Raw genomic sequence first — 57,671 nt, 5'->3', positions numbered from 1 at the left:
CGTCGGGCTGTGGGAACTCGTGGGCAGGACGCTGCTCGCCGGCCGGCACCTGGTGGGCACCCCCTCGGGGATCGTGGCCAAGCTCGTAGACAACGCCGAGGTCTACGGGCGCGGCCTCTGGTTCACGACGCGCGAGGCCGCGCTCGGCTACCTCCTCGGCAACCTCGCCGCGGTGGCGCTCGCTCTGCTCGTGGTGCTGCTCCCGGGGGTCGAGCGGCTGGTGCTGCGGTTCGCGCTCGTCGTCTACTGCCTGCCGCTCGTGGCGCTGGGTCCGCTACTGCGGCTGGTGTACGGCTTCGGCGACGGCCCGCAGATCACGCTGGCCGCGTTCGCGGTCTTCTACCTCACGCTGGTGCCGCTCCTGGTCGGGCTGCGCGCGGTGCCGCAGTCGTGGCTCGACCTCACGGCCACGTACGGGCGCGGCCGCTGGACCACCTTGGTCGTCATCCGGGCCCGCGCCTCCCTGCCGTACCTGATGGCGGGGCTCCAGGCAACGGTCCCGGCGGCGTTCCTCGGTGCGCTGGTGGGGGAGTTCACCGGCGCCGAACGCGGGGTGGGTGTGCTGTCGATCCTCGCGCTTCGGAGCCTGGACACCGACGGGCTGTGGGCCCTGATGCTGCTGAGCACCGCCGTGTCGCTGCTGGGCTACCTGCTCGTCGCGTGGGCGGCGCGCCGCCTCGCGGTGGAGCAGCCGACGGTGCTGCTCAGCACGCCGGGCCATGGGCGCGGCAGGTCGGCCTCAGAGCGGCTCCTCCGCGCGCTGGGCGGGATCCTGGTCACGACCTCAGTCGTCCTCGCGGCCTGGGTCGGGGTGTTCGCGGTCACCGGCCTCAACCCCTACTTCGCCAAGCGGCCCTGGGACGTCTGGGACTGGCTCGTCTCGTCCCCCGAGTCCGGGGCTCACCGCGACGAGCTGCTCACGGCCGCCCTCGAGACGGCCGCGGTGGCCATCCCCGGCTACTTCGCGGGCCTGCTCCTCGGTGTGGTGCTCGCGACCCTGTTCTCCCTGTCGCCCCGCCTCCGCAGGGCGCTCACCCCGGTGGCGGTGGCGCTGCGCTGCGTGCCCGTCATCGCGATCGCGCCTCTGCTCGTGGCGGCCCTCGGGCGCGGGGCGTTCGGCACCGCGGTGGTCGTGGCGATCATGACCTTCTTCCCGACCCTGGTCTCCTGCCTCTACGGTCTGGCCCAGCTGCCGGGCCAGGTCGCCGACGTGTTCGCGACGTACGCGACTCCGTCGACGAGGGTGCTCCTCCTGGGGCGGCTGCCGGCGATGGCGCCGGCCTTCTTCGCCTCAGCCCGCATCGCCGCCCCGACCGCGCTGCTCGCCGCCACCGTCGCGGAGTGGCTGGCCACCGGCACCGGGCTCGGCAACATGATGGCGGTGGACGCCGCGACGAGCCGTTACACGTCGCTGTGGTCCACCGTCGTGGTCGTCACGCTGGTCGCGCTGGCGGCCTACGCGCTGGTGGAGGCGGTCGAGCGTCGCGTGCTGCGCGTGGTGGCGCCGGAGCAGCTGCGCTGGTGACGCTCAGCGGGCGAGCGCCGTGGCCACGGCACGGACCGTGTCGGCCCAGGTCGGCAGGCCGGCCCGGGCGGCGGACGCCTCCGCGCGCCACCGCGCGGCGAGCGCCGGGTCGGTGAGCCAGGCCCGCAACAGCTCCGCGAGCGCGGACGCGTCGCCGGGGGGAAAGGTGGCACCCGCAGTCTGCGCCTCGACGGCGCCCGTGCCGGCCCCGACCAGCGACGGGATGCCGCGGGCCGCCGCCTCGGCCACCACCATGCCGTAGGTCTCCGCGCGCGAGGTGTGCACCAGCAGGTCGGTCTCCGCCCACACCGCCTCCAGCGCCTGCCCGGTCCGCTCGCCGAGCAACTCGGTCCGGTCCGCGACGCCGGACTGCCGCGCTCGGCGTCGCACCGCGTCGGTGAGTGCGCGGTCCACGGAGTCGGGGCCCACCAGACGCGCGACCCAGGGCAGGTCGGCCACCATTCCCAAGACATCGACGAGCGTGAGCGGATCCTTGCCCGGCGAGAGGCGGCCGAGCCACAGCAGCCGCGGGGGCTCGCCGTCAGCCCGGGACCCGGCGGCGAGCGGTGCCGGGTCGACGCCCGGGACCGCCACCACCGCGTCGTCGCGGCCGTACCGGGCGGCCACCTCGCGCGCCGCCCACGGGCTGGTCACGACGACCCGATCGACGGTCCGCACCGCCTCCTCCTCGGTCGCAGCGAGCCGTGCGCATTCGTCGGCCGTCATGGCGGTGTCGTCGGCCGGGAAGTAGTGCAGGAGCATGGTGACGTGCCGGCCCTCGGCAGCCGCACGTCGGAGCAGTTCAGGGACTGCGGAAGCGACGATGTTGCCGACGAGCCAGTGCCGCTCTTCGGTCATCAACTCCGCCAACCGTGCGCGATCCTCCTCGCCGGGAAGCGGCCACGGGCCCTCGACCGGGTACTCGCGGACGTCCATGCCGAGCCGTCGCAGCCCGGCCGCGAGCTCGTCGTCGTAACGATTGCCGCCGCTGGGCAGCTCGCTGCGCCAGCGGGCGAATCCGACTCTGGCCATGGGCCGATGATAGGCGGGTGGGCGTTGCGTCGTGGCGGCGACGGCGGTCCGAGCAGCGGGAATACACTGACGGCGGGTGCGCCAGATGAGGAGAGTCCCATGGGTACCGGCGATGCGGTGATCAGTGTCGAGCAGCTGACGAAATCCTACGGCCGCTTCCGCGCGCTGAACGGGCTCGACCTCCAAGTCGCGCCCGGCGAGGTGCACGCGTTCCTCGGCCCCAACGGAGCCGGCAAGTCCACCACCATCCGCGTGCTGCTCGGCTTGCTCCGCGCTGACTCGGGGTCCGTGCGCGTGCTCGGCGGCGACCCCTGGCGCGACGTCGTCGAACTGCACCGCCGCATCGCGTACGTGCCGGGCGAGGTCTCGCTGTGGCCGGGCATGACGGGTGGTGAGGCGATCGACCTCCTCGGGTCGCTGCGCGGGGGTCTCGACGAGCGACGTCGCGCCGAACTCGTCGAACGGTTCGAACTCGACCCCACGAAGCGCGGCCGCCAGTACTCGAAGGGTAACCGGCAGAAGGTGGCGATCGTCGCGGCCCTGTCGTCCGACGCCGAGCTGCTCATCCTCGACGAGCCCACCAGCGGCCTCGACCCCCTGATGGAGAACGTGTTCCAGGAGGTGGTCGTCGAGGCCAAGGGCCGCGGCTCCAGCGTGCTGCTCTCCAGCCACATCCTGGCCGAGGTCGAGTCCCTGGCCGACCGGTTGTCGATCATTCGCGACGGACGCGTCGCCGAGACGGGCACCCTCGCTGACCTGCGGGGCAGGACCCGCACGACGATCCACGCCGAGGTCGTCACGCTCCCCGCCCACGCGTCGCTCGACGCGTTGGAGGATGTGCGGATCGACGGCAACAGGCTGTGGGCGACCGTTGAGTCGTCGCGCATCAGCGCCGCCCTCGAGACGTTGCTCCCGCTCGGGGTGACGGCCCTCACCGTCGAGCCGCCGTCGCTGGAGTCGCTCTTCCTGCGGCTGTACGAGGGCGAGGAGGGCGAGCGATGAGCAGCGCGGTGGCGGGCACGCTGCCGCTGCTGCGGCCGGTGGCGCGCCACGACGGCCGCCACTTCGCCCCGTGGGTGCTGGTCACCACGCTGCTCTCGGTCTCGTCGGTGCTCGGCTACCCGCAGATCTTCCCGACGGAGCAGGACCGGATGGCGCTCGGCGTCGCCATCGGTGCCAACCCCGCGCTCGGCCTGATCTTCGGTCCCGCGTTCGATCTGTCCACCACGGACGGCTTCAACGCATGGCGCTCCCTTGCGCTCGGCGGCTTCCTCGTCGGGCTCGGCGCCATCTTCACGCTGATCCGCGCCACCCGCGCCCAGGAGGACTCCGGCCAGGCGGAGCTGCTGGCCTCCGGCGTCGTCGGACGGGACGCCAGACTGATGGCGGGCGTGGTGACGACGATCGGGCTCACCACGGTCCTGGGGGTGGTGGTGGGCGTGGCGACCGGACTCACCGGCGGCGACTGGGAGTCGTCGATGCTGCTCGGCGCGACGATGACCGCCACCGGCTGGATGTGTGCCGGCATCGCAGCCGTCACCGCGCAGATCGGCTCGGAGGCGCGCGCGTCCAGCTCGTTCGCGGTGGCGACGCTCGGGGTGCTGTTCCTGCTGCGCGGCCTCGCCTACTCGATGGACGCCCCGGACTGGACCGTGTGGGCCAACCCGCTCGGTTGGATGACCGAGACGCGGCCGGGCGTCGACAACGTGTGGTGGCCGCTGCTGCCCGCCGCCGGGCTGACCGTGCTGCTGCTGGTGGCCGCCTTCGCGCTGCAGGGCCGGCGCGACTTCGGCATGGGCGCCATCGCGCCGCGGCCGGGCCCCGCCCGCGGCAAGGTCCGGTCGACCATGGCGCTCGCCCTCCGCGTCAACCGGGGGCCGCTCGTCGCGTGGGGGATCGCGTTCGTGCTGCTCGGCTTCGTCTACGGCTACTTCACGACCTCGATCAAGGACCTGCTGGCGCGCGACTCCGCCGTGCAGCAGTTCCTTGCCGCGGGCGCCGCCTCGGCCGACAAGCTGGTGGGCGCATTCCTCGTCACGGTGCTCAACCTGCTCGGCATCCTCACGGCCATCCCCGGCGTCCAGGTGATGCTGCGCGTCCGCGCCGAGGAACTGGCCGAACGCGTCGAGCCGGTCATGGCGACGAGCGTCGCCCGGCCCCGGTACTACGCCAGCAACCTGCTGCTCGCGTTCACGGCGCCTGCCGCCTACCTGGTGATCGCCGGGACGCTCGTCGCGACGCTCGCCAGCCGCGCGGACATCGGCGTCGGCTTCACGGACACGCTGCTCCAGGCGGTGGCGACGGTGCCCGCCGTGTGGACGGTGGTGGCGGTCGCCGTGCTGGTGGTCGGGGTCCGCCCGCAGGTGACTCTCGCCGCCTGGGCGGGGGTGCTGCTCGCGTTCGTCCTCACACTGCTGGGCCCGACCTTCAAACTGCGCGACGAGGTGCTCGCCATCAGCCCGTTCTGGCACGTCCCGAACATGGCCACCGACGAGAGCCGACTCGGGCTCCTCTGGATCTCGCTGGTGACCGCGGCGCTCGTGGTGCTGGGCTTCGTCGGGTTCCGGCGACGCGACCTCGGCCGCTGAGCACACCGCGCCGGGGGGAGCGGGACGGTTGAGTTAGGCCCGCCAGGCGGGGTCCACCGGCACGAGCACGACGTCGAGGAGCCGTCCGTCGGCGACCGTGGCGGTCATGAACGTGCCGACCGGCTGACGGCGGCGGTCGGTGGGGGATCCCGGGTTCAGCAGCCGCAGCCCGCCGGGCGCCACCTTGTCCCACGGGATGTGGCTGTGGCCGAACACGAGCACGTCCGTCTCCGGGAACGCGGCCGCCATGCGGGCCTCGCGACCCGCCGCCTGCCCCGTCTCGTGGACGACGGCCAACCGCACGCCCTCGACCTCGGCGCGCGCGACCTCCGGCAGGCGCGCCCGGAGGTCCGCCCCGTCGTTGTTGCCGTACACGCCGACGAGCCGTCGCGACCGACGCTCGAGCTGGTCGAGCAGCGCGACGTCGACCCAGTCCCCGGCATGGACCACGACGTCCGCGTCGTCGATCGCGGCCCACAACTCGGGCGGCAGGTCCTTGGCCCGCTTGGGCAGGTGGGTGTCGGCGAGGATCACCAGTTCAACCGGCATGACGCGCTCCCGTCGCTGCTCGTGCAAAGCCTGACCAACATTCGGTAGGGCCCCTTATTATTTTCCGTCGTCCCTAGCTAGGCTACGGCCAGGAAGAAGGGGAACGAGTTGATCGACGAAGCTCGCCGGCAGGCCGCGCTGGAGGCAATGAACATCCTCGACACACCTGCTGACGAACGCGTGGACCGCGTGACGCGTCTGGCGCAGCAGATGTTCGGGGTCCCGATGGTGAGCGTCTCCCTTATCGACAGGGACCGGCAATTCAGGAAGTCCGAGATCGGTCTGGGCGGGCGCGAAGCGCCCCGGAAGGACTCCTTCTGCGACTACACCGTCCGTCACGACGCCGCGCTCGTGGTCGAGGACGCCTCCGCCGTCGAGCTGTTCGCCGACAACCCCTTCGTGACCGGTGATCCCAAGCTGCGGTTCTACGCCGCGCAGCCCCTGCGCGCGCCGGGCGGTGAACCCGTCGGGACCCTGTGCATCCTCGACACCGCACCGAGGAGCTTCGGGGAGGCCGACCAGGCGTTGCTGCGCGACCTCGCGTCCTGGGTCCAGCTCGAACTCGCCCGCGACCAGGAACTCGGCCACGCAGCGCTCGTGCAACATGCGCTCCGTCCCGCGGAGTTGCCTCGCGTGCCCGGCTACACGATCGCCGCAGCCAGCCAGGCCGCGGGAAGACTCGCGGGAGACATGTACGACCTGGTCCTGCGGGACGGCGTGCTCCGGTTCACCCTGGCCGACGCCATGGGCAAGGGGATCGGTCCGGCCATGGCGGCGGTCTTCACCCGGGCATCCCTGGCCACGGCACCCGGACGCAGCGTCGTCGAGGCCATCGACGAGGCGGACGTGCTCCTGGAGTGCCTGCAGGGCGACGCCAGCCTCTTCGTCACGGCGGTCCACGCGGACATCGACACCGCCTCCGGCGCGGTGGAACTCGTCGACGCGGGACACGGACTGACCTTCGTGCTGCGCGCGGACGGCACGTTCGAGCAGCTGCGCTCCACCGGGCTGCCCCTCGGGATGGGTGCCGCCATCGCCGAGGAGCGCGTGGCGACGCGCACGGTCCTGGCCCCCGGCGACATGCTCATCTGCTGCAGCGACGGGCTCCTCGACATCCTCGACGAGCAGGACCCCTTCGGCCAAGTGGCGGAGACGCTCAAGGTCCTCGACCCCGACGGAGCGGTCGCCGAGGCGGTGCGCCTGGCGCGCCTCGCACCCGCCCCGGACGACGTCACCGTATTCGTCATCAGGAGGGACCGTTGACCGGCCGCTTCATCCTCATCCGCGTCCTGGCCGTCCTGTCGGTCCTGCTCGGCGCGAACTACATCGTCTGGCGCTGGCTGGACTCCGTCAACTGGTCCGCCTGGTGGATCGCCGTGCCCCTGGTGGTCGCCGAGACGTACAGCCTCGTGGACACCTTCCTGTTCGCGTTGACCATGTGGCGGGCGCGCGAACGGCCCGGGCCACAGTCGGAGCCGCAGGGCACCGTCGACGTGCTGATCACCACCTACAACGAGCCGATCGACATGGTGATGCGCACCGCTGAGGCGGCGAAGCGCATCGCCTACCCGCACACCACCTGGATCCTCGACGACGGCGCCCGCCCCGAGATGGAGGCTCGGGCGAGGGAGGCCGGAGTCGGCTACATCACGCGCTCGGATGACTGGACGGGCAAGCCCCGGCACGCCAAGGCAGGCAACCTCAACAGTGCGCTCTTCCAGACCGACGGCGAGTTCCTGCTCATCCTCGACGCGGACCAGGTCCCCGATCCGCTGATCCTGCACCGCACCCTCGGCTACTTCGCCGACGACCCCGCCGTCGCCCTGGTCCAGACACCGCAGTGGTTCGGCAACGTCGACGAGGCCGATCCGCTCGGCAGCCAGGCGCCCCTGTTCTACGGGCCGATCCAGCAGGGCAAGGACGGCTGGAACGCCGCGTTCTTCTGCGGTTCGAACGCGGTGCTGCGTCGCGAGGCGCTGATGCAGCTGGGCATCGTCGGCTACGTCCGGGACGTCACGGACTCGACGAGGCGGGTCCTGCGCACGTCGGAGAAGGTCCTCGCGAAGGAGATCGGACGCACCGACGACGAGGACCTGCGTCGCGAACTCGTCGACGTGAGGTCCGCCGTCGGAGCGGCCCGTGCGCGGATCGACGCCGGCGAGCCGATCGCCGACGTCACGTTCGAGCTCCGCGGCGTCGTGGACGAGGCATCCCGGCGGCTCGTCGCCCGGGACGTCGACTCGATGCGGGCCGATCTGGCGGCTATCGCGCAGCTGCCGCTCGAGCGCGACGCCGAGTTGGACGCCGTGGTCGTCGACGACCGTGGCCTCGACCTCCTGGTCGAGACGGACCTGTCGCCGGTCGGCTCGATCCAGGCGGTCGGCCAGCTGCTGGAGGCACTGCGGATCGACCGCGGCGACGAGGCGCAGCCGGTCCTGCCGCTGGCCACCATCTCGGTCACGGAGGACATGGCCACCGCCATGCAGTTGCACGCGCTGGGCTGGCGCAGCGTCTACCACCACGAGGTGCTCGCCACCGGGCTCGCGCCCGAGGACCTCCGGACGATGCTCACGCAGCGCCTCCGCTGGGCGCAGGGCACCCTGCAGGTCATGCTGCGCGACAACCCGCTGGTCAAGCGGGGCCTGTCCGCCGGGCAGCGGCTCATGTACTTCGGCACCATGTGGAGCTACCTATCCGGGTTCGCGGCCGTCGTCTACCTCGCGGCCCCGTTCATCTACCTGATCTTCGGCGTGATGCCCGTCAGCGCCTGGAGCACCGACTTCTTCGCGCGGTTCATCCCGGCCTTCGTCGCCAACCAGTTGCTTTTCGTCGTCGTGGCACGGGGAGTGAAGACGTGGCGCGGCCAGCAGTACTCGCTCGCGCTGTTCCCGGTCTGGATCAAGGCCTGCTGGACCGCGTTCGCCAACGTCGTCCTCGGCCGGCCGCTGAACTTCGCCGTCACGAGGAAGGACGGCCGCGACCCCTCGGGCGTCCCGTGGCGGGAGATCTGGCCGCAGCTCACCGCGATGGTGCTGCTCGTCGTGGCGCTCGTCATCGGGGCGCTGCGGGTGGCCGTCGGTACCGCCGACGGGGTCGGCACCTTGGTCAACACCGCCTGGGTGGCGTACGACCTCGTCGTCCTCAGCGTAATCATCCAGGCAGCCGCCTACCGTGGGCCCCAGCCCAGAGCCATCACCGAAGGAGAGTCGTGAACCTGAGCACCGCCGTCCAAGAGCACTACGCAGTCATCTCGATCGAGGGGCGGTTCACGGCCGCGGTCGCCCCACGCCTGCGCGAGGAGGCGAACGACCTCGTCGCCGAGGGCCGCAAGAACATCGTCGTGGACCTGTCGGCCGCGACGTTCATCGACTCGTCGGGCCTCGGCGCGCTCATCGGGGCGCTCAAGACCGCGCGCGTGGCTGGCGGCGACCTGCGCATCGCCGCCGCACCGGAACACGTCCTGTCCGTGCTGCGGCTCACCAACCTCGACAGGGTGCTGCGCAACCACCCGACGCCGGACGCCGCCTTCAATGCCGGGTGACCGGGAGCGCACCGCGGTCGTCACCGGCGAGTGCGACCTCGCCATCCTCGAGGAGGTCCTCGACGCCCTCGACCGGCTCTGGGACGAGGCGCCACCGGGCGCCGACGAGCACCGGTACCTCTTCGCCCTCGCCGTCAGCGAGATCCTCACCAACGTCATCCAGCACAACCCGGGGCCCAGCTTCGCGCTCCGCGTGGAACTGGGGATGGGCGGCGACGCGCTCCACGCCACGATCGACGACGGGGCGCCGCCCGCCGAGGTCGCGATCGAGGGGGCGGGGATGCCCGACGTCGACAGCGAGTCCGGGCGCGGCTTGGCGCTGGCAGAGGCGGTGCTTGACGAGCTGCGGCACGAGCGCACTGCGTCGGGCAATCGCTGGACCCTCCGCAGGGGGCTGTAGGCGTCAGGCGCTGGCCCTGACGACTGGCTCGTCGGCGGCCGGGTAGTCGATGTAGCCCCGCGGGCCGCCGGTGTAGAACGTGTCCGGGTCGGGCTCGTTCTCCGGCAGCGCGTGACGCCATCGCACAGCCAGGTCGGGATTCGCGATGGCCGCGCGACCCACGCCCACGGCCTCGGCGAACCCGCCGGCGACGAGGTGGGCCGCCTCGTCGCGCGACGTGGGGGTGCCGAAACCGCTGTTGGCGGCCAGCGAGTGCAACTCCTTCTCCGGCCGGGTCTCCAACGTCGCCTGCTGCCGCAGCCGCGCAATCATCCGCGCCGATGGCGCATGCCCGTGCTCGGCGGTGTACTCGGCGATCAGCCGGTCCTTGACCTGCTCGATCCCCTCCACGCCCACGCCGCCGGTGGTGCGTCGGGAGAACTCCGAGATTAGTGCGGCCGATATGCCGTCGATCTCCCAGCCGGTGTTGCGGTCCTTCCCGCGATCCACCGGCATCCACGAGACCCCGAGGAGTCGGGCGGTGTGGTCGGTGAGGAAGGCGTTGTACGACGCCGACAGCGCCACCACCGCTCGATGCAGGGTCCGCGAGTCCAGGGTCCGCCAGCGCCCGTCGATGCCCTGGACCTTGTTCGAGACCACGACGTGGGTGTGCAGCTGGGGATCGGCGGCGCGGGAGTCGTAGTGATCGAACGCCGTGGCGATCACCCCGGTCACCGGCATCCGGGCCACCCCGCCCCGGCCGACGTGGGTGGCGGCGACTCGTTCCTCCAACAGTGCGAGGGTGTCGCGCATCGCCGCGTGATGCGCCTGCGCGATCAGCGCCTGCGTCGGTGCGTCGGCGACGCCCCACACCGTCGACACGGACTTGGGCGGCGAGAACGTCAGGTCGAAGCCAGCAACCGCAGTGCGGGGCTTGTTCGCAACCTCCTCCTCACGGATGCGTTCGATCGCCTCTTCGCGTTGCCTCCCGGTCAGCGACTCATCCAGGCGTGCAACCCTGGCTGCAATGCGTTCGCGTGGGGGTTGCAGCCGCGGATACGCCGAGCCGAGCTTCGCGCCGGTCACCGGATGCACGCCCTCGCCCAACAGTCGAGCGAGGTGCTCCTCGGTCACGATGTCGCCGTCTGCGAGCGCCGGCCCCTGCCCGGTATCGAGGCTGGCGAGGCCGGTGCCGAGCCATGTCCCGGGCGGGCAGCCGGACTCGGTGTAGTAGCGGGTCAGCGGAGTGCCCAGGCTGCGGTCGCCGTCGCCCGCGGCCACCGACTTCAACAGGTATTCGTAGCCGCGGCCGGACGACATCACGCGGATCGTCATGACCACGGCCGGCCCCTCCCGAGACCGCCACGGGACGGGCGGTCTCAGGGGTAGGTGCGCTCAGCGCACCGGCCAGCACCCTTGGTGCCAACCATGTGGGGATACGCTGAGGGCCGAGCACTACGACGCGTGAGAGAACTGCTCGAAGCAGCGACTACCTCTCATCGTCCTCGGCGTCTTCCCGTTCAGGGTTTCGAGGCCGCAGTTCCATCGACATAGCTTTCGATCGCGGTGCTGAGCCAGGTAGGAAGGTCCGGATGAGCAGCAACAGCGATCTGGCGCTGTAGTGGATCAGTCTCGTAGAGACGGCCCAAGCTCCGGTACGTCGCGAGATCGGTGGGCCAGTAACGAGTTGTCAGATCAAAGTGCCGCGCTACAAGGTCATGCACCTGAGGCGAGTCAGGCCTGTGCCGTTCGACCATCAGGGCTGCCAATCCCTGCATCAGCTGCTTCATCTCAGCCGTGATGTGGGCAACATCAGCCTCGCTGAGCAGTTCTAGTGGGTCAACCCTCAACTCTCCCCCGACATTCGAGCCGAACTGACCCTTTAAACGATTCGCGAAAGCGATTCGCTCTTCCACATGGTCATCGCGTTCACCGGAACCGACAGAGTGCATCTCATCAAGCTGCGCAACATGCTCTCCTATCGCGTCGATGAGTGAAGTCAAACGATCACGCTCAGCTCTGAGCTCCACCAGATGCTCACGCAAGGCTCCGACTTCAGCGGCTTGATCAGAGACGATGTCAGCGATGGCCGCCAGTCCCAACCCTGCCCGCCGGAGCGCCATGATGCGGTAGAGGCGCGGCAGCGATTGCACGGCGTACCAACGGTAGCCGTTCGGACTGACGCGGCTAGGCGAGAAGAGGCCTATCTCGTCGTAGTGACGCAGCATACGAGCAGACACACCCGTTCTCTTGGCGACCTGGCTGATCGACAACTCGTCCACGCTTCCTCCTCCACTTGACTCTAACACTGTGTCAACTTTTACGGTGAGTGTATGGCTACCTCGATCACCAACGTGCGCGTCTTCGACGGCGCTGCCCTCGTCAACGCATCGGCCGTCCGCATCGACGGTCCGGCAGTCGTGGCCATCGGTGACCCGAGTGTGGTCCGCCCCGAGGACGAAATCATCGACGGACAACAAGGGACACTGCTGCCTGGACTCATCGATGCCCACGTGCATCTTCTGCCCGGGGCTTCGGTTCAGGCCCTCAGTTTCGGCGTCACCACGATGTTGGACATGTTCAGCAAGCCCGATTTGCTGGCAGCAGAGCGCGCCGAGTCCCACCCACAACCAATAGCCGGTGTCTACACCTCAAGCATTGGTGCCACCGCGCCGGGTGGACATCCGTCGATGATGTACGCACCCTTCCCGACGATTCGTGAGCCCAGCGACGCTGAGCGTTTTGTGCAGGATCGCCTCAACGAGGGCGCTCGATACTTGAAGATCTTCTACGAAGGCGGACAGTCAATCGAGTGGGCCATGCCTTCATTGACTGTCACGTGCGTGAGGGCTCTAGTCGAATCTGCCCATAAAGCAGGGATGCTCGTCGTGGCGCATGCCCAACGCTCCGTCGATGCCGTTGAAGTCGCCGAGGCCGGTGTAGATGTCCTTGCTCATGCTCCGCTGGACCCGATGAACGCCAAACAGATCGACACCCTGGCGAATCGCGGCGTCGCTGTGATCTCCACCTTGTCTATCGCTGATGGCTTTCCCGTTGCCGGTGGCCAGATGCCGCTATTAGAGGACCCTCGCATCGCCGAACGCTTGGGAGACCGGTGGAGCGCCACCATTCGCTCTCAGGGCGACCGTTGGGTACCTCCGGGTATGCCGTCGTTCCTCGATGCATACTCGAATATTCGACAGCTTCATCGGGCCGGGGTGCCCATCCTTGCTGGCACCGATGCGCCCAACCCTGGAACAACACATGGGGCGAGCATCCACCGTGAACTGTGGCACTTGACACAAGCCGGCCTCACGCCAGTCCAGGCGCTTAGGGCCGCAACGTCCGCGACAGCGAAGGTATTCGGACTGGACGACCTGGGTCATGTGCGTCCAGGAAGCACTGCTGATCTCGTCTTGATTCAGGGAAAACCGGATATCGCCATCGACTCATCGACCGCCATCGAAAGAGTGTGGAGAGCGGGACGACACGTCGATATCGAACGGTATGTCGGGTCACAGTCAGAAGAGGCCGGACTCAACTTCCTCGCGGCTCAAACTGCTCGGGTCATTGCCAGTGTCACTGCAAAACTGTCTCACGTTCAGAAAGAAGATTCATGAATACCAGCGCAACGTCAGCTGTTCATAGAGCCGACGGCGAACTCATCGGGCATGTCACCCAGACAACATCTGCACAATGGGTTCCTTGCACCGCTTTCGGCGTCCCCATCGGCGAAGCGACGTCTCGTGACGAGGCAGAGACCTTCCTCAATAATCATGGACTCGGCTATCTCGCGGAGCGATGGACCTACAACGACCACGGCCAACTGATCAATGTGCAGATAGTGGAAGCAAGCCCAACGAGCGTCACCCTGAGGTTCGTTGACTACGGCCGTCCCGACATCTTCGGGAAGATGAAGACGCTCCAAGTACCTGTCGGTGACGAGCTACGGATGGCATAGCGCCGTCCGGTCAAGTCGTCGTCGGCTACGGTGCCAATCGACTTCGAGATGGCGATTCTCTATCACCCGTTCGTAGCCAGAACGTCCTCGATCTACCGCCCCGTGGGGCCAGTGGCTTACGACTGCGTGAAGGTTGTTGTCGTCCGTGATGGTTCTGCATTTGTGTTCTCGGAGTTTGGGCATCAGCCGGTGAAGCCCGGTGATGTGATCCTGCTGGGCGCGAATGTGCTGGCAGGTTCGGAACCAGAGGGTCACATCACCGTCACCACGATTTATCTGGAAACGGACTACGTGCTCGACCAGGTGCGCTGGCAGTATGCGGCCTACCTCGAAGATCGACTCGACGCGCAACAGTTCGTCGAAGCGGCATACACCGAGCCCGCGCAGATCTTACGGTTGGGCGAGAAACGAGCCGGACTCCTGCTGCCGTGGCTGGACGAGCTGGTTGCGCTTAGCGTCGACGGGGACTTCGTACGACATTACTTCCGCATCCAAGCATTGTGGTTCCAGATCGCCTATGTCATCGCTCCGTTCATCACGGTTTCTCCAGCACGTATTTCACCTTCTCAGCGTGCGCATATCCGGCCCACGCTCCCAAGGGATCGTCGCTTCAAACCCTTGCGTGTCGAGGTCCGGCAGGCTGCCACCTTGCTGCGGGAGCAGCCTGCACGTCGGTGGACGCTGGACGACCTTGCTGACGAGGTTCATCTGTCTCCGTCGCGTCTGTCCAGTGTGTTTGTGGAGGCTTACGGTAAGACCCCGTTGGCGTTCCTGACGATGATCCGCGCCGAGCACCTCGCCAAGCTGTTGCGGGAGACCGATTTGACGGTCACTGCCGCGATGCAGCGGGTTGGCTGGCACTCTCACTCGCACGCCACTCGGCTCTTTCGCGAGTACGTCGGTGTCACATGGCGAACCAAGCGCTCACCAACGGCATCGAGATCAGCGAAGACGAAAGGGCGACGATCAAGCTCGCTGAGCCGTTCGCCGCCCTCGCACCAACAACGGCTTCCACCGATGTCAGGTGTTCTAGTACATCTGAAATTGTGGAGCTAAGGGGATTCGAACCCCTGACCTTCTCATTGCGAACGAGACGCGCTACCAACTGCGCCATAGCCCCAGGCAAGGAGTTACTCTAGCACCGCCTCGCGCACGGATTCAAAGCGGGGCGTCAGCACTCGATCACGTTGACCGCCAGCCCGCCCTCGGAGGTCTCCTTGTACTTCGTCAGCATGTCGTGACCGGTCTGCCGCATGGTTTCGATGGCCGTGTCGAGCGGGACCTGGTGGCGCCCGTCGCCCCAGAGCGCCATGCGTGCGGCGTTGATCGCCTTGACGGCGCCGATGGCGTTGCGTTCGATGCAGGGGATCTGGACGAGGCCGGCGACGGGGTCGCACGTCAGCCCGAGCGAGTGCTCCATGGCGATCTCGGCGGCGTTCTCCACCTGCAGCGGTGTGCCGCCCAGCGCCTCGGCGAGCCCGGCGGCGGCCATGGAGCTCGCGGACCCCACCTCGCCCTGGCAGCCGACCTCCGCGCCCGCGATGGACGCGTTGGCCTTGATGACCGCACCGATCGCCGCGGAGGTGAGGAGGTAGCGGCGGACGCCGTCCTGGCTCGCGCCCGGGATGAAGCGTTCGTAGTAGCGCATGACCGCGGGGATGATGCCCGCGGCGCCGTTCGTCGGAGCGGTCACCACGCGCTGGCCGGCGGCGTTCTCCTCGTTCACGGCGAGCGCGTAGAGGTTGACCCAGTCGATGCCCGCCATGGGGTCGTTGTGCGACCGCCAGCTCGGGCCGGCCTCGCCGCCGCGGTTCATCAGCTGCTCGCGCAGCGCCCGCGCGCGACGGGGCACGTTCAGCCCGCCGGGGAGCACCCCTGTGGCGGCGACGCCCGCGTCGATGCACTCGTTCATGGTCTGGTGCACGAGGTCGAGGTAGGCGTCGAGCTCCTCGCCGCCGCCGTCGTTGGCGCGCGCCACGTCGGAGATGGACAGGCCCTCGCGCTGACAGATCGCGAGCAGTTCGGAGGCGTGGTTGTACGGGAACGGCTCGGGCACCGCGTCGTCGGGCTGCGCGTCGAGCGAGATGACGTGCCCCTCGGCGACCTCCTCGCTGACGAAGCCGCCACCGGTGGAGTAGTAGGTGCCCTTCGCGAGCTCGGCACCTGCCTCGTCGAAGGCCTGGAACACCATGCCGTTGACGTGGAACTTCAGGAGCGTGCGGGGCTCGAAGGCCACGTCGCGGTCGATCTCGAACGGCACCTCGCGGCCGTCCACGACGATGTGGCCCTGCTCGGCGGTGAGCCGCAGCGAGTCGGCGACCACCTCCGCGGGCACCGTCTGCGGGTGGTAGCCCTGGAAACCGAGGATGACCGCCCGGTCCGTCATGTGGCCGCGGCCGGTGGCCCCCAGCGACCCGCAGAGCCGCGCGGTCATCCTCGCGACAGGGAGCCCCTTGAGGCGGGTGGAGAACAGCGCGGCGGCGCGCATCGGCCCGACGGTGTGCGACGAGGACGGCCCGATGCCGATCTTGAACATGTCGGCGATGCGGGTCGAGGAACACAACTGGGCGGCGATGCTCATGGCCCCAACCCTACGTCGGCTGGCAATTCGAGCAAACCTTTACTGCGCCGGGGCCTCCGGCGGGACCGCGTGGAACTCGCGCAGGTGGTAGGACAGCGACACGTCGCCGGCGGACTCCGCGTGCAGCACGCGCCCGAGCACGACGGTGTGGTCGCCGCCGGGGAGCAGTTCCACCTGGTCGCAGACCAGGAACGCGGCCACGCCGTCGATGCGCGGGACCCCGTCGTGCAGGTGCCAGGCGGTCGCGTCGAACCGCAGCCCGGGCCGGGCGAAGCGGACGGCGATCTCCGCCTGGTCGCCGGCCAGCACGTTGATGCCCACCTGCCCGGCGAGGGCGATCCGGTCGCGCATGGTGCCGCGGTTGTCGAGGGCGAAGACCACCATGGGGGGCGTCACGGAGAGCGAGGCGAAGGCCGAGACCGTCGTGCCGTGGGGTTTGCCGTGCTCGTCGGTGGTGGTGATGATCGTCACCGGTGCGGGCACCCGGGCCATCGCATCCCGGAACTCCTGGGCGAGATCCGTCAAAGCCACTCCTCCAAGCTCCCCACGCCACGAATCGTATCCGCGGCTGGCTAGACTTCAAGCATGATCCATGACGTGGTGGTCCTGGGGGCGACGGTCGCGGGGCTCACGGCGGCCCGGGTGCTGGCCAGGGAAGGGTTCGACGTCGTCGTACTGGATCCGAACCTCGAGCACCGCAGCGCCGCCATCGGTCACGGCGTCGCCGCCGCGGGACACGCATCGACCATCTCCAACATGCGATCCGCCTACGGGGAGGCAGTCGCGGTCGAGCACATCGTGCGCAACCTCCGCGGCACCGAGTTCATCCGGTCCGTGCTGGACGAGAGCGACGTCGACGGCCGCGAGCTGATGTTCGTGGACCGGTCTCGTGGACACACCACCGCCGGCGACCTGCAGGACCTCGTTCGCCTCTACTCGAAGGCCGGCGCCGAGGTGGGCGTGGCCGCCGACGCGCTCACCTCGCGGGCGCTGGTCGTGGATCCGATGGACTACGCCGTCGCGCTCCGTGCGCAGGCCGTGGAGGCGGGGGCGAACGTCGTCCACGGCGTGACCGTCACGCACGTCCGCCGCAAGGAGGGCGCCACCGGCATCGCGTTCCGCAACAACCTCGCCTGGGCTCGCGAGCCCGGGGCGGTCGCCGCCGTCGCCTGCCTCGACACGCTCGGGGTCACCCCTTGGGGGCGGCACGTGCGCGTCGGCCCCGCCCAGTGGATCCCGACGATGACCGCGCGGCTCGCCGAGCCCACCGACTACGTCGAGCTCCGTTCGCACGGGCAGGCGTGGCTGCTCCGGCCCGACGACGGCCACCACCTCGTCGTGGGCCAGAAGGCCACGCTCGTGAAGATCGACGAGGCGCGGGAGGAGTTGGCGGCCGAGCTCGAGTCACAGGGGGCCGAGGTGCTGGCGTCGGGCAAGCTCGCCATCGACCCGAGCGACCACGGGCGGCCGCTCGTCGGCGCCTCCGCCATCCCCGGCGGGTACTACGCGCGCGGCAACGGCCGCGGCGAGCTGATGAACGGTACCGCCTCCGGGCTGTGGCTGGCGGAGACGCTGGTGGGTCAGCGGGACGAGGGCTTCGCGCTCCCGCTCAATCGCCGGATGCGCGCCGGCATCCGGTCGTGGGTGCTGAGCCACCGCCGCTGACGGCTAGATCCACGTCCCCAACCACATGCGCATCATCCACTCGGGGCGCGTCATGAGGTCGTTGGTCAGCACGGGGTAGATGAACGCGAAGTTCAGCACGACCAGGCCGGTGATGATTCCGACGATGATCGCCCGGACCCGCCGCTGTGGGTGGTTCGCCGGGCCGAGGAACCGCACGAGCACCATCGCCAGGACGGTGGCGCTGAACGGGATGATCATGATCGCGTAGAAGAAGAACAGCGGGCGGTCGGCGTAGCGGAACCACGGCAGGTAGGTGGCGGCGATCGCGAGCAGCGGCACGGAGAAGCGCCAGTCGCGTCGCGCGAGCCACAGCCACAGCGCGATCACCAGTGCGATGGCGGCAGCCCACCACAACAGCGGGGTGCCCATCGCCGAGACGACGCGGAGGCAGGTGGTGCCGACGGCGTCGCAGCCCTGCTGGCCGGGCTCGATGCCGTTCTCGGCCGCGACGCCGGTGGTGCGGATCATGAACAGCCAGCCGGCGGGGTGCGCCTCGTAGGTGTGCGTGGCCTCGCCCATCATGTGGTCGCCAGTGTGGAACCCGTACATCCGCACGTGGTAGTTCCACAGCGACCCGGGGCCCTCGCCGAGGACCCGCACCACCGGGTCGTCGGGGTGCGTGCTGCCGAAGTCGCGGCCCCAGCCGCCGTCGGTGCGCAGCCACGGGATCCAGGACGCGAGATAGGTGAGCGCCCCCACGACGACGAGCTGCACGAACGCGAACGGGGCGTCGACCAGCAGCGACCGCCACGAGCCGCGCGCGCCCGCGAGCCGTCGCGCGCCGACGTCCCAGAGGACCGTGACGATGCCGAACACCGCGACGATGAACACCGAGTTCCACTTGACCGCGCACGAGGCGCCCAGCATCAGGCCGGCGACGAGCCGCCATGGCCGCCACAGCAGCAAGGGCCCGAAGCGGCCGGCGAGGTCGCGCTGGTCGTGGCGCCGGAGGTGGGCGGCGAGCCTGTGGCGGAACCAGTCCCGGTCGGCGACGAGCGCGGCGATGCCCGCGACGGCGAACACCGCCTGGAAGATGTCGAGCAGCGCGAGGCGGCTCATGACGAACGCGAGGCCGTCGAACGTCAACAGCACCCCGGCCAGGGCGCCGACGAGCGTCGACCGGGACAGCCGCCGCGCGAGCCGGATGGTGAAGAACACGAGCATGGTTCCCGCGAGGAGCGCCGCGAAGCGCCAGCCCATCGAGTTGAACCCCCACAGCTGCTCGCCGAGGCCGATGAGGATCTTTCCCAGCGGCGGGTGGACGACGAACGAGGCGGTGTCGCTCATCTGGTCGAGGTTGCCCGCGACGATCTGCTCGTTGGCGCCCTCCTTCCAGTCCATCTCGTAGCCGTGCTGCATGATCGACCACGCGTCCTTGGCGTAGTACGTCTCGTCGAAGGCGAACTTGTTCGGGACCGCGAGGTTCACCGCGCGGAGGAAGAAGGCGAAGACGGTGATGCCGATCGTCACGATCCAGGCCGTCCAGCGGTCACGGAGGCGGCCGTCCTCGAGGGCCGCGATGGTCGTCATCACGGGGGCAGTCTAGTCATCGGCGCACGGCCCGCCCCGGAACTCGGCAGTAAGGTGAAGCCCATGAGCGAGGGAGTGCTGATTCTCGCGGCCACCCCCATCGGGTCGAGCCGCGACGCGAGCGAGTCCCTGCGCACCCTCCTCGCCGACGCGGACATCGTCGCCGCCGAGGACACCCGCAAGGCCGTCACGCTGCTGCGCCGCCTCGACGTGACCGCGCGCGGCAGGATCGTGAGCTACTTCGAGGGCAACGAGGCCGAGCGCACGCCCGAGCTGGTCGCCGCCGCCCAGGCCGGGCAGACCGTCGCGCTCGTCACCGACGCGGGCATGCCGTCGGTGTCCGACCCCGGCTACCGGGTGGTGACGGCGTTCTTGGAGGCCGGGCTGCGGGTGACCGCGCTGCCGGGCCCCTCCGCCGTGCTCACCGCGCTCGCCGTCTCCGGGCTCCCGGTCGACCGGTTCTGCTTCGAGGGGTTCCTGCCGCGCAAGGGGGGCGAGCGGCGCCGCCGCCTCGACGCGCTCGCCACCGAGGAACGCACGATGGTGTTCTTCGAGGCCCCCCACCGCCTGGAGGAGTTCCTCGCCGACGCCACGGGCGCGCTCGGGGAGGGCCGACGTGTTGCGGTGTGCCGCGAATTGACCAAGCCCCACGAAGAGGTGTTCCGCGGCACCCTCGCCGAGGCGCGCGGCTGGGCCGCGGCCGGGGTGCGCGGGGAGGTGACGGTCGTCGTCGACGGCGCGAAGCTGGAGGACCTGTCGCCCGACGAGGCGCTCGGGCTGGTGCGCGCCCGGATCGCGGACGGCATGAAGCTGTCGGCGGCGGTGGCGGAGGTCGCGGCGCTCACGGGCGCCCGTCGCAAGGAGCTGTACGCCGCCGCGGTGGCGGACAAGGAGGGACGCGGATGACGATCATCGACGAGTTGGGCCTGCCGGGGCTGCCCGAGGCGTTGCCGCGCGGCATCGTCGACAACCACACCCACACGCTGACCACGACGAATTACTCGAAGCTGCGGCCGGCGGACTCGCTCGAGCTCGCCGCGAGCGTCGGGGTGACGCACGTGGTGGACGTCGGCTACGACGTCGCCTCCTCCCGGCACGCGCTCGCGCTGGCCGACGAGTTCCCGCAGGTGGTCGCGGCCGTGGCGCTGCACCCGAACGACGCCGCCACGATCGCCACCCGCGACGGCGACGAGCCGTTCGAGGCGACGCTGGCCGAGATCGAGTCGATGGTGCCGGAGGCCCGGGCGGTGGGGGAGACGGGCCTCGACTACTACCGCACCCGCGACGCGGACGGGAAGCTGGCGCAGGAGCGGTCGTTCCGGCGGCACATCGGCTGGGCGAAGGAGCACGGCAAGACTCTCGTCGTCCACGACCGCGACGCCCACGACGACATCCTGCGGGTGCTCGACGACGAGGGCGCCCCCGAGCGCGTGGTCATGCACTGCTTCTCCGGCGACGCCGACTTCGCCCGCGCCTGCACCGAGCGCGGCTTCTGGCTGTCGTACCCCGGCGTGGTGACCTTCGGGAACGCGGAGGCGCTGCGGGAGGCGGCGCGCGCCACGCCGCTGGAGAGGGTGCTCGTCGAGACCGACGCGCCGTTCCTCACCCCGGCCCCCGAGCGCGGCAAGCACAACGCTCCGTACCTTCTCCCGCATACCGTCCGGTTCCTCGCGGACCTCCTCGACGTGGAACTCGCCGAGTTCTGCGACCTCGTCACGGCCAACACGTTCGCCGCGTTCGGCGGCCGCTGGGGCGACGATGCCTGAGCTCGGTCTGCTGGATCCCGCGTCGATCCGCCGCTTGGCGGCCGAGCTCGACCTGCGCCCCACCAAGCAGCGCGGCCAGAACTTCGTCCACGACCCCAACACGGTGCGGCGGATCGTGGCGCTCTCGGGCGTGACCGCCGACGACCAGGTGCTGGAGATCGGCCCGGGGCTCGGTTCGCTGACCCTGGGGCTGCTCGAGACGGGCGCCGGCGTGACGGCGATCGAGATCGAGGACCGGCTCGCGGAGCGGCTGGAACGGACCACGCGGGAGCGGATGGGCGACGAGGTGGCCGCCCGTCTGCAGGTGGTCCACGCGGATGCGCTCGACGTGACGTCGCTGCCCGGCCGCCCGCCCACCGCGGTGGTGGCCAACCTGCCGTACAACGTGTCCGTCCCGGTGCTGCTGCGCCTGCTCGAGCTGTTCGACGAGTGGGACCGCGGCCTCGTCATGGTGCAGTTGGAGGTGGCCGACCGGCTCGTCGCCGCGCCGGGCTCGAAGATCTACGGGGTCCCGTCGGCGAAGATGGCGTGGTACGCGGAGGCGGTGCGCGTCGGCACCGTGGGGCCGGCGGTGTTCTGGCCGGTGCCGAACGTCGACTCCGGGCTCGTCCGCATCACACGGCGGGAACCGCCCCAGGGGGATCGTGTGAAGACGTTCGCGGTCATCGATGCGGCGTTCGCGCAGCGCCGGAAGATGCTCAGGTCCGCGCTCGCGAAGCTGTTCGGGTCGTCGTCGGCGGCGAGCGCGGCGCTCGAGGCGGCGGGGGTGTCGCCCGAGGCGCGCGGGGAAACGCTCTCTGTGGCGCAGTTCGCGGCAGTGGCGGCGCAGCTCGGCTGATCGGTGGCTGCTGCGCGCCAAAGTGGCTAGGTTTGTGCCATGACAGTGCGAGTCAAGGTGCCGGGGAAGGTCAATCTCGCACTTCGCGTCGGCGGCACCGACGAAGCCGGCTATCACGAGCTCGGCACCATCTTTCAAGCGGTTTCCCTGTACGACGAGATCGCCGCCGAGGTGCGCCCCGAGGGCGAATTTCGGCTCGCGTTCCAGGGCGAGGGGGCGGCGTTCCTGCCCGTCGACGACACCAACCTCGCGATGCGGGCCGCCAAGCTGGTGGCCGCCCGGTTCGGCGTCGAGGACGCCGGGTGCGCGCTCACCATCCGGAAGCGGATCCCGGTGGCCGGCGGCATGGCAGGCGGCTCGGCCGACGCGGCCGGCACGCTGCTGGCGTGCAGCGAGCTGTGGGGCGTGGGGGCGAGCGTCGAGGAGTTGTCCGAGTTGGCCGCCCAGTTGGGCGCCGACGTGCCGTTCCTCCTATACGGAGGCACCGTGCACGGCACCGGCCGCGGTGACGTGCTGGAACCGCTGCCCGCGGCGGGGGAGTACCACTGGGTGTTCGCCCTGTCCCACGGCGGGCTCTCGACACCGGCGGTGTTCCGGGAGTTCGACCGGCTCTACGACCCTCGCCCGACGGAGCTGCCGGCACCGCTCGTCGCCGCGCTGGCCGACGGGGACCTCGCCGTCGTCGGCGCGAACCTCATCAACGACCTCGAGGATGCCGCCATCAGCCTGCAGCCGACGCTCCAGCACACGCTCCAGCTCGGCCGCGACGCGGGGGCACTGGGGGCGGTCATCAGCGGGTCCGGGCCGACGTGCGCGTTCCTCACGGACTCGAGGGACGCCGCGGAGGAGGTCGGCCAAGCCCTGGCGGTGTTCTCCGGCGTGCGCGCCGTTCGTGTCGCCACCGGGCCGGTGGCGGGTGCCCACGTCGTCGATTAGCCCTTGGGGCGCCGCTTCTCGCGCTCGTCGATCCGCTCGATGAGCAGGTAGGGGTCGGGGTTGAGGTTGGCCATGCCGTTCCACGCGAGGTTGATCAGGTGGCGGGCGACGACCTCCTTGGATGGTTCGCGACGTTCGAGCCACTGCTGGCCCGTCTGTGCGACGAGTCCCACGAGCGCTTGGGCGTAGAGGCCGGCGAACTTGGGATCGTGGCCCAGGCGCTTGAACTGCACCCCGAGGATGTCCTCCACCTGCACGGCGATGTCGGAGAGGATCGACGCGAACGACCCGGTCGGTCCGGTGGCCGACGAGTCGCGGGAGAGGATGCGGAACCCGTCGGGGCAGGTGTCGATGTAGTCGAGCAGGGCCATGGCGCCGCGCTCCAGCAGTTCCCGGGAGCGGGCGTTGGGCGTGGTCAGGGCACCGCGGATCGCGTCGTGCAGGGCGCGGGTCTCTCGGTCGACGACGACCGCGTAGGCACCCTCCTTGCCGCCGAAGTGCTCGTAGACGACCGGCTTCGAGACGCCGGCCTGCGCCGCGATCTCCTCCACCGACGTGCCCTCGAAGCCCTTGGCGGAGAACAGCTCGCGGGCGACCGCGATCAGCTGTTCGCGGCGCTCGGCGGCCGTCATCCGCACGCGCGTGCGTCGCGCCCTGGGTCCGGGGGTTGCAGTTGCCATGCGGGCTAGTCTCGCGCATCCCGCCGTCATCCGCACTCAACGGGTCAGGATCCAGCAGTCCTCCGCGTGGTCGTCGACGATGCCCACGGCCTGCATCAGGGCGTACATCGTCGTGGGCCCGACGAACTTGAACCCCAGCTTCTTCAGTCGTTTGGCCAGCGCCGCGGACTCGGGCGTGAACCCGTTCGGGCCGTCCACCGAGGACGGGCGGACGTGTGACGCCGGGCGGTGCTCCTCGATGATCTCCGCCAGCTTGAGCCCCTCATCGTGGAGGGCGACGAGCGCCCTGGCGTTGTGGATCGTGGCGTCGATCTTGAGCCGGTTGCGGATGATGCCCGCGTCGTTCATCAGCCGCTCGACGTCCTCGTCGCCGTAGGCCGCGACCAGCTCAGGCGCGAAGTCGTCGAACGCCTCCCGGAACGCCGGCCGCTTCCGCAGCACGGTCAGCCAGCTGAGCCCCGACTGGAACCCCTCCAGCGCCAGCCGCTCGAACAGCTCCCGCTCGTCGTCACTTCCCTCAAGTGGCTTGCCCCACTCCTCGTCGTGGTACCGCTCGTACAGCTCGTCACCGTTGCCGAAGCAGCGCTTCTTGTCGTCTCCCATGTGACCTCCTCGCCCCATGATGGTCGCATCGCCCGTCGTCGTTCCAGCGTTCGCGCGGTCTGTGGAGAACCGTGTCCAAGTGGCCGGACGGGAACCGGTGTCCTAGACTTGGGCGAGCCCCTCGGGGCTGAACCCCGGTTGGTCTTTCGGTAGGGCCCGCCTGACTTTGAATCAGGATTAGCGAAGCAGGTTCGACTCCTGCCCGGGGTGCCATCGGCCGGACCGACAACAGGAAGCTCTGGCACTGACGTGACGCACCACCACGAACCGGTCGACCCCGCGTTCGGCCCCAACCACTGGCGGCTGGCCACTGCCCAACTCCTGTCGGGTGTCGGTATCGCCTCGGGCGTGGCGGTCGGCGCCATCCTCGTCGAGGACATCTCCGGCAGCACGGCGCTGGCCGGGTTCGCGCAGACGGCGACGATCCTCGGAGCCGGCCTGGTCGGCTTCCCCCTCTCGAAGCTGGCGAGCCGGCGAGGCCGTCGGACGGCACTCGCGCTCGGGTTCGGACTCGGCGCGGTCGGCGCGCTCCTGATCCTTCTCGGCGCGCAGCTGGACGTGCTCGTCGTGCTCTTCCTGGGGCTGACGCTGTTCGGCTCCGCCACGGCTGCGGGGCTTCAGTCTCGTTATGCCGCGACGGATCTCGCACCCGTCGACCAGCGCGCGCGGGCCATGTCCATCGTCATCTGGGCCACCACAGTGGGTTCCGTCGCCGGGCCGCAGCTCACCGCGCCCGGCGCGGCGCTGGGCCGCGTGCTGGGGATGAACGGACTCGTCGGACCCTACCTCTTCTCCTTGGTGTCGTTCGCCCTCGCGACGCTGGTGACCGCCACGATGCGGGAGCCACAGCGGCCGCTCGCCGAGACCAGTGGCAGCGGCGAGGACCTGTCGATGCTCGAGTGCCTCCGGATGGCGTGGGCGAGGCCCACGGCGTTCTTCGGCATGACCGCCGTCGTGGCGGGCCAGATCATGATGGTGGCCGTTATGGTGATGACGCCCCTGCACATGCACCACCAGGACATGTCGCTCACCGTCGTCGGCGTCGTGATCTCCGGCCACATCCTCGGCATGTACGGGCTGTCGCCGGTGGTGGGCTGGCTGTCCGACCGGTTCGGCCCCACGAAGGTGGTGTACCTCGGCATGGTGCTCTTCCTGGTGACGTTCCTCGTCGGGATCCTCGACGCGCTGGGGGAGTCCAGCCTCGTGCGACTGATCCCGACGCTCTTCCTCCTCGGCGTCGCCTGGTCCTGCACCTTGATCGCCGGCTCAGCCATCGTCGTCGGTGCCGTGGAGCCCACGGCGCGCGTTCCCTTCCAGGGCACGGTGGACGCGCTGATGAACTTCGGCGCGGCCGCGGTGACCGCGGCCACCGGCACCGTCCTGGCGCTCTACGGCTTCGTCGGGATCAACCTGCTGGCCGCGGCGGTGCTCCTCGTGCTGCTGGCGATCGCGACTCGCGCCCGGCGGGACCGTTCCCGACTAGGCTGACCGGATGGGCACCGAAGCCCACTGACGTCCGAGCACAAGGGATGGCCGACGATGAGCGTCCTTGAAGAACACCGACACGCCCTACTCGCCGAGACTGCCGATGGCCTCGGGCCTTCAGCAGCGGTCAGCGCCGAGTTCCTCGCGCTCTACTACCGCGACGTGCTGACCGACGACCTCGTCGAACGTCAGCCCGAGGACCTGCGCGGCGTCGTGCTGAGCCACTGGTCGCTCGCCCGGAGGCGGCAGCGGGGCGAGGTGCTGGTCCGCTCCTTCACGCCGACGGTGGAGGCCCACGGCTGGTCCACCGGCGGCACGGTGGTGCAGGTGGTCTGCGACGACCGGCCGTTCATCGTCGACTCGCTCATGGCCGAGCTGGGGCAGCAGGGCCTGGAGATCCGGCTCCTGGTCCACCCGCAGCCGAGGGTGGCCAGGGACGAGGACGGCACCCTCGTGGGGCCTGACCCTGACGGCATCCCGGAGTCGTGGGTGCACGTCGAGGTGGAGCGACTGACCGACCCGGAGGCGATCGCCCGCCTCGTCGCCCGGATCGAGCGGGTGCTCGCGGACGTCGCCGCCGCGGTGACGGACTGGAAGTCGATGACCGACCGGGCCGCCGCCATCGCCGCCGCCCTGCGGGAGGGGCCGGACGCCGTGCCGGCCGGGGAACGCGAGGAAGCGGCCGACCTGCTGGAGTGGCTCGTCGACGACCACTTCCTCTTCCTGGGCTACCGGCAGTACTCGTTCACCGACGCCCCGACCGGCGGCTTGCTCGAGCAGATGCCCGGCACCGGGTTGGGGCTGCTGCGCAAGGAGGGCGGCACTCCGAGCCGCCGGCTCACGGGCGTGATCGCCGAGAAGGCCCGCGAGCCCCGAGTGTTGATCGTCTCCAAGGCCAACACCCGCTCCACCGTCCACCGCGCGTCCTACATGGACTACGTCGGCATCAAGACCTTCGGGCCCGACGGCGTGGTCAACGGGGAGCACCGGTTCCTCGGGCTGTTCACGTCGCTCGCCATGCACGCGCCGCTCAGCGACATCCCGGTGGTCCGGACCAAGTTGGCCCGCGTGTTGGAGATCAGCGGCTACCCCGCCGACACGCACTCCGGCCGCGACGTGCGGAGTGTGCTGGAGTCGTACCCACGCGACGAGGTCTTCCAGGCCGACGCCGACTTCCTCGCGGACGTAGCCAGGAACATCGTGGCGGTCAGGTTCCGGGGCCAGACGCAGCTGTTCGCCCGCGCCGACGACTACGGGCGCTTCCTGTCCTGCACCGTCCTGATGCCCCGTGAGCGGTACAACACGGCGGTCCGGGTCCGGGTCCAGGAGATCCTGATGCGTGCGCTGCAGGGCTCGGGTGTCGAGTACTCCACGCGGGTCAGTGACGCGATGCCCGCCATGGTCTACTACGTGGTCCGGCGCGACGCGGCACTGGCCAACGCCCCCGTCAACCTCGACGAACTGGAGGAGTGGCTGCGGGACGCGGTCCGCACGTGGGAGGGCGAGTGGGCGCAGGCCATGGAAGCCGAGTTCGGGGATGTGGAGGGGTCCCGCCTCGTCGAACGCTGGGGGCCGGGCCTCGACGAGGCGTACAAGGCGACGCACCGCCCGCGCGCCGCCGCCGTCGACATCCGCTTCCTGCAGGCGGTCCCGCTCGGGGGCATCATGGCCAGCCTCTACCAGGAGCAGGGCGCGCCCGACGGGGAACGGCGGCTCCGGCTGTACTGCGGCCGTGAACTGGCGCTCACCGAGGTCCTGCCGGTGCTCCTCGACTTCGGGCTCCGGGTCAGCGACGAGCGCCCCTACACGGTCCGCGCCGCCGACGGGCCGACGGGCTACATCCTCGACTTCGGGGTGAGCGCCGAGTCCGAGGACTACTGGGACCGTTGCGGCGGGACCGACGGCCGGTTCGTCGATGCGCTGCACGCGGTGTGGCAGGGCCGGGCGGAGAGCGACCGGCTGAACCAGTTGGTGGGCACGGTGGGGCTGTCCTGGCAGCAGGTCGTCGTGCTCCGGATGCTCACGGCCTACCTGCGGCAGACGACGCACTACTCGAAGACCACGCTGATGGACGCACTCACCCACAACGCCGCGATCGCCGACGACGTGGTGGCGGTGTTCGAGGCGCGCTTCCGTCCGGACGTCGACGGCGGCAGGGAGGAGCTCACGCAGCGGGCGGCGGACCTCGTCGATGCCGGGCTCGAGGCCGTGCCGAGTCTCGACCACGACCGCGTCATCCGTGCCCTCGTCCACGTGATCCGCGCGGGCGTGCGCACCAGCTTCTACCAGCCGGGGCCCGACGGGGACACCGTGCCCCCGGAGACGATCGCCTTCAAGCTCGAGCCGGGGAAGGTGCCCCATCTCGCCCCGCCGCGGCCACGGTTCGAGGTGTGGGTGTACGGCACGCAGCTCGAGGGCGTGCATTTCCGCTTCGGGCGCGTGGCCCGCGGCGGACTGCGCTGGTCGGACCGCCCCGACGACTTCCGCACCGAGGTGCTCGGCCTCGTCAAGGCGCAGATGGTGAAGAACGCGGTCATCGTGCCCACCGGCGCCAAGGGATGCTTCTTCCCGAAGCGCCTGCCCGATCCGCAGCGTGATCGTCGCGCCTGGTTGGCGCGGGGCGAGGACGCGTACCGCCGGTTCGTCGCGGCGCTGCTGTCGGTGACGGACAACCTCGTCGGCGGCGAGGTGGTGCCGCCGCGGGACGTGGTGCGCCACGACGCCGACGACACCTACCTCGTCGTCGCCGCGGACAAGGGCACCGCGTCGTTCTCCGACGTGGCCAACGAGGTCTCGCTCGCCCACGGGTACTGGCTGGGCGACGCCTTCGCCTCCGGCGGCGCCACCGGCTACGACCACAAGGAGATGGGCATCACCGCCCGCGGGGCGTGGGAGTCGGTGAGGCGCCACTTCCTCGAGCTCGGCGTGGATCCGGACCACGAGGACATCACCGTCGTGGGCATCGGCGACATGAGCGGCGACGTGTTCGGCAACGGCATGCTGCAGAGCAAGCACATCCGCCTCGTCGCCGCGTTCGACCACCGCCACGTCTTCGTCGACCCGAATCCGGATGCCGCGACCTCCTACGAGGAGCGGCGAAGGCTGTTCCACCTTCCGACCTCCTCGTGGGCCGACTACTCGGCTGAGCTGATCAGCCCCGGCGGCGGTGTGTTCCCGCGCGACGCCAAGGCGGTGGCGGTCACCGCCGAGATGCGCGCCGTGCTGCCACTCGGGGAGGCCGACGAGGTCACCCCGGCCGAACTGGTTCGCGCGGTCCTCCGCGCCGACGTGGACCTGCTGTGGAACGGCGGCATCGGCACGTACGTGAAGGCCTCCACCGAACAGGACGCGGAGATCGGCGACCGTGCCAACAACGGCGTGCGGATCAACGGCGACGAGTTGCGGTGCCGCGTCTTCGCCGAGGGCGGCAACCTCGGCGCGAGCCAGCGCGGGCGGGTGGAGGCCGCGCAGCACGGGGTCCACATCAACACCGACGCGATCGACAACTCGGCCGGCGTCGACTCGTCGGACCACGAGGTCAACATCAAGATCCTTCTCGACAAGGTGGTCGCGGAGGGACGGCTGACCGGTCGGCAGCGCAACGACCTCCTCGCGTCCATGACCGACGAGGTGGCCCGGCGGGTGCTGCGGACCAACTACGAGCAGAACATCCTGCTCGCCAACGCGCGGCACCTCGGCCCGGCGATGGTCCGCGCACACGGGCGGCTGATGGACTGGCTCGAGAAGCGGGGCGCGTTGGAGCGGAGCCTCGAGTCGCTGCCCACCCATGCCCAGTTGGGCCAGCGCGCCAAGGACGGCCACGGACTCACGTCGCCCGAGTTCGCGGTGCTCATCGCGTACGCGAAGCTCGCGATGAAGGAGGCGCTGCTCGCCTCCGACGTGCCCGACGACCCATGGTTCGAGCGCGAACTCGTCGAATACTTCCCCGCACCGCTGCACGAGTTCGCCGACGCGATCGCCCGGCACCCGTTGCGCCGGGAGATCATCGCCACCCGGATCGCGAACTCGCTGGTCAACAGGGGCGGGATCAGCTTCGCCCACCGGGCCATGGAGGAGACCGGCGCTTCGATGGCCGACGTGGCGCGGGCCTACGTCGTGGCCCGTGAGGTGTTCGACCAGAAGTCCTACGTCCGCGCGGTGGAGGAGCTCGACGGGAGGGTGGACGCCGCGCTGCAGTCGGAACTGTTCATCGAGTTCCGCCAGCTGCTCGAGCGGGCCGTCTGGCACCTGCTGCGTCGCGAGCCGCCGCTCGGGGCGATCGCGGATGAACTCGACCGCTACCGCGAGCCCGTCGCGCGGCTGCTGGCGGACCCGTCGGCCCAGTTCAGCGACGAGGGTCGCCGGCGGTTCCTCGAGCACGTCGAGGAGCGCGAACGACAGGGGGCGCCCCGGGAGCTGGCGGAGCAGTCGGGGACGCTCGCCGACTCGTCGTCCCGCCTGGCGATCGTGGAGTTGGCCGCCGGGTTCGACGCCGACGTGGTGGAGGTGGCGCGGGCGCACCACCAGCTGTCCGAGGTGATCCGGATGGACGAGCTCCTCGGGCTTCTCGACGCCGTGCCCAACGAGAGTCGCTGGGACGCCGTCGCGAAGTCCTCCGTGCGCCACGACCTCTACGAGCTTGCGATCGCGCTCACTGCGGACGCCTTGGCGGCAGGCGGCGACGAGTCCTCCTCCGAGAAGGTGGACCGGTGGGCGCAGCGGCACGACGGCACGCTGGGCGAGATCCGTGCGCTGGTGGACGAGCTGAGGAGCGAACCGAGCGTGGGGCTGAGCCACTCGTGGGTGCTGCTGCAGGAGTTGGAGCGGCTGCGCGAGGACACGTGACCTGCTCCGCGCTCCGTCAGGAGAGCACGCCGTAGCGCAGGAAGACGGTGCCGGAGCCGAAGCGTCGCTCCTCGAGCAGGGTCAGGTTGAGGCTCAGGCCCTCCTGGAACAGCCGCGTGCCTCCGCCGACGACCACGGGCGCGATGTAGAGGCACAGCTCGTCGACGATGCCGGCCCGCAGGAAGGCGGCGCCCAGCGTCGGGCCGGCCACCTCCAGGTCCTTGGCGCTCGACGACTTCAGGCGTCGGATCGCATCGATGTCCAACGACCGTTCCACCCGCGTGCGGGGGATGCCGGGGTCCTCCAGCGACGAGGAGAACACGATCTTGTCGGCGGCCCGCCAGATGGGCGTGAACTGCACGTACGGCTCCTCCATCCCGGCCACGAAGTCGTCCTCGTCCCACACCCGCATCGTCTCGAACATCCGCCGCCCGATCAGGTAGGTGCCGATGCGCTGCTGCTGCTCGAGGATGAAGTCGTGCACCTCCTCGTCGGGGGTGCCCCAGTCGAAGGTGCCGTCCGCGCTGTTGACGAAGCCGTCCAGCGACGCCGTCATGCCGTACGAGAGCGTGCCCACGGTGACTCCTTCCCGCTCCGGCCCGGGAGCGTGATCGCCAGGACGACGGCGAGCGCCAGACCGAACTCGCCGACGGCCGAGAGCCACAGTCGCGGCTCGGTGATGAACAGCGAGATGCCCAGCACCACGTGCATGGCAGAGATCGTCAGGACCAGGGTCCGGCCGGTGTCGACACGTCCGCGCCGCACGAGCACCAGTCCGGCGATGACGGCCAACCCCATGAGCATGTTGTAGACGCCGACGTTCGTCGTCCAGAGGTCGACCGCCTCGTGCTCGTCGGGCTCGATCAGGAAGATCGGGTGCAGCGCCGCGGCGCGGAAGAAGAAGGTCTCGAGGACGCCCACGACCACGAGCGTCAGTGCCTCGAGCCCGGCCAAGATCTGCGCTAGGCGGGTCATACGAGTAGTGTCCGTCCGTCCCGCGCGGTGCACAAGACCTGCTTGACTGGTCCCATGATCGAAGTCGGATCCAAGTCCACGATGACGTACCAGGTGCCCGTCGAGCGCACGGTGCCGCGGCTGCTCCCGGAGTCGCCGCAGTTCCAGACCGTGCCCAACGTGTTCGCCACCGGCTACATGGTGGCGCTGATCGAGTGGGCGTGCATGGAGCACCTCGACGAGACCCACCACCTCGAGCACGGGCAGGTCTCCGTCGGCACCCACATCGACGCCTCGCACACCGCCGCCACGCTGCCCGGCCAGACAGTCACCGTCGAGACCACCTGCACCAAGGTGGACGGCCGGACGGTGGAGTTCGAGTTCGTCGCCCGCGACGAGCGCGACGTGATCACCACCGGCCGGCACGAGCGCGCGGTGATCGACAAGGAACGCTTCCACGGCGGCCTGCGGAAGAAGGCGGAGGCCGTGGGGGTGGAGGTGCACGCCGACTAGCGGGACAGGAAACGTTTACCTCCTCGACACCTTCCGTAGGCCGAACGATCATGTCTGGTCAATACGGTCTGGGGGTCCCCAGCATCTGTTTCGAGGAGAAGCATGTCCCTGGTCCGAAACCGGAGCCTCGCCGTCGCGGCCGCCGCCGCGATGGCGTGCACCTGGCTCCTGCCGACCGCCCACGCGGCCCCGCCCCAGCCGTCCACGGCTGAGCTCGCCATCCCCGACGAGGCACTCGCCCCGTCCGGCACGATCCTCGCCGAGCGCAGCGACGCCACCGTCGCGCCCGGCATCCACTACACGTCCTTCAGCCGCTACGCCCCGAACGGCTGGCTCCGCGGCGACATCATGACGCTCGACCTCACGGAAGAGGCCGTCACGCTCGACTACGTCGACACCGGCAAGGTGGCGGCGACGGCGACGCTCACCGACCAGCTGGAGGGCGCGGGCGCCATCGCCGGCGTCAACGGCGAGGGCTTCGACATCAACGACACCGGCGCGGCGCACGGCGTCGGCGTCAAGCAGGCCGGCGACATCGTCAAGGGCTACGGCGAGGGCACGACGCACCGCCGCGGCCCCAGCGCGGTCATCGGGTCCGACGGCTTGGCTGAGGTGGCGCAGCTGTTCCTCGATGCGTCCGCCACCGACGGGGAGCACACCGTCGCGGTCGACTACCTCAACACCCCCAACGTCAGCGGCAGCGCCGTCGCGCTCTTCACCCCCGAGTGGGGCGACGTGGCCGTGCAGCGCACGCTGAACAACCCCGCTGCCACCTGGCAGGTGCTGGTGCGTGACGGCGTCGTGGTCAGCTCCGCCGCCACCATTGACGCGGCAGGGCTCGCGGTGGGCGAGCAGGTGCTGGTCGGCATCGGGACCAAGGCCGCCGAGCTGGCCCGCTTCACCGTCGGCGAGACGATCACCCTGGACTACGAGATGCGCGGCTCCGACGACATCGCGGCCGCCATCAACGGCTTCTTCCCCGTCGTCATCGACGGCGAGATCGTCACCCGTAACACCACCGACCTCCACCCCCGCACCGTGCTGGCCGTGGGCGATGACGGCGAGCGCATGGCCCTCATGACGGTCGACGGCCGCCAGACCGCCTCCCGCGGCATGACCGAGGTGGAGACCGCGCAGTTCTTCCTGGACCTCGGCTACGACGACGTCCTCAACCTCGACGGGGGCGGCTCGTCGCAGCTCAACGCCCGCATCGCCGGCGACGACGAGATGACCATCCGCTCGAACCCGTCCGACGGCGGCGAGCGCCACACCGCCAACTCGCTGGGCGTCTTCGTCGCGGAGGGCTCCAACCGCGTCGTGGGCTACAAGGTCGCCGCCGCCAACTCCGACGCCCCGGCCGACGCGGACGTCAGCGACGACTTCGTCGTGATGGAGGGCCTCACCCGCGAGCTCGGCGCCCAGGCCTTCAACGAGGTCTACGCGCCGGTCCCGAGCAAGCCCCGCTGGTCCGAGGCCAACGGCAACATCACGATCGACGCCGCCACCTCCGGTGCCGAGACCGCCACCGTCACCGGCGTCGAGGCGGGTACCACCGACGTCGTCGTCTCCCGGGGCCACGTGCAGCACGAGCAGCCGCTCGTCGTCATCGGCGCCCCGGTGCGCCTCTCGTCATCGACGCAGCAGGTCAGCCTCCCCACTCAGGAGCAGACCGGCACGTTCCAGGTCCTGGGCCACGATGCCCGCGGCTTCTCGACCTGGGTCGAGCCGGCCGACGTCGAGCTCGAGTACGACGCCGAGCAGGTGGAGATCACCGCAGAGGGCGACCGCTTCCGCGTCAAGCCGCTGGTGGAGTCCGGCGCGGTCGTCGTCACGGCGCGTGTCGCCGGCGAGGAGACCCAGCTGGCCGTGACCATCGGCCTCGCCCGCGAGGTCGTCGACGAGCTCGACACCGGCGAGGGCTGGACGGCGGTGCGTTACCCGAGCGCCGTCCCCGTGCCCACGTTCGAGACCGCACCCGGCGCCGGCCCCGACGGCCGCGACGCGCTGGCGTTCAACTACTCCATGACCGGCACCACCGCGACGCGCGCCGCCTACCTGCAGTACCCCGAGCGGATCGACCTCACCGGCACCCCGCAGCGCATGGGGCTGTGGGTCCACGGCGACGGCAGCGGCGTCTGGCTGCGCGGCAACATCTACCAGGCCGGCGCCACCTCGCCCAGCACCATCAACTTCGCCTACGTCACCTGGACCGGCTGGCGCTACGTCGAGGCCGACATCCCCGCCGGGCTCAACATGCCGCTCGAGTTCTTCCGCTTCTACGCGGTGGAGACCAACCCCGCGAAGCAGTACTCCGGGCGCCTGATGTTCCAGGACCTGACGCTCCGCGCCGCACCCGAGGTGCCCGCGCTCGAGGTCGAGGCCGAGCGGAACCCGGCCATCGTCACGGGCGAGGCGCTGCCCGAGGACTGGTGGCAGTTCGCCGTCGTGGCGGACGCGCAGTTCACGGCCGACGCCCCCGACTCCCCGGTGGTGGAGGCGGCACGTCGGAGCCTGCGGGAGATCGTCGCCCGCGAGCCGGAGTTCATCGTCGTGAACGGCGACTGGGTGGACCGCGGCTTCCCCGAGGACATCGCGCTCGCGAAGCGCGTTCTGGAGGAGGAGATCCCCGACGACATCCCGTACTTCTACGTCCCCGGGAACCACGAGATGGCCGGCCCCGGCAACCTCGACGCGTGGACCGACGAGTTCGGTGACCCGTGGTACACGCTCGACCACAACGGGACACGGATCATCGTCCGCGCGACGCCCGGCTACAACTACCGCTCCGGCGGGTTCGACCAGCTGCTGGACCTGAAGTACCAGCTCGCCGACGCCGCCGCGAACGACGACATCGACAACGTGATCGTCTTCCAGCACCACCCGCTGACCGAGAAGTCCGCCACCGGGGGCTCCACGATCACGGATCCGTACGAGAAGGCCCTGGTGGAGGAGTGGTTCACCGAGTTCCACGCGGCCACCGGCAAGGGCGTCGCCCTGCACGCGGCCGGCACCGGCACGTTCGAGGCGGCCATGTTCGACGGCGTCCACCAGTTCACCAACGGCAACGCCGGCAAGGGCCCCAACGGCTCCCCGGACGCCGGCGGCTTCACCGGCTGGTCGATGGTGGCGGTGGACCCGACCCCGCAGGAGCAGTGGATCAACGTCGCCTACGTGCCGCACGCCGACGCACTGGAGGTGTCGGCGCTGGAAGCCCTGCAGACCGGCGAGGCCGGGGCGGTCTCGGCCACCGTGGTGCAGGACGGCCGACGGGTCCCCGTCGCCTACCCGGTCTCCGCGACCTTCGAGGTCAGCGACGGCGCCGCCTACGACCACGCCACCGGTGAGTTCACCGCCTACCGGGCGGGGACGCACACGCTGTCGGTGACGGTGAACGACGTGACCGAGACCGTCACGATCGAGGTCACGGGCGACGACGTGGCGCAGCCGGCCGAGGAGCCCTCCGTGGCGCCCGAGCCGACCGTCGCCCCGTGGCAGTCGAAGGGCAAGCCCGAACTGCGCCCCGTCGGCCCGAACGTGGGTCGCGGCAAGGGCAACGCCGAGGTGAACGTCATCGACAACGACCTCTTCGCGATCGACGGGCTGCCCGGCGCGTAGCGGGACCAGCACCCACTCCGGTGGGAGGGTTTGCACCAAGCTCGGTGCAAACCCTCCCACCGGAGCTTTTGGCGCGGGGCCTGGGGCGCTCGCAGAGGAACTGCGGAGACGACCCCGGCCTGGGCGCAGTAAGGTGAGCACTGCAAGCCCCGACCCCCAAGGAGACTGCCGTGACCGATCTCGCTCCAGTGGCTGCCGTCGTCGTACTCGCCGCAGGCGGGGGGACCAGGATGAAGTCGAAGAAATCCAAGGTCCTGCACGAGGTGGCCGGCAAGTCGATGCTGAGCTTCGCGGTCTCGGCCGCGGCGGCGCTCGACCCGGAGCACCTCGTCGTGGTGGTCGGCCACCAGCGCGACCAGGTCCTCGACCACCTGGAGAAGCTCGACCGCACGGTCACCACCGCGGTCCAGGAGGAGCAGCGCGGCACCGGGCACGCGGTCCAGTGCGGGCTCGAGGGGCTGGAGAACATCGAGGGCGACGTGGTCGTCACCTACGCCGACGTCCCGATGCTCACCGGCGACACCCTCCGCCAGCTCGTCGCCGTCCACCGATCCAACTCGCACTCCGTCACGGTCATGACCGCCAACGTGGAGGACCCGACCGGCTACGGCCGCATCCTGCGCGACGGCGACCGGGTGCGCGGCATCGTCGAGCACAAGGACGCGTCCGAGGAGCAGCGCACGATCCGGGAGATCAACTCCGGCATCTACGTGTTCGACGCGGCCACCCTCCGCGCCGGCCTGGCGCAGCTCGACACCGACAACGCGCAGGGGGAGCTCTACCTCACCGACGTCCTCACCCACGCCAATGGCAACGGGCAGAAGGTGGGCGCCCACATCATCGACGACGTGTGGCAGACCGAGGGCGTCAACGACCGGGTCCAGCTGGCCCGCATGAACGCGGAGATGAACCGACGCATCCTCGACGCCTGGATGATGAAGGGCGTGACGATGATCGACCCCACCTCCACCTGGGTGGACGTCGACGTCGACCTCGCGCCCGACGTGGTGCTGCACCCCGGCACCATCCTGCAGGGCGCCACCACCATCGGCGAGGGCGCGGAGATCGGCCCGTCCACCACGCTGATGGACGTTGAGGTCGGCCCGTTCGCCAAGGTCCTGCGCACGCACGGCTCGTTCGCGGTCATCGGGGAGGGCGCCAACGTCGGCCCCTTCAGCTACCTGCGTCCCGGCACCGAGCTCGGTGCCGACGGCAAGATCGGCGCCTTCGTGGAGACGAAGAACGCCGTGATCGCCCCCACCGCCAAGGTTCCCCACCTGTCCTACGTCGGCGACGCCGTGATCGACGAGGGCGCCAACATCGGCGCCGGCACGATCTTCGCCAACTACGACGGCGAGAAGAAGTCCACCAGTCACGTCGGCAAGGATGCCTTCGTCGGTTCCAACTCGGTGCTCGTGTCCCCCGTGGACATCGGACCCGGCGGCTTCGTCGCCGCCGGCTCCACGGTCACCGAGGACGTCCCCGCGGGCGGCCTGGCCGTCGCGCGGGGCCGTCAGCACAATTCGGAGGGCTGGATCGCCGACCGGCGACCCGGCTCGAAATGGGACCTGGCCGCCCGCGAACACGACGGCTCGATCCATCCGAAGGTCGCCGAATCGCGAGAGAAGTGAGGACTCATCCCAATGGCTGACGCAACCGCATCCAACGAGAAGCACCTGATGCTCTTCTCCGGGCGTGCCTACCCGGAGCTGGCGCAGGAGGTCGCGGAACTGATGGGCCAGGAGCTGGTCCCGACGCGTGCCGTCACGTACGCGAACTCCGAGATCTACGTGCGCTTCCAGGAGTCCGTGCGGGGCAGCGACGCGTTCGTCATCCAGTCGCACGCCGCGCCCGTGAACGAGTGGCTCATGGAGCAACTGATCATGGTCGACGCCCTGAAGCGCGCCTCCGCCAAGCGCATCACCGTGGTGGCGCCGTCGTACCCGTACGGCCGCCAGGACAAGAAGCACCTCGGCCGCGAACCCATCTCGGCTCGGCTCGTCGCCGACCTGTTCAAGGCCGCCGGCGCCGACCGCATCATGTCCGTCGACCTGCACGCCGCGCAGATCCAGGGCTTCTTCGACGGCCCTGTCGACCACCTCTGGGGCCTGCCCGTGCTGGCCGACTACGTGAAGCAGAAGTACGACACCAACGACATCACGGTCGTCTCGCCCGACGCCGGCCGCGTGCGCCTCGCGGACATGTGGACGGACAAGCTCGGGGCCCCGCTGGCGATCATCCACAAGCGCCGCGACCCGAACCTCGCCAACACGGTCGCCGTGCACGAGGTGGTCGGCGAGGTGGAGGGCAAGACCTGTCTCCTCGTCGACGACATGATCGACACCGCCGGCACCATGACCCAGGCCGCGCAGGCGCTGAAGGAGCGCGGCGCCAAGCGGGTCATCGCCGCGGCCACCCATCCGATCTTCTCCGGCCCGGCGGCGCACCGCCTGAACAACTCCGGCATGGAGGAGATCATCGTCACCAACACCCTCCCGCTGAAGACGGCCGAGCCGATCCACAACCTCACCGTCCTCTCCATCGCCCCGCTGCTGGCGCAGGCGATCAAGGAGGTCTTCCACGACGGGTCGGTCACCTCCCTCTTCGACGGCCAGGCCTAGTGCGAGGAGCAACTGCCGACGCGGTTGCGCACGCTTCCCGGCCCGCGCGGCTGGCGATGGTCTTCGCCGGCGGGGCGATCGGCACCGGGGTCCGCCACGGGCTGGCGCTCGCCTGGCTCGACGGGCCGCTGGCGACCCTGCTGGTCAACCTGACCGGCGCGTTCGCGCTCGGCTGGTTGCTCGGCGCCATCGGCCGCCACGCGGATCCGAGGGCGACCCACCGTCGCCTCTTCCTCGGCACAGGGCTGCTCGGCGCCTACACCACGTACTCGGCGTTCGTGGTCGCGCTCGCCGGTCCCGGTGCAGGTGCGCTCGACTGGGCGACGGCGCTCGCGTCGCTGCCGCTGGGCGTGATGCTCGCGGGGGCCGGGCTCCGGTTGGGGCACCCCGATGCTTGACTTCCTGCTGGTGGTGGCCGCCGGGGGAGTGGGGGCGATGGCCCGCTACGAACTCGACGCCCTGCTCTCGCAGCACTCGACGAGGTTTCCCGTCGGCATCTTCCTGGTCAACGTCCTCGGCAGCTTCGTGCTCGGGCTCGTGGTCGGTCTCCACGCGGCCGGCGACCTGCCGGCGCGATGGCTGACGGTTGTGGGCGTGGGGCTCTGCGGTGGGTTCACGACCTTCTCCACGGCGGCCGTCGACGCCGCCCGTCTGGCGAGGGCCAGACGGTGGGTGGCCTTCGCCTGGCAGTGGCTGGGCATGTTCGTCGCCTGCGTGGCCTTCGGCCTAGTCGGATACGGGTTGGGCGCGCTCTAGGCGAATCCGTGACCCCCGGGTTCGGGCCCCGATAGACTCCTTGGATTGTGAGCTCATACTGGAGGTTGCTGCGCACCAAGGGGGTCGCGCGCATCATGTCGTCGCAGATCCTGGCCCGCTTCCCCAGCGGGATGATCGTGCTCGGCCTCCTGATCCACATCGAGGCGATCTTCGACTCCTACGGCGCCGCGGGCCTCGTCCTCGCCGCCACGTCGATGGGCCAGGCGATCGCCGGCCCCATCACGAGCCGCATGATGGGTCGCCTCGGCGCCCGCCCCATCCTCATCACGACGACGTTGGTGTGCGCCGCGTCGCTGGTCGCCATCGCCCTCATCGACATGCCGCTGATCGGCTACGTCCTCGTCGGCCTCCTCGGCGGCCTGAGCTACCCGCCGGTCCAGCCCGCCGTGCGCACCATGTATCCCAAGCTCGTGGAGCCCGCGCGCCTGCCGCGGCTGTTCTCGCTGGATGCGTCGGCGCAGGAGATCATCTGGGTGATGGGCCCGCTGGTGATCACGGTGGTGTCGCTGCAGGTCTCGCCGGTCGTCGGGCTGCTCCTGTGCGCCACGCTGCTGGTGTTCGGCGGTGTGTGGTTCATCGGCTCACCCGAGTTGGGCGAGGTGCGGTTCGCGCCCAGCACCGGCCGTTTTGGCGCGGTGCTGAAGCGCGGCCCGGTGATGCTCGCCACCGCCTCCGGCTTCCTGCTCGTCGGCAGCACCGCCGCGATTGAGGCGGCGATCGTCCGTCGCTTCGGGGAGGGCGGCGTCGAGGCCGGCGTGATCCTCGGGGTCATGTCGCTGGCCTCGCTGGTGGCCGGTTTCGCGTTCGGGCACCGGCAGGTGGGCCGCTACACCCTCTCGATGTGGATGTCGACGCTCGTGGTCGGCGGGGTGCTCGCCCTGCTGGTCGACGGCTTCTGGGGCACGCTGCTCGCCATCGCAGTGGCCGGCCTCGGCATCGCCCCGGCGCTCGCGGTGATGTTCTCGCTCGTCGCCTCGACGATCAAATTCTCCGAGTCCGCCGAGGCCTACGGCTGGGCCAACACCGGCCAGCTCGTCGGCGCCGCGCTGGGCTCGGCCACGGCGGGCTTCCTAATCGACGAGATGGGCTCCAACGGCGGCTTCATGACGGCCGTGCTGTTCGGCGTCGCCGGGGTCCTCGTGCCGGCGCTCGGCTCCCGCTATCGCGAGGTCCGCCGGCACCGGAGCACGGCGATGAGCCGCTGACCGACCTTCCGGCGTAGGCCGCTCAGCCCTTCGCGACCTGCTTGCGGTAGGCCTCGGCCTCCCAGTTCTCGATGAAGCTGCGCTCCCGGTCATCCAGCGCCCGGACCCTGCCCAGCGCGCTCGCCGCCCTGCCCACGGTGAGCGCGTCGACGTAGACCTCCAGGGCCGTTGTCGCCTGCTTCTCGTCCGAGCCGACCGCGGCGACGCCGAGCCCCGGGACCACTGCGACGATCGGATCCTTCCCGTGCTCGTTGCGGTACGCCTGCACCGCCGTCGCGGCGTCCTCGGCCGGCTGCAGCACCAGGGGGAAGGAGCCGGCGTAGACGATCTGGTCGGGGATCAGCGGCCCCTCCTGCACGAAGCGTGCGCCCGCCTCCGTCAGGGGGAACCCGACCGCGACCCCGCCGTCGTCCATGGCGACCGACTCCGCGCCCACCGCTACCCGGAAGACCTCCGCGATCGCCGGCAGCACTGCCCCCGCCTCGGCGACGGCCTCCTGGACCCGTCGCAGGACACGAAGGCTCTCGTCCCGGATCCGGTCCGGGTCGTCGCCGGAGACGATGAGGCCGTGGTTCATCAGGAAGGTGACCGACGGGGCGGGGCGTCCCGTCCGGGCCGTGTGGGCGGCGCGCCGGGCGGCGATCTCGCGGGCGAGCGGGAGCCCGGGGTCCACGTAGGGCACCCAGAGGACGTCGTCGCCGAAGAGCCGCCGGGTGATGGCCTCGCCGTCGGCATTGCAGGTGACGGCGTTGATCAGCAGCGGATGCGTGTGGAGGACGTAGGTGTCGCCGATCAGGGCGTGGAACAGGATCTCCACCGACGGGCGGCGGGGGCCGTCGTCGAGGCGCGCGAGCGTCGCGAGGTGGTTGACCGGGTCGCCCAGTTCCGGGTCCGGCGCGGCGAGCGCGTCGGTCAGGACGTCCATCGCGAGCGGGACCAGGTCGTCGGCGGTCAGCGTCGCCATGGACACGCCGCTGGGCTTGATCCAGAGGACGCCGTCCTTCTTCGCCGACGAGTTGCCGCCGCCCGCGCGGGTGAAGGCGGGGTTGGCGCCGAACTCGTTGGAGAGCGCGACGATCGCCTCCAACTCCGTCGTGGGACGGTCGAGGGCGGGGGAGTGGTGGCGGAGGTCGGTGGACATCGACACGATCCTTCGGAGGTCGGAGAGCGAACCGTGGACCAGGCCCACCGCACGGGCGGCGACGAGCGAGTTGCCGATCGCGGTGGCCTCCACGGGCCCCGCGACGACCGGCAGCCGGGTGACGTCGGCGGTGAGCTGGTTGAGAAGTGAGTTGGCCGAGCCGCCACCGACGATGACGACGCGGCGCGGCCGCCGCCCGGTGAGGGCGGCCAGTTCGTCGATGGTGTCTCGGTAGGCGATTGCGAGGGACTCGAGGACGGCGCGGGTGAAGAAGGCCGGGTCGTCGAGCCGCTCGTCGCCGCCCGCCAGGGCCTTGACCCGCGACGGCATGTCACCGGGGGCGATCAGCGACGGGTGGGTCGCGTCGAACGTCGGTACGCCTGTGATCTCGCGGGCGCGTGCGACGAGGTCCGGGACCGCGGCACGGAGACCCGCCGCCTCCCATCCGCGGACAGCCTCGGAGAGGATCCAGAGGCCCATGACGTTCTTGAGGTACCGGGTGGTGCCGTCGACTCCGCCCTCGTTGGTGAAGTTCGCGAGCCGTGACGCCTCGTCGAGGAGGGGCGAGTCGAGCTCCATGCCGACGAGCGACCACGTCCCCGAGGAGATGAAGACGTCGTCCTCGGCCAGGGGCGCGCCGACGACGGCCGACGCGGTGTCGTGCGAGCCGACGGCGACCAGTGGGATCCCGGCCGCCGGGCCCGTGGTGATCGGGCCGACCACCGTGCCCGGCTCGACGACCTCCGGGAGGATCCGGCGCGGCAGCCCGATGCGGTCGACGAGATCCCAGTCCCACTGCCCGGTGCGGGGGTCCAGGAGCCCGGTGGTGGAGGCGTTGGTGCGTTCGGCGACGACCCGGCCCGTGAGCCAGTAGCCGAGCAGGTCCGGGAGCAGCAGGAGGTGTTCCGCGCCGGACAGGCGCCCGGTGAGCAGGTCGTGGCCGAGCTGGTTGATCGTGTTGATCGGCAGGTCCTGGAGCCCGGTCCTGGCGTACAGCTCCGCGTGGCCGATCTGTTTCTCGATCGCCGCGCGCCCGGCGGCGGTGCGCTCGTCGCGGTAGTTGTACGGCAGGTCGAGCAACCTCCCGCCGGCGAGCAGTCCGTAGTCCACCGCCCACGAGTCGATCCCGACGGCCGCCACGTCGCCGTCGGCCGCGGCCATGGCCATGCCGATGCCCGTCTGGACCTCGGCGAAGAGCGCCTCGACGTCGAGCCGGAGCCCGTCGTCGCTGCGACGGGCCGCCGTCGGGAACCGGTGCACCTCGGTGAGCGAGAGCCGGTCGCCGACCGTCGTGAGGACGACCCGGCCGCTGGTGGCGCCGAGGTCGACGGCGATGACCGAGGGCACGGGTCAGGCTCCCCAGCTCGACTGGGCGCCGCCGACGCGCTCCTCCGCGATCCTTGCGAGATACCCGCTGTCGGCGAACGCGCGCATGGGGTCGGCAGGGAGCCCGCGACTCTCGCGCCACTCGGCGAGGGCGGGGCGCACGTCGGTGTAGAAGGCGTCCATGAACACCGCGTTCGCGCCGAGGACGTCGCCCGCCTGCTGGGCAGCCTCGAGCGCGTCGACGTCGACCAGCAGGGTGCGTGCGGTCATCTCCTGCACGTTGAGGACGGAGCGGATCTGGCCGGGGATCTTGTCCTCGATGTTGTGGCACTGGTCGAGCATGAACACGACGCCGCTGGCCTCGTCGAAGCCTCCGCCGCGTCGGACCTCCCAGAGGATGCGGAACAACTGGAACGGGTCCGCGGCCCCGACGATCAGGTCGTCGTCGGCGTAGAAGCGGGAGTTGAAGTCGAAGGAGCCGAGCTTCCCCAGCCGGAGCAGCTGCGCGACGATGAACTCGATGTTCGTGCCCGGTGCGTGGTGGCCGGTGTCGAGGCAGACGACGGCGCGGTCGCCGAGCGCGGTCACCTGCGCGTACGAGGTGCCCCAGTCCGGCACGTCGGTGTGGTAGAACGACGGCTCGAAGAACTTGTACTCGAGGACGAGGCGCTGGTGCTCCCCGATGTGGCCGTAGATCTCCGACAGCGATTCGGCCAGCCAGTCCTGCCGGCGACGCAGGTCGCCCTGGCCGGGGTAGTTGGTGCCGTCGGCGAGCCAGATCTTGAGGTCCTGCGACCCCGTCTGGTTCATCACGTCAATGCACTCGAGGTGGTGCTCGATGGCGCGACGCCGCACGCCGGCGTCGTGGTGGGCGAAGCTGCCGAGCTTGTACTCCTCGTCCTGGAAGGTGTTGGAGTTGATGGTGCCGATTCCCACCCCGAGCTCTGCGGCGTACTCGACGAGGCCCTTCCAGTCGTCGACCTTGTCCCAGGGATAGTGCAGCGACACCTTGGGCGCGAGCCCGGTGTGGGCATGCACCTGGGCGGCGTCCGCGAGCTTTTCGCGCACGTTGCGCGGCGTCCCGGGGGTGCCGAATACGCGGAAGCGGGTACCGGAGTTGCCGTAGGCCCAGGACGGGACCTCGATCTCCTGCTGCGCCAATTGGGCGCTGATCTTCTCGTTGAACATGGCGTCTCCTCAGCAGTGATGAATCGTTTCAATCATCGGTCGCAGCGGATCTCTGAAACGATTCAAGTTACCGGCCCAGCGTACGGATGCCAGGGGTCGGGGTCAATGGGTGGGGCCGTTTAGTGCTGGGGCGCCTGGTCCGACGGCAGCCCTAAGGTGGAGCGTCGCGCGACGAGTTCAGGCTGCAATTGGACCCGCCGATGGACATGCGACTCGCCCTCCGTCACTTCGTGGTCGAGGAGTTCGATCGCGCGGCGCCCCATCTCGGCACTCGGCTGGCGGATGGACGAGAGCGGCACGATGGCGTCCTTGCAGAACTCGATGTCGTCGTAGCCGATCAGGGCGATGTCTTCCGGGACGCGGATGGAGTGCGTGACGGCGAGGGCCTGTAGGGCGCCGATTGCCAGCAGGTCGTTCATCGCGAAGATGGCATCCGGCAACGTCGCCCTCGAGGCGATCTCCGAGGCGATCTCCCGGCCCGCAACGATGCTCATCTCGGCGGGGGCGAGGTACTCGACCGTCACTCCTTCGCGCTCATCGGCGGCGTGGCGCGCGCCCGCGAGCCGTCGTTCGACCTGCCGGAAGTGCTCCGGCCCGCCGAGCACGGTGATGTTCTGGCGCCCCAGGGCGATGAGATGCCGCACGGCCAGGTAGCCGCCGTGGAAGTCATCAGCACCGACCGCGCAGAAGCCGTCGTCAGATGCCTCCGCGTCGACGAGGACGACGGGGGTGCCACGCCCGGCGACGGCGTTTTCGGTGCGTAGGTCGGACGAGACCGGCGTGACGAGGATCCCACGCACCCGCTGCTGCTCGAACTGGGACAGGTAGAACTGTTCCTTCGCGTGCCAACGCCGGGAGTTGGCGATGAACAGCCCGAGACCACGCTCCTCTGCGGCCTCTTCCGCTTCGATCGCTATCGTGCCGTAGAAGGGATTCTGCGTGTCAACGACGAGGAGTCCGACGGTGCGGCTGATACCGGCCTTCAGTTGGCGGGCCGCGTCGTTGGGAACGTACCCGAGCGCCTTGATGGCCTCCTCGACCCTCTCCCGGTTGGCGGACGAAACGAGGTGGGGCCGGTTCAAGACGTTGGAAACCGTGCCGACGGAGACGCCGGCGGCCCGTGCGACGTCCTTGACGCTGACGCCCGCGTCCCTTCTCGACAAAGTTCCACCGCCTCTCCGTGCCAGGACCGAGTGTAAGGCCCCGGCCTGCTGCCCGGGCCCAACGATTCGGCACTTCCCCGGAGCGTGGGTTAGAGTTGCCCAGTTGCCTGGCGAGGGACTTCAAGGTCCGTGATCGACGAGCTCCTCAGCCGGCGTGAGCATGTCCGCCAATCTATGAAGGAGCCAACCATGGCCGACGTCAACATCACCGCCACCAAGCGCACCGAGTTCGGCAAGGGTGCGTCGCGTCGCGCCCGCCGCGAGGGCCTGACCCCCGCGGTCCTCTACGGCCACGGCGCCGAGCCCCAGCACCTGCTGCTCCCCGCCAAGGACCTGTTCCTGGCGCTGCGCCACGCCAACGCGCTGTTCGAGATCGCCGTCGAGGGCGAGAAGAAGCCGGTCCTCGCACTGCCGAAGCAGGTCCAGCGTCACGCGATCCTGCCCGAGGTCGAGCACGTCGACTTCCTCCTCGTCCGCGCCGGCGAGAAGGTCTCCGTCGAAGTCCCGTTGACCCAGGTCGGCGAGGCCGAGCGCGGCACCATCGTCAACACCGAGCTCGTCTCCCTGCCGGTGCTGGCCCCCGCGACGGACATCCCCGCCGAGCTCGAGGTGTCCATCGAGGGCCTCCAGGTGGGCGACAACGTCTACGTCTCCGACGTCAAGCTGCCGCAGGGCGTCGAGGCCGACATCGATGCCGAGGCCATCGTCCTCAGCATCCTCGCGCCGGCCGTCGAGGCTCCGGCCGAGGGCGAAGAGGCGGCCGAGGGCGAAGCCGCCGAGGGCGCTGAAGAGGAGTGAGTGATCGCCTCGTGCTGGTGGTCGGGCTCGGAAATCCGGGCCTGACCTACGAGGCGACCCGACACAACGTCGGACACTGGGCCGTAGCGGACCTCGCGGACCGCTACGGCTCCTCCTTCTCCCTGAACTCGCGCATGAAGGCGGAGGTCGCGACGATCAATCGCCCCGAGGCGAAGTACGTCCTCGCGAAGCCCACCACCTTCATGAACAACTCGGGGGAGGCGGTCGGTGCCCTGGCGCGCTTCCACAAGGTCGGCCCAGCCGACATCATCGTCGTCCACGACGAGCTGGACCTCGACCCGTCGCGGCTCCGGCTGAAGCTGGGGGGCGGCGACAACGGCCACAACGGGTTGAAGTCGATCCGCGCCCACCTCGGCACCGGTGACTTCTACCGCGTCCGCGTCGGCATCGGCCGGGCGCCGGGCCGGATGCCGTCGGCCGACTGGGTGCTAGCCAAACTGCGCCCCAAGGAGCTCGACGAGTTGCGCGTCGACGCGGCGGTCGCGGCCGACGCCGTGGAGTACCTCGTCCAGCACGGGCTGGCCGACGCGCAGAATCGCTTCAACTCCTGAGCGCCGCGTACCATGGGGGCGAGAACGAGGAGTGGCCTGATGAGTGACCAGCCGCAGCCGCAGCCGTACCTGGAGCCCGAGCGCCGGCCGGACCCCGAAGCGACCTACAGCCCCAAGCCGTACCTGCCGCCGCCGCCGCCCGTCGCGCAGCCGTACCAGCCGTACGGCCCGCCGCCGTACCAGCAGGACCAGCGGTTCCTCGCCCCGCCCCAGCCGTACTACGTCCAGTACCCGGCTCGGCCGCCGTACAAGACCAACAGCGTGTGGGCGCACGTCGGCCTCTTCCTCTTCACCGGCGGCATCGGCAACGTCATCTACGCGCTCTGGGTCTACGACCAGAACAAGCGCAACGGCTACTGAGCCGACGTTTGCCCCCTCAACCTAGGATGTGCTGGTGAACTTTCCCGGCTTGTTCGCTGCGCTCGCAGCAGACCCGGCGCTCAACTACACCCTCGACGACGTCCGCCTGCCGGGCGTGACGACGCTGGACCTCACCGCCGTCGGCTCCTTCTTCCCGGTGCTCACCGCCGCCATCGCCCAGCAGGGCCGCACGGTGCTCGCCGTCACCTCCACCTACCGCGAGGCGGAGCAGCTGACCGCCGAACTGGGCACCTGGCTCGGCGAGGACGAGGTCGTGTACTTCCCGGCATGGGAGACGCTGCCGCACGAACGCCTGTCGCCGCGCGCGGACACCGTCGGTCGTCGTCTGGCGGCGCTGCGTCGCATCGCCGGCGACCAGCCGCCGATGGTGGTCGTCGCGCCGGTCCGTTCGGTCCTCCAACCGCAGGTCAAGGGCCTGTCCGAGATGCGGCCCGTCACGATCACCGCGGGGGAGACCTATGAGCTCTCCGAGCTGCTGGACGACCTCGTGGGCGCCGCCTACAACCGCGTCGACATGGTGGAGCGCCGCGGCGAGTTCGCCGTCCGCGGCGGCATCGTCGACGTGTTCCCGCCCACCGAGGAGCACCCGCTCCGCATCGACTTCTTCGGCGACGACATCGAGGAGATCCGCTACTTCACCGTCGCCGACCAGCGCTCCACCGGCGACACGACCGACACCATCACCGCCCCGCCCTGCCGTGAGCTGCTCCTCACCGACGACGTGCGCGCCCGCGCGAAGGCCCTCGCCGCCCAGCACCCCGAACTCGGCGACATGCTGGGCCGCATCGCCGAGGGCCACGCCGTCGAGGGCATGGAGGCGCTCATCCCCGTGCTGGTGGACGGGCTCGAGCTCCTCGTCGACGTGCTGCCGGCGGACTCGCTCGTGCTCGGCATGTCGCCGGAGCTGATCCGCACCCGCGCCGCGGAGCTGGTGGCGACGAGCCGTGAGTTCCTCGAGGCCAGCTGGGCCGCTGCGGCCGGGGGCGGCAAGTCCCCGATCGACCTCGACGCCTCGGCCTACTGGGAGCTCGGCGACGTGAGGGAGCACGCGCTCGGACGTGGGCTGCGCTGGTGGTCGCTCTCGCCGTTCTCCGCGGACCAGTCGGACGAGTACACCGCCGACGGGGCCCACGCCCGCACGCTCGGGGTCGGCACCGTCGACAGCTTCCGCGGCGACTCCGATGCCGCCGTCGACCACATCCGCTCGCGGGTCGAGGGGGGTTGGGCGGTCGTCCTGCAGGTGGAGGGCCACGGCCTGGCGCAGCGCCTCGTCGAACTCTCTCGGGAAGCCGGGCTCGAGGCCGCGCTCACCGACCTCGCCGAGCCACCGAAGCCCGGCACGGTGAGCGTCACCACTGGAGCCGCCCGCGCCGGGTGGCGGGCCGACGAGCCGAAGATCGAGTTCATCACCGCCGCCGAGCTCACCGGCCAGACCGTCGCGGACAAGTCCGAGCGGAAGCTGCCCGCCCGTCGCAAGAACCGGATCGAGCCGCTCGAGCTGAAGCAGGGCGACCTCATCGTCCACGAGCAGCACGGCGTCGGACGCTTCGTCGAGTCGGCCCAGCGCGAGGTGCACGGGGCGGCCCGCGACTACCTCGTCATCGAGTACGCGGCGAGCAAGCGCGGCCAGCCGGGGGACCGGCTGTTCGTGCCGATGGACCAGCTCGACCAGCTGAGCCGCTACGTCGGCGCCGAATCGCCCGCGCTCGACCGCATGGGCGGCGCCGACTGGAACAAGCGCAAGGCCAAGGCGCGCAAGGCCGTCCGCGAGATCTCCGAGGAGCTCATCAAGCTCTACGCCGCCCGCCAGGCCACCAAGGGGCACGCGTTCGCGCCCGACAACGAGTGGCAGCGCGAGCTCGAGGACGCGTTCAACTACGTCGAGACCCCCGACCAGCTCTCCGCGATCGAGGAGGTCAAGGAGGACATGGAGAACGTCGTCCCGATGGACCGGCTCATCTGCGGCGACGTCGGCTACGGCAAGACTGAGATCGCCGTCCGGGCGGCGTTCAAGGCAGTGCAGGACGGGAAGCAGGTGGCGGTGCTCGTGCCGACGACATTGCTCGTCAACCAGCACTACCAGACGTTCGCAGGCCGCTTCGCCGGCTTCCCGGTGAAGGTGGCGGAACTGTCGCGTTTCCAGACCGACGCCCAGGCGAAGAAGGTCCTCGACGAGCTCGCCAAGGGCAAGATCGACGTGGTCATCGGCACCCACCGCCTGCTGAGCAAGGAGGTCACCTTCAAGGACCTCGGCCTCGTGATCATCGACGAGGAGCAGCGGTTCGGCGTCGAGCACAAGGAGCGGCTCAAGTCGATGCGCATCAACGTCGACGTGCTGAGCATGTCGGCCACCCCCATCCCGCGCACCCTGGAGACCGCGATCACCGGCATCCGCGAGATGTCTGTCATCGCCACCCCGCCGGAGGAGCGGCACCCCGTGCTCACGTTCGCCGGCCCCTACGACGACGCCCAGGTCCGCGCCGCGATCCGCCGCGAGCTGGCGCGCGAGGGCCAGGTGTTCTTCGTCCACAACCGGGTCGGCACCATCGAGAAGACCGCCGCCCACCTGCGCGAGCTGGTGCCCGAGGCGCGCATCGTCACCGCCCACGGGCAGATGAACGAGAAGCGGCTCGAGCAGGTGATCCTCGACTTCTGGGAGCGCCGCGCCGACGTGCTCGTCTCCACCACCATCGTCGAGGCCGGCCTCAACATCCAGTCCGCGAACACCCTCATCATCGACCGCGCCGACAACCTCGGCCTGTCGCAGATGCACCAGCTCCGGGGCCGCGTCGGCCGTTCCCGGGAGCGCGGCTACGCCTACTTCCTGTACCCGCCGGACAAGCCGCTGTCGGAGGCCTCGCACGAGCGCCTCGCGACGATGGCCGCCAACACCGACCTCGGGTCCGGCATGTCCATCGCGATGCGCGACCTCGAGTTGCGCGGCGCCGGCAACCTGCTCGGCGAGGACCAGTCGGGCCACATCGAGGGCGTGGGCTTCGACCTCTACCTCCGCATGGTCGGCGAGGCGGTCTCCGCGTTCAAGGGGGAGACGGTGGAGGCCGAGCCGCAGATGCGGATCGAGATCCCCGTCGACGCGAACCTGCCGCAGGACTACATCTCCTCCGAACGGCTCCGCCTCGAGATGTACAAGCAGATCGCCGAGATCCGCACCGACTCCGACATCGCCGCGGTCCGCGCCGAGCTGGAGGATCGCTACGGCGACCTCCCCGAGCAGGTGGAGGCGCTGCTCGGGGTGGCCGCCCTGCGCAACCTCGCCCGCAAACACGGCATCGAGGAGATCGTGCCGCAGGGCAAGGTGGTGCGCTTCGCGCCCGTGACGCTGCTGGACTCCAAGCAGCTGCGGCTGCAGCGGCTCTACCCGGGGTCGCGGATCAAGGACGGCCAGATCCTCGTCCCCAAGCCGGGCGACGACCAGGACCCCCTGATCTGGGCCACGAACCTGGTGCAGCAGCTCTTCGCCTGACCGTCGCCGCTCCCTGAGGAGGGCGCGGAGCGCCCGTCTCGAAGCCCCGTCCCCGCTCCCTGAGGAGGGCGCGGAGCGCCCGTCTCGAAGGGCGGCGCCGTCCCCCGTGGCTGAGGAGCGGCAGCTTCTCGAAGCCCCCGCCGAGGGAGTCGCCAATCGAGGTCACCTGCGTTGGGTGCGATTCACCTGCCTACGTAGGCGGGGAAATCGCACCGGAGGCAGGTGGCCCCAACCGGCGCAGGTAAACCGACGAGTAAAGGCAGGCTCCTGCGTGGAAGGTCCGACCATTGAGTATGGTGTGGCTGGTAGGGCCAATTGGCCGGTTCATCGTCGAACGGAGCTCCCATGTCAGTCACCACCTCCCGAGCGCTCCTTCCCGCCGGCAACCTGGCTGCGGTGGACGCGCTCCGCGCCGCTCTGGGCAGCGATGCGGTCAGCACCCGTGAGCTGGACCGGATGGCGTTGGCGGTCGACGCGTCGCATTACCTGCGCACGCCGGACGCGATCATGCGGGCCCGCTCCGCGGCCGATGTGGGCACGGCCATGGCGGTCGCCGCGCAGATGGGGTGGCCGATCACGCTCCGCGGCGGGGGATCGAGCCTGTCGGGGCAGGCCATGTCGCTCGGCCTCACCGTCGACGTGCGCCGCCACTTCCGCGGCATGGAGGTGCTCGACGACGGCGCCCGCGTCCGCGTCCAGCCGGGCCTGACCGTGCGCGAGGTCAACTCCGCACTCGCCCGCTACGGCACGAAGCTCGGCCCGGACCCGGCGTCGGAGATCGCTTGCACGATCGGCGGCATGATCGCCAACAACTCCTCGGGCATGACCTGCGGCACCGAGAAGAACACCTACAAGACCATCGAATCCATGACGGTCGTCCTGCCGAGCGGCACCGTCATCGACACGGGCGCGCCCGACGCCGACGCACTCCTGCGCGCGAAGGAGCCGGACCTGGTCGAGGTGCTGGAGCGGCTGCGCGACGAGCTGCGTCACGACCGGTTCCGCGCCGACATCCAACGCCGCTACGCCATCAAGAACACGATGGGCTACGGCATCAACTCGTTCATCGACCACGACACCCCCGCGAAGATCCTCGAGCACCTGATGGTGGGCTCCGAGGGGACGCTGGGCTTCGTCGCCGAGGCGGTTTTCCGCACGGTGCCGGTCCCCGCCCGGACCGCGACTGGACTGCTGCTGTTCGACTCGCTCGAGGCCGCCACCGACGCCCTGCCGCGGCTGGTCTACTCGGGCGCCGACGTGGTGGAACTCATCGACGCCGCCTCCATCCGGGCCATGGGCGACGACGCCTCCAGCGTCCTTCCGGCGGGCTTCAAGGTGGACCGGCACGCGTCGCTGCTGGTGGAGTACCAGGCCGCCGACGATGACGCCATCGCCGAGCGGATCGCGACGGGTCACGACACCTTCGCCGACCTCGCGGGGCTTGCCGACGCCCCCGAGCTCACGCAGGAGGCGGCACGTCGCGCCCAGATGTGGGTGATGCGCAAGGGTCTCTACACGAAGGTCGCCTGGAACCGGCCCAAGGGCACCGCCGCGCTGCTCGAGGACGTCGCCGTGCCCATGGAGTCCCTGGGCGGGGTCTGCTCCGAGCTGCAGGTGCTGTTCGACCAGCACAACTACGCCGACGCCGTCATCTTCGGCCACGCGAAGGACGGCAACATCCACTTCCTCGTCACCGAGGACTTCGCCGGCCCGGCGTCGCTGAAGCGCTACGAGGACTTCACCGAGGACCTCGTCGACCTCATCCTCGACCGCGACGGCACCCTCAAAGCGGAGCACGGCACGGGGCGCATCATGGCGCCGTTCGTCCAGCGCCAGTACGGCGACGAGCTGTACGAGGCGATGTGGGCGGTGAAGCGGGCGTGCGACCCCGACAACATCCTGAACCCCGGCGCCGTCCTCACCGACGACCCGCAGCAGCACCTGCGCGACATCAAGCCCACCGAGCCGGTGCGCGAGGTGATCGACGACTGCGTCGAGTGCGGCTACTGCGAGCCCGTGTGCCCGTCGCAGCACCTGACGACCACGCCCCGGCAGCGTATCGTCGTGCAGCGCGCGATCGCCGCCGCGGAGGCGTCGGGGGAGCACGAGCTCGCCGCCCGCCTCAAGGAGCAGGAGGTCTACGACGTCGTCCAGACCTGCGCCGTCGACGGCATGTGCCAGACCGCTTGCCCGGTGCAGATCAACACCGGCGACCTGATCCGCCAGATGCGGCACGAGGCGCAACCGGCGCTGCTCGACAAGGGCTGGAAGGTCGCGGCCAACCACTGGAGCAAGGTGCTCGGCGTGGCGGCGGTCGGGATGAACGTGGTCGACAAGGTGCCCACCCCGCTGGTCCGCGGCGTCCTCGGCGTGGCGCGGAAGGTCACCAGCGAGGACCTCGTGCCCCAGCTCTCCGACGAGCTCCCGGCCGGCGGCAGGCTCCGCAAGCCGCAGCCGGCGGCCAATCCCGACGCGATCTTCATGCCCGCCTGCGTGGGCACCATGTTCGGCTCCGACCATGCGTGCGGCACTGGCGTCGCGGGGGCGGTCCGCCAGTTGGCGCACTACGCCGGGCTGACGCTCAGCACCCCGGCCGGCGTGCAGGAGCTGTGCTGCGGCACGCCCTGGAAGTCGAAGGGGCTGCTGGAGGGCTATGACGTGATGAAGGGCAAGCTTACCGAGTGGATCGTCGAGCACAGCGACGGCGGCCGGCTGCCGCTGGTGTGCGACAACGTCTCCTGTACCGAGGGAATCAAGGTCTCGCTCAAGAACGCGGGCGTCGAGGGGATCCGCGTCTATGACGCGACGGAGTGGGTGGCGGAGTACGTCGCCCCGATGCTGCCGCCGTTGGAGCGGGCGGAGCGCGCCGCGGTGCACCCGACCTGTTCCTCGACGCGGCTCGGCAGCAACGACGCCCTCATGGTGCTCGCCGGGCTGGTGGCGGAGGAGGCGGTGATCCCGACGGGCTGGCGCTGCTGCGCGTTCGCCGGCGACCGCGGGCTGCTGCACGAGGAGCTGACGGCGACGGCCACGCGCGACGAGGCCGCTTCGGTCAACCGGATGGCCGCCGAGCCGGGCGGCGGGAGCATGCTGTACCTCTCCTGCAACCGCACTTGCGAGATGGGTCTCACCCGGGCGACGGGGCACACGTACGTGCACGTGCTCGAGGAGTTGGCGGCCCGCGTCGGGGCGTTGCTCCCGGCGACCAGGTAGGTGGGGCCCATGGCGGTGGCTGCTACTCTGGCCGACGTGAAGATCACTGCACTGAAGCCGTTGGCCGGGGTCGTCGCCGCCGGCCTGCTCCTGTCGGCATGCACCCCCTCCGGCGGCACCGCCGCCGAGGTCGCGGGGCAGCGCATTCCGGAGTCCCAGGTCGACGCCACCATCGACGGTTGCGAGTCCGTCGGGTTCCCGCTGGTGGATGGCCAGAGCACGACTCGGGCCAACGTCGCGTTCTCGCTGGCCGCGGGCGAGGTCGTCCGCCAGGCCGAGTCGTCCTTCGCCGAGGCCCTGCCCGAGCAGGCGGCCGTTGAGGAGATGCTCACCGCGTCGTTCCCCGCCGAGATCCTTGGCAACGCCGAGTGCCGGCAGTTCCTCAGCGACTCGTTCAGCTTCAACCTCGCGCTGGAGAACATGCAGCAGTCCCTGGAGCAGGACGAGTTCGCGACGCAGTTCGGCGACGTGATCGACCAGATCAACCTGAACCCGCGCTACGGCCGCATCAAGATGCAGGAGAACGGCTTCCCGCAGATCGTCTCCGGTTCGATGTCCAGCGACGCCTCGGGGCAGTGACGGACAACCAGCTGGAACGGCTGCGCCAGGTGATGGCGCAGCTCCGCGCCGACTGCCCGTGGGACGCCGAGCAGACGCACGAGTCGCTGCTCAACCACCTGATCGAGGAGGCCTGCGAGGTCGTCGACGCCGTCGAGGCCGGCACGGATGACGACCTCCGCGAGGAGCTCGGCGACGTACTGCTGCAGGTCTACTTCCACGCGCAGATCGCGACGGAGGAGGGCCGCTTCACGCTCGACGACGTCGCCGCCACGGTCTCCGACAAACTGGTCCGGCGCCACCCGCACGTCTTCGGCGACGAGCAGGTCCCGGCCGACATGTGGGCCAACTGGGAGCAGCGCAAGGCGGCCGAGAAGGGCCGCCGCTCGGCGCTCGACGGCATCGCCGAGTCGATGAGCGCGATCGCCCGGGCGCACAAGGTCGTCTCCCGCAGCCGCTCCCACGGCGTCCCCGTCGAACTGCCGTCGGAGCCGATCGACGAGGAGACTGTCGGCGAGCAAATCCTGGCCCTCGTCGCCCGCGCCCAGGCCTCCGGCATCGACGCGGACGCCGCCACCCGCAAGGCGCTCCGCCGCCTGGAGTCGACCGTCCAGGCCGCCGAGCGCTAATCCCGCCCCTCCGACAGCCACGTTGATCGAGCGAAGCCGCCGGCCCTCCCCGCCCACCCACGGTGATCGAGCGAGGGAGCGCAGCGACCGAGTCGAGATCCGCCGAAGCTGTCGCGGAGCCCCGCTGCCCGCTACATTGTGCGCGACAGGAAGGGCGCCTGCATGGGTTGGTCAACGGGGCCGTTGCGAGAACGATCGACGTGGCTCGGTGCGCTGGTCATGTTCGCCGTCGGCGCCGCACTGTCGGCGCCCTTCTTCTCCGCCATCTCGAAGCTCGGCCGCCGGACCGACCTGGCGTGGCACGCCGAACTGGTGATCGAGAGTCGCAGCCAGCCCAATCAGCTGAGCTACTCCGTCTACTACTGGCTCCTCGATACGCTCTCCGGCCGCGGCGACCTCGATGCGCTGATCGCCGTCGCGATGGTCCTCGTCTCGGTCGCCTATGGCTTGCGCGTGGCACTGACCTGGCTCGTCTTCTCCATGGTGGGCCTCGGGATGGTGGGCCGGGTCGTCGGCACGGTCGCGGCCTCGATCGCGGGTCCGATCACGGTGTCGGCGCAGGACGACATCTACCTCGGCAAGCTCTCACCGGTCATCTGGCACAACTCGACGACGATCCTCGCGGTTCCCTTCGCGCTGCTGCTCTTCGCCTCGACGTGCTGGCTCCTCACGCGCCCGCGGGTGTCGATCCGGGCGCATGTGGTCCAGCTCGCACTGGTGCTGCTGAGCGGCTGGACGAAGCCCAACTTCATCCTCGCGTTCATTCCGGCGCTGGCCGTGTGGTGCGTGATCGCAGTGGGCGCCGCGCCGGCGGGTGAGCGAGGCGCGACGTTTCGCGAACTGTGGCGCAAGGCGGCCCCGAGCGGCATCGTCGCCGCGGCCATCCTCGTCACGCAGTACGTCCTCACCTACAGCGGACCGGGACTCCAGATGCTGGGCCAATCGGTGTCGAACGTCTTCGACCCGTTCGCGGTGTGGGAACTGTGGAGCACGGCGTTCGGGGTGCGTCCGTTCGTGACGGTGCCCACCTCGCTGATCACGCCGCTTGTGCTCAGCCTGCTGGTCTGGCGCGGGAAGGGATACCGCCTGCCCCTGGTGCTGGCGTGGCTCGCCGTCGTGGTTGGGCTCCTGCAATTCACGCTGTTCGCGGAAGCGCTCGCCGATGGCACGATCCTCTTCCACGGGAACTGGATCTGGGGCGCGCAGATCTCGATGGCGATCCTGTTCTGCCTCACCCTCTCGGCGTTCATGCGCGAGTGGGAGACGTTGCCTTGGCCGAAATGGATCGGCTTCTTCCTGGCGGCCTTCCAAGTGGTGGTCGGGGTCGGCTGGATCGTGGTGCTCCTCCGGCCCTGACTGGGGCGAGGCGATTCATCGGCCGCAGCTAGGCAACAGGGGGACCTCCTCGCCGAGGTCCGCGCCCTACGGGTAGGGTGAGCACTGTCCGATTCCCATACATTTCGAAGGGACTTTCATGGCTTACATCGAGTTCATTCAGGCGCGCGAGATCCTTGATTCTCGCGGCAACCCCACGATCGAGGTAGAGGTTGAGCTCGACTCCGGCGCCGTCGGCCGTGCCGCGGTCCCGTCCGGTGCGTCCACCGGTGCGTTCGAGGCCGCCGAACTCCGCGACGGCGAGAAGGACCGTTACCTGGGCAAGGGCGTGCTGACCGCCGTGGCCAACGTCGGCGTCATCGCCGAGGAGATCGAGGACTTCGAGGCCTCCGACCAGCGCGGCATCGACCTCGCCATGCTCGAGCTCGACGGCTCCGAGAACAAGAGCAAGCTCGGCGCGAACGCCATCCTCGGCGTCTCGCTGGCCGTGGCGAAGGCCGCCGCCGACGAGGCCGGCCTCCCGCTGTACAAGTACATCGGCGGCCCGACCGCGAACCTGCTGCCCGTCCCGATGATGAACATCTTGAACGGCGGCTCGCACGCGGACTCCAACGTCGACATCCAGGAGTTCATGATCGCTCCGATCGGCGCCGACTCCTTCCACGAGGCGCTCCGCATGGGCGCCGAGGTCTACCACGCGCTCAAGAAGGTCCTCAAGGACCGCGGCCTCTCCACCGGTCTCGGCGACGAGGGCGGCTTCGCCCCCAACCTCGAGTCCAACCGCGCCGCCCTCGACCTGATCGTCGAGGCCATCGGCAAGGCCGGCTTCGAGCCCGGCACCGACATCGCGCTCGCGCTCGACGTCGCCGCCTCCGAGTTCTACTCCGACGGTGGCTACAAGTTCGAGGGCGCGACGAAGTCCGCCGAGGAGATGATCGACTACTACGCCGAGCTCGTCGACGCGTACCCGCTGGTCTCCATCGAGGACCCGCTGAACGAGGAGGACTGGGACGGCTGGAAGGCCATGACCGAGCGCCTCGGCAGCAAGGTCCAGATCGTCGGCGACGACCTGTTCGTCACCAACGTGACCCGCCTCCAGCGCGGCATCGACAGCGAGACCGCCAACGCGCTGCTCGTGAAGGTCAACCAGATCGGCTCGCTCACCGAGACGATCGACGCCGTCACCCTCGCCCACCGCAACGGCTACTCCACCATGATGAGCCACCGCTCCGGCGAGACCGAGGACACCACGATCGCCGACCTTGCCGTCGCCCTCGGCTGTGGCCAGATCAAGTCGGGCGCCCCCGCGCGCACCGACCGCGTCGCGAAGTACAACCAGCTGCTCCGCATCGAGCAGGACCTCGACGAGGCGGCGGAGTACGCCGGCCGCGCCGCGTTCCCGCGGTTCAAGGGCTGATCGAGCGACGACGCCTAAGATTGCCGGGTGGCAACTCGTAACCCAGCAGGCAGTGGTCCGGGTCGCGGAACTCCGCGGTCCCGGACCGCTGCGCGTCCGGGGGAGCGCACGCACCGGGAGCGCCGCGAACCGACGGTGAAGCCCGAGGAGGACACCACCGGCATCCGGCCCGAGCCCGCGGTCGTCGTCCGTCCCCGCGCGGGCGGCATCACCTGGCGGCTCATCGTGCTGGTCGTGGTCGTGCTGGGTGTCGCGA

48 protein-coding genes, 2 tRNA genes and 1 pseudogene (2 of these 51 running past the window's edge) are annotated in these 57,671 nt (G+C 70.0%); 36 read left to right on the top strand and 15 right to left on the bottom strand.

Annotated elements, in window-relative coordinates; genetic code table 11:
- A protein-coding gene (locus tag BLR46_RS07660; RefSeq protein ID WP_218118383.1) for an ABC transporter permease crosses the window boundary here: on the top strand, window positions 1–1,525 show its 3' portion. The gene continues 41 nt to the left of window position 1, outside the view; only the last 1,525 of its 1,566 coding nucleotides appear in the window; its start codon lies beyond the left edge, outside the window; it ends in the stop codon at window positions 1,523–1,525.
- A 3-nt stretch (window positions 1,526–1,528) separates the two neighbouring features.
- Here the strand turns inward: BLR46_RS07660 and BLR46_RS07655 are convergent, their stop codons facing one another.
- Entirely contained in the window at window positions 1,529–2,557 is a 1,029-nt protein-coding gene (locus BLR46_RS07655) for a glycosyltransferase family 4 protein (protein ID WP_093250597.1), read from the bottom strand.
- Between the two features lie 180 nt (window positions 2,558–2,737).
- Here BLR46_RS07655 and BLR46_RS15595 point away from each other — a divergent pair.
- The 3 genes and pseudogenes from BLR46_RS15595 to BLR46_RS07645 form a co-directional block, all read left to right on the top strand.
- Window positions 2,738–3,082: pseudogene (locus BLR46_RS15595) on the top strand (ATP-binding cassette domain-containing protein); the annotation flags it as partial.
- A complete protein-coding gene (locus BLR46_RS15590) occupies window positions 3,080–3,559 on the top strand; it encodes an AAA family ATPase (protein WP_425441386.1) in 480 nt (159 codons plus the stop codon). The pseudogene BLR46_RS15595 and the gene BLR46_RS15590, both read left to right, overlap by 3 nt.
- Window positions 3,556–5,145 carry an ABC transporter permease gene (locus BLR46_RS07645; protein ID WP_093250592.1) on the top strand — a complete coding sequence of 530 codons (1,590 nt, stop codon included), beginning with the start codon at window positions 3,556–3,558 and terminating at the stop codon, window positions 5,143–5,145. The genes BLR46_RS15590 and BLR46_RS07645 overlap by 4 nt, the downstream gene beginning before the upstream one ends.
- A gap of 33 nt (window positions 5,146–5,178) precedes the next feature.
- Here BLR46_RS07645 and BLR46_RS07640 read toward each other — a convergent pair whose 3' ends face one another.
- Window positions 5,179–5,694: a metallophosphoesterase family protein gene (locus BLR46_RS07640; protein WP_093250824.1), complete on the bottom strand. Its 516-nt coding sequence runs from the start codon at window positions 5,692–5,694 to the stop codon at window positions 5,179–5,181.
- Window positions 5,695–5,802: 108 nt separating this feature from the next.
- On the opposite strand from BLR46_RS07640, the gene BLR46_RS07635 reads away from it, so the two are divergent.
- From BLR46_RS07635 to BLR46_RS07620, 4 genes are read left to right on the top strand one after another with little or no spacing between them, the layout of a single operon-like run.
- Window positions 5,803–6,957: a PP2C family protein-serine/threonine phosphatase gene (locus tag BLR46_RS07635; protein ID WP_218118382.1), complete on the top strand. Its 1,155-nt coding sequence runs from the start codon at window positions 5,803–5,805 to the stop codon at window positions 6,955–6,957.
- A complete protein-coding gene (locus BLR46_RS07630) occupies window positions 6,954–8,906 on the top strand; it encodes a glycosyltransferase (protein WP_093250589.1) in 1,953 nt (650 codons plus the stop codon). Before BLR46_RS07635 ends, BLR46_RS07630 begins: the two co-directional genes overlap by 4 nt.
- On the top strand, window positions 8,903–9,235 hold the full coding sequence (locus BLR46_RS07625) for an STAS domain-containing protein (protein ID WP_093250586.1): 333 nt from the start codon (window positions 8,903–8,905) through the stop codon (window positions 9,233–9,235). The genes BLR46_RS07630 and BLR46_RS07625 overlap by 4 nt, the downstream gene beginning before the upstream one ends.
- On the top strand, window positions 9,225–9,635 hold the full coding sequence (locus BLR46_RS07620; protein ID WP_093250583.1) for an ATP-binding protein: 411 nt from the start codon (window positions 9,225–9,227) through the stop codon (window positions 9,633–9,635). Before BLR46_RS07625 ends, BLR46_RS07620 begins: the two co-directional genes overlap by 11 nt.
- Before the next feature lie 3 nt (window positions 9,636–9,638).
- Here the strand turns inward: BLR46_RS07620 and mobF are convergent, their stop codons facing one another.
- Together mobF and BLR46_RS07610 are read right to left on the bottom strand one after the other, a co-directional pair.
- Window positions 9,639–10,949 carry a MobF family relaxase gene (gene mobF / locus BLR46_RS07615; RefSeq protein ID WP_245701592.1) on the bottom strand — a complete coding sequence of 437 codons (1,311 nt, stop codon included), beginning with the start codon at window positions 10,947–10,949 and terminating at the stop codon, window positions 9,639–9,641.
- Window positions 10,950–11,134: 185 nt separating this feature from the next.
- Window positions 11,135–11,896, bottom strand: a complete 762-nt coding sequence (locus BLR46_RS07610; protein WP_093250582.1) for a MerR family transcriptional regulator — start codon at window positions 11,894–11,896, stop codon at window positions 11,135–11,137.
- A gap of 51 nt (window positions 11,897–11,947) precedes the next feature.
- Here BLR46_RS07610 and BLR46_RS07605 point away from each other — a divergent pair, with 51 nt between their 5' ends.
- From BLR46_RS07605 to BLR46_RS07600, 3 genes are read left to right on the top strand one after another with little or no spacing between them, the layout of a single operon-like run.
- A complete protein-coding gene (locus BLR46_RS07605) occupies window positions 11,948–13,234 on the top strand; it encodes an amidohydrolase family protein (protein WP_093250579.1) in 1,287 nt (428 codons plus the stop codon).
- Window positions 13,231–13,575, top strand: a complete 345-nt coding sequence (locus tag BLR46_RS14860) for a hypothetical protein (protein WP_143008243.1) — start codon at window positions 13,231–13,233, stop codon at window positions 13,573–13,575. Before BLR46_RS07605 ends, BLR46_RS14860 begins: the two co-directional genes overlap by 4 nt.
- 30 nt (window positions 13,576–13,605) lie before the next feature.
- Window positions 13,606–14,631, top strand: coding sequence for a helix-turn-helix transcriptional regulator (locus BLR46_RS07600; protein WP_245701581.1), 1,026 nt, complete (start codon window positions 13,606–13,608; stop codon window positions 14,629–14,631).
- Here the strand turns inward: BLR46_RS07600 and BLR46_RS07595 are convergent.
- The 3 genes from BLR46_RS07595 to BLR46_RS07585 form a co-directional block, all read right to left on the bottom strand.
- A tRNA-Ala gene (locus BLR46_RS07595) sits at window positions 14,623–14,695 on the bottom strand. The genes BLR46_RS07600 and BLR46_RS07595 overlap by 9 nt on opposite strands.
- Window positions 14,696–14,746: 51 nt before the next feature.
- Entirely contained in the window at window positions 14,747–16,138 is a 1,392-nt protein-coding gene (locus tag BLR46_RS07590; protein WP_425441385.1) for an L-serine ammonia-lyase, read from the bottom strand.
- Between the two features lie 57 nt (window positions 16,139–16,195).
- Window positions 16,196–16,681, bottom strand: coding sequence for a flavin reductase family protein (locus BLR46_RS07585; RefSeq protein WP_218118381.1), 486 nt, complete (start codon window positions 16,679–16,681; stop codon window positions 16,196–16,198).
- 60 nt (window positions 16,682–16,741) lie between these two features.
- On the opposite strand from BLR46_RS07585, the gene BLR46_RS07580 reads away from it, so the two are divergent.
- Complete coding sequence (locus tag BLR46_RS07580; protein WP_093250575.1) at window positions 16,742–17,821, top strand: FAD-dependent oxidoreductase; 1,080 nt, start codon at window positions 16,742–16,744, stop codon at window positions 17,819–17,821.
- 3 nt (window positions 17,822–17,824) lie between these two features.
- On the opposite strand, the gene BLR46_RS07575 is transcribed toward BLR46_RS07580, so the two are convergent.
- Entirely contained in the window at window positions 17,825–19,372 is a 1,548-nt protein-coding gene (locus tag BLR46_RS07575; protein WP_093250573.1) for a dolichyl-phosphate-mannose--protein mannosyltransferase, read from the bottom strand.
- 63 nt (window positions 19,373–19,435) lie between these two features.
- Between BLR46_RS07575 and rsmI the strand changes: the two genes are divergently transcribed.
- From rsmI to BLR46_RS07555, 4 genes are read left to right on the top strand one after another with little or no spacing between them, the layout of a single operon-like run.
- Window positions 19,436–20,278: a 16S rRNA (cytidine(1402)-2'-O)-methyltransferase gene (rsmI, locus tag BLR46_RS07570; RefSeq protein WP_093250570.1), complete on the top strand. Its 843-nt coding sequence runs from the start codon at window positions 19,436–19,438 to the stop codon at window positions 20,276–20,278.
- Complete coding sequence (locus tag BLR46_RS07565) at window positions 20,275–21,138, top strand: TatD family hydrolase (protein WP_093250568.1); 864 nt, start codon at window positions 20,275–20,277, stop codon at window positions 21,136–21,138. The genes rsmI and BLR46_RS07565 overlap by 4 nt, the downstream gene beginning before the upstream one ends.
- Window positions 21,131–21,976 carry a 16S rRNA (adenine(1518)-N(6)/adenine(1519)-N(6))-dimethyltransferase RsmA gene (gene rsmA, locus BLR46_RS07560; protein WP_093250565.1) on the top strand — a complete coding sequence of 282 codons (846 nt, stop codon included), beginning with the start codon at window positions 21,131–21,133 and terminating at the stop codon, window positions 21,974–21,976. Before BLR46_RS07565 ends, rsmA begins: the two co-directional genes overlap by 8 nt.
- Window positions 21,977–22,015: 39 nt before the next feature.
- Window positions 22,016–22,912, top strand: a complete 897-nt coding sequence (locus tag BLR46_RS07555; protein WP_093250563.1) for a 4-(cytidine 5'-diphospho)-2-C-methyl-D-erythritol kinase — start codon at window positions 22,016–22,018, stop codon at window positions 22,910–22,912.
- Here the strand turns inward: BLR46_RS07555 and BLR46_RS07550 are convergent.
- Window positions 22,909–23,592 carry a TetR/AcrR family transcriptional regulator gene (locus BLR46_RS07550; protein WP_218118380.1) on the bottom strand — a complete coding sequence of 228 codons (684 nt, stop codon included), beginning with the start codon at window positions 23,590–23,592 and terminating at the stop codon, window positions 22,909–22,911. The genes BLR46_RS07555 and BLR46_RS07550 overlap by 4 nt on opposite strands.
- 36 nt (window positions 23,593–23,628) lie before the next feature.
- On the bottom strand, window positions 23,629–24,195 hold the full coding sequence (locus BLR46_RS07545; RefSeq protein WP_093250558.1) for a DNA-3-methyladenine glycosylase I: 567 nt from the start codon (window positions 24,193–24,195) through the stop codon (window positions 23,629–23,631).
- 131 nt (window positions 24,196–24,326) lie between these two features.
- On the opposite strand from BLR46_RS07545, the gene BLR46_RS07540 reads away from it, so the two are divergent.
- From BLR46_RS07540 to BLR46_RS07530, 3 genes are all read left to right on the top strand, one after another.
- Window positions 24,327–24,408, top strand: a tRNA-Gln gene (locus BLR46_RS07540).
- Window positions 24,409–24,444: 36 nt separating this feature from the next.
- Window positions 24,445–25,683, top strand: coding sequence for an MFS transporter (locus BLR46_RS07535; protein ID WP_093250556.1), 1,239 nt, complete (start codon window positions 24,445–24,447; stop codon window positions 25,681–25,683).
- Between the two features lie 51 nt (window positions 25,684–25,734).
- Complete coding sequence (locus tag BLR46_RS07530; protein ID WP_093250553.1) at window positions 25,735–30,525, top strand: NAD-glutamate dehydrogenase; 4,791 nt, start codon at window positions 25,735–25,737, stop codon at window positions 30,523–30,525.
- 16 nt (window positions 30,526–30,541) lie between these two features.
- On the opposite strand, the gene BLR46_RS07525 is transcribed toward BLR46_RS07530, so the two are convergent.
- Together BLR46_RS07525 and BLR46_RS07520 are read right to left on the bottom strand one after the other, a co-directional pair.
- Window positions 30,542–31,102, bottom strand: a complete 561-nt coding sequence (locus BLR46_RS07525; RefSeq protein WP_218118379.1) for a dihydrofolate reductase family protein — start codon at window positions 31,100–31,102, stop codon at window positions 30,542–30,544.
- Entirely contained in the window at window positions 31,078–31,500 is a 423-nt protein-coding gene (locus BLR46_RS07520; protein WP_093250551.1) for a DUF1304 family protein, read from the bottom strand. Before BLR46_RS07520 ends, BLR46_RS07525 begins: the two co-directional genes overlap by 25 nt.
- 54 nt (window positions 31,501–31,554) lie before the next feature.
- Here BLR46_RS07520 and BLR46_RS07515 point away from each other — a divergent pair, with 54 nt between their 5' ends.
- From BLR46_RS07515 to BLR46_RS07485, 7 genes are all read left to right on the top strand, one after another.
- Window positions 31,555–31,992 carry a thioesterase family protein gene (locus tag BLR46_RS07515; protein WP_093250549.1) on the top strand — a complete coding sequence of 146 codons (438 nt, stop codon included), beginning with the start codon at window positions 31,555–31,557 and terminating at the stop codon, window positions 31,990–31,992.
- Between the two features lie 102 nt (window positions 31,993–32,094).
- Complete coding sequence (locus BLR46_RS07510) at window positions 32,095–35,607, top strand: phosphodiester glycosidase family protein (RefSeq protein ID WP_093250547.1); 3,513 nt, start codon at window positions 32,095–32,097, stop codon at window positions 35,605–35,607.
- A 170-nt stretch (window positions 35,608–35,777) separates the two neighbouring features.
- Window positions 35,778–37,238 (top strand): bifunctional UDP-N-acetylglucosamine diphosphorylase/glucosamine-1-phosphate N-acetyltransferase GlmU, encoded by a 1,461-nt coding sequence (glmU, locus tag BLR46_RS07505; RefSeq protein ID WP_093250545.1) that lies wholly within the window; start codon window positions 35,778–35,780, stop codon window positions 37,236–37,238.
- Window positions 37,239–37,250: 12 nt separating this feature from the next.
- On the top strand, window positions 37,251–38,228 hold the full coding sequence (locus BLR46_RS07500) for a ribose-phosphate diphosphokinase (protein WP_093250542.1): 978 nt from the start codon (window positions 37,251–37,253) through the stop codon (window positions 38,226–38,228).
- Window positions 38,228–38,626, top strand: coding sequence for a fluoride efflux transporter FluC (locus tag BLR46_RS07495; protein WP_218118378.1), 399 nt, complete (start codon window positions 38,228–38,230; stop codon window positions 38,624–38,626). The genes BLR46_RS07500 and BLR46_RS07495 overlap by 1 nt, the downstream gene beginning before the upstream one ends.
- Entirely contained in the window at window positions 38,619–38,984 is a 366-nt protein-coding gene (locus BLR46_RS07490; protein WP_093250538.1) for a fluoride efflux transporter FluC, read from the top strand. The genes BLR46_RS07495 and BLR46_RS07490 overlap by 8 nt, the downstream gene beginning before the upstream one ends.
- Before the next feature lie 47 nt (window positions 38,985–39,031).
- Window positions 39,032–40,210, top strand: coding sequence for an MFS transporter (locus BLR46_RS07485; protein ID WP_143008242.1), 1,179 nt, complete (start codon window positions 39,032–39,034; stop codon window positions 40,208–40,210).
- A gap of 22 nt (window positions 40,211–40,232) precedes the next feature.
- Here the strand turns inward: BLR46_RS07485 and BLR46_RS07480 are convergent, their stop codons facing one another.
- The 3 genes from BLR46_RS07480 to BLR46_RS07470 form a co-directional block, all read right to left on the bottom strand.
- A complete protein-coding gene (locus BLR46_RS07480) occupies window positions 40,233–42,698 on the bottom strand; it encodes an FGGY-family carbohydrate kinase (protein ID WP_093250536.1) in 2,466 nt (821 codons plus the stop codon).
- Between the two features lie 3 nt (window positions 42,699–42,701).
- A complete protein-coding gene (gene rhaI / locus BLR46_RS07475; protein WP_093250535.1) occupies window positions 42,702–43,865 on the bottom strand; it encodes an L-rhamnose isomerase in 1,164 nt (387 codons plus the stop codon).
- Window positions 43,866–43,984: 119 nt separating this feature from the next.
- A complete protein-coding gene (locus BLR46_RS07470) occupies window positions 43,985–45,028 on the bottom strand; it encodes a LacI family DNA-binding transcriptional regulator (protein ID WP_093250533.1) in 1,044 nt (347 codons plus the stop codon).
- A gap of 189 nt (window positions 45,029–45,217) precedes the next feature.
- Here BLR46_RS07470 and BLR46_RS07465 point away from each other — a divergent pair, with 189 nt between their 5' ends.
- The 10 genes from BLR46_RS07465 to BLR46_RS07420 form a co-directional block, all read left to right on the top strand.
- A complete protein-coding gene (locus tag BLR46_RS07465) occupies window positions 45,218–45,826 on the top strand; it encodes a 50S ribosomal protein L25/general stress protein Ctc (protein WP_093250530.1) in 609 nt (202 codons plus the stop codon).
- On the top strand, window positions 45,823–46,398 hold the full coding sequence (pth, locus tag BLR46_RS07460; RefSeq protein ID WP_093250528.1) for an aminoacyl-tRNA hydrolase: 576 nt from the start codon (window positions 45,823–45,825) through the stop codon (window positions 46,396–46,398). The genes BLR46_RS07465 and pth overlap by 4 nt, the downstream gene beginning before the upstream one ends.
- Window positions 46,399–46,437: 39 nt before the next feature.
- Entirely contained in the window at window positions 46,438–46,758 is a 321-nt protein-coding gene (locus BLR46_RS07455) for a DUF8108 domain-containing protein (RefSeq protein ID WP_093250525.1), read from the top strand.
- 28 nt (window positions 46,759–46,786) lie between these two features.
- Window positions 46,787–50,263: a transcription-repair coupling factor gene (mfd, locus tag BLR46_RS07450; protein ID WP_245701579.1), complete on the top strand. Its 3,477-nt coding sequence runs from the start codon at window positions 46,787–46,789 to the stop codon at window positions 50,261–50,263.
- A gap of 345 nt (window positions 50,264–50,608) precedes the next feature.
- Window positions 50,609–53,476, top strand: coding sequence for an FAD-binding and (Fe-S)-binding domain-containing protein (locus BLR46_RS07445; RefSeq protein WP_093250522.1), 2,868 nt, complete (start codon window positions 50,609–50,611; stop codon window positions 53,474–53,476).
- Between the two features lie 36 nt (window positions 53,477–53,512).
- Entirely contained in the window at window positions 53,513–54,055 is a 543-nt protein-coding gene (locus BLR46_RS07440) for a hypothetical protein (RefSeq protein ID WP_143008241.1), read from the top strand.
- A gap of 32 nt (window positions 54,056–54,087) precedes the next feature.
- Window positions 54,088–54,663: a nucleoside triphosphate pyrophosphohydrolase gene (locus tag BLR46_RS07435; protein WP_093250815.1), complete on the top strand. Its 576-nt coding sequence runs from the start codon at window positions 54,088–54,090 to the stop codon at window positions 54,661–54,663.
- A gap of 162 nt (window positions 54,664–54,825) precedes the next feature.
- Window positions 54,826–56,019 carry a hypothetical protein gene (locus BLR46_RS07430; RefSeq protein ID WP_143008240.1) on the top strand — a complete coding sequence of 398 codons (1,194 nt, stop codon included), beginning with the start codon at window positions 54,826–54,828 and terminating at the stop codon, window positions 56,017–56,019.
- Window positions 56,020–56,137: 118 nt separating this feature from the next.
- Window positions 56,138–57,415, top strand: a complete 1,278-nt coding sequence (eno, locus tag BLR46_RS07425) for a phosphopyruvate hydratase (protein ID WP_093250514.1) — start codon at window positions 56,138–56,140, stop codon at window positions 57,413–57,415.
- Window positions 57,416–57,550: 135 nt separating this feature from the next.
- Window positions 57,551–57,671, top strand: the 5' end (the start) of a protein-coding gene (locus BLR46_RS07420) for an FtsB family cell division protein (RefSeq protein ID WP_245701577.1). 419 nt of this gene lie beyond the right edge of the window; 121 of the gene's 540 nt are visible here — the first part of the coding sequence; the start codon lies at window positions 57,551–57,553; its stop codon lies off the right edge, out of view.

Source organism: Tessaracoccus oleiagri (assembly GCF_900103275.1).
Taxonomy (GTDB): Bacteria; Actinomycetota; Actinomycetes; order Propionibacteriales; family Propionibacteriaceae; genus Arachnia; species Arachnia oleiagri.
This window is presented reverse-complemented; position numbering and strand designations above follow the sequence as displayed.

What these genes read in the sequence shown, in the direction of transcription:
- BLR46_RS07550 (WP_218118380.1), bottom strand. Translation starts at nt 23,592, where the DNA reads ATGGCAACTGCAACCCCCGGACCCAGGGCGCGACGCACGCGCGTGCGG.
- eno (WP_093250514.1), top strand. Translation starts at nt 56,138, where the DNA reads ATGGCTTACATCGAGTTCATTCAGGCGCGCGAGATCCTTGATTCTCGC.
- rsmI (WP_093250570.1), top strand. Translation starts at nt 19,436, where the DNA reads ATGAGCGAGGGAGTGCTGATTCTCGCGGCCACCCCCATCGGGTCGAGC.
- mobF (WP_245701592.1), bottom strand. Translation starts at nt 10,949, where the DNA reads ATGACGATCCGCGTGATGTCGTCCGGCCGCGGCTACGAATACCTGTTG.
- rsmA (WP_093250565.1), top strand. Translation starts at nt 21,131, where the DNA reads ATGCCTGAGCTCGGTCTGCTGGATCCCGCGTCGATCCGCCGCTTGGCG.
- BLR46_RS07445 (WP_093250522.1), top strand. Translation starts at nt 50,609, where the DNA reads ATGTCAGTCACCACCTCCCGAGCGCTCCTTCCCGCCGGCAACCTGGCT.
- BLR46_RS07655 (WP_093250597.1), bottom strand. Translation starts at nt 2,557, where the DNA reads ATGGCCAGAGTCGGATTCGCCCGCTGGCGCAGCGAGCTGCCCAGCGGC.
- BLR46_RS07430 (WP_143008240.1), top strand. Translation starts at nt 54,826, where the DNA reads ATGGGTTGGTCAACGGGGCCGTTGCGAGAACGATCGACGTGGCTCGGT.
- BLR46_RS14860 (WP_143008243.1), top strand. Translation starts at nt 13,231, where the DNA reads ATGAATACCAGCGCAACGTCAGCTGTTCATAGAGCCGACGGCGAACTC.
- BLR46_RS07455 (WP_093250525.1), top strand. Translation starts at nt 46,438, where the DNA reads ATGAGTGACCAGCCGCAGCCGCAGCCGTACCTGGAGCCCGAGCGCCGG.
- BLR46_RS07510 (WP_093250547.1), top strand. Translation starts at nt 32,095, where the DNA reads ATGTCCCTGGTCCGAAACCGGAGCCTCGCCGTCGCGGCCGCCGCCGCG.
- BLR46_RS07515 (WP_093250549.1), top strand. Translation starts at nt 31,555, where the DNA reads ATGATCGAAGTCGGATCCAAGTCCACGATGACGTACCAGGTGCCCGTC.
- rhaI (WP_093250535.1), bottom strand. Translation starts at nt 43,865, where the DNA reads ATGTTCAACGAGAAGATCAGCGCCCAATTGGCGCAGCAGGAGATCGAG.
- BLR46_RS07575 (WP_093250573.1), bottom strand. Translation starts at nt 19,372, where the DNA reads ATGACGACCATCGCGGCCCTCGAGGACGGCCGCCTCCGTGACCGCTGG.
- BLR46_RS07645 (WP_093250592.1), top strand. Translation starts at nt 3,556, where the DNA reads ATGAGCAGCGCGGTGGCGGGCACGCTGCCGCTGCTGCGGCCGGTGGCG.
- BLR46_RS07640 (WP_093250824.1), bottom strand. Translation starts at nt 5,694, where the DNA reads ATGCCGGTTGAACTGGTGATCCTCGCCGACACCCACCTGCCCAAGCGG.
- BLR46_RS07605 (WP_093250579.1), top strand. Translation starts at nt 11,948, where the DNA reads ATGGCTACCTCGATCACCAACGTGCGCGTCTTCGACGGCGCTGCCCTC.
- BLR46_RS07580 (WP_093250575.1), top strand. Translation starts at nt 16,742, where the DNA reads ATGATCCATGACGTGGTGGTCCTGGGGGCGACGGTCGCGGGGCTCACG.
- BLR46_RS07520 (WP_093250551.1), bottom strand. Translation starts at nt 31,500, where the DNA reads ATGACCCGCCTAGCGCAGATCTTGGCCGGGCTCGAGGCACTGACGCTC.
- BLR46_RS07465 (WP_093250530.1), top strand. Translation starts at nt 45,218, where the DNA reads ATGGCCGACGTCAACATCACCGCCACCAAGCGCACCGAGTTCGGCAAG.
- BLR46_RS07545 (WP_093250558.1), bottom strand. Translation starts at nt 24,195, where the DNA reads ATGGGAGACGACAAGAAGCGCTGCTTCGGCAACGGTGACGAGCTGTAC.
- BLR46_RS07490 (WP_093250538.1), top strand. Translation starts at nt 38,619, where the DNA reads ATGCTTGACTTCCTGCTGGTGGTGGCCGCCGGGGGAGTGGGGGCGATG.
- BLR46_RS07620 (WP_093250583.1), top strand. Translation starts at nt 9,225, where the DNA reads ATGCCGGGTGACCGGGAGCGCACCGCGGTCGTCACCGGCGAGTGCGAC.
- BLR46_RS07555 (WP_093250563.1), top strand. Translation starts at nt 22,016, where the DNA reads ATGACAGTGCGAGTCAAGGTGCCGGGGAAGGTCAATCTCGCACTTCGC.
- BLR46_RS07500 (WP_093250542.1), top strand. Translation starts at nt 37,251, where the DNA reads ATGGCTGACGCAACCGCATCCAACGAGAAGCACCTGATGCTCTTCTCC.
- BLR46_RS07435 (WP_093250815.1), top strand. Translation starts at nt 54,088, where the DNA reads ATGGCGCAGCTCCGCGCCGACTGCCCGTGGGACGCCGAGCAGACGCAC.
- BLR46_RS07530 (WP_093250553.1), top strand. Translation starts at nt 25,735, where the DNA reads ATGAGCGTCCTTGAAGAACACCGACACGCCCTACTCGCCGAGACTGCC.
- BLR46_RS07565 (WP_093250568.1), top strand. Translation starts at nt 20,275, where the DNA reads ATGACGATCATCGACGAGTTGGGCCTGCCGGGGCTGCCCGAGGCGTTG.